The organism is Hydrogenophaga sp. T2, from assembly GCF_049843535.1.
GTDB classification, from domain to species: domain Bacteria; phylum Pseudomonadota; class Gammaproteobacteria; order Burkholderiales; family Burkholderiaceae_C; genus Hydrogenophaga; species Hydrogenophaga crocea.
In genome coordinates, this window is the sequence record NZ_JBBHZJ010000006.1 from 55,477 (window position 1) to 110,535 (window position 55,059).

Genomic DNA, 55,059 nt, shown 5'->3' on the forward strand with positions numbered 1-55,059 from the left:
CACCTCGGCCTCGGCCAGCAGCACGTTCATGTGGCCCGGCATGCGCCCGGCCACCGGGTGGATCGCGTACTTCACGGTGATGCCTTTTTCGGTGAGCTTGTGCGCGAGCTCTTTCACCGCGTGCTGTGCGCGCGCCACCGCTAGGCCGTAGCCGGGCACGATCACCACGGTTTCGGCGTTGCCCAGGATGAAGGCCGCGTCGTCGGCGCTGCCGCTCTTGGCGGTGCGCTGCACGCCCCCGCCGGCCGCCGCGGCACCGGCGTCACCGCCGAAGCCCCCCAGGATCACGCTGATGAACGAGCGGTTCATGGCCTTGCACATGATGTAGCTCAGGATCGCGCCCGAGCTGCCCACCAGCGAGCCGGCGATGATCAGCATGCTGTTGTTGAGGCTGAAGCCGATGCCCGCGGCCGCCCAGCCCGAGTAGCTGTTGAGCATGGACACCACCACCGGCATGTCGGCGCCGCCAATGGGGATGATGATGAGCACGCCCAGGACGAAGCCCAGCGCGATCACCAGCACGATGTCCATCCAGCTCTGCGAATGCCAGAAGCCGAAGACGAAGAAGGCCGTGGCCAGACCGAGCGCGAGGTTGAGCTTGTGCTGGCCCGGGAAGGTGACGGGCGCACCCTGGAACAGGCGGAACTTGTACTTGCCCGAGAGCTTGCCGAAGGCGATCACCGAGCCGCTGAAGGTGACCGCGCCGATGAAGGCGCCCAGCGCGAGTTCGATGCGGTTGCCACCCGGGATCGGCAGGTCGCGCCCGGCGATGCCGAAGGCCCAGGGCTCGGCCACCACGGCCACGGCAATGCACACCGCGGCCAGGCCGATCATGCTGTGCATGAAGGCCACGAGCTCGGGCATCTTGGTCATCTCGACCTTCTTGGCCATGACCGCGCCGATGCCGCCGCCCACCACCAGGCCGCCAAGCACGTAGACCATGCCCTGCGCCTTGCCGCCCGACAGCTCGACGATGAGCGCCGCGGTGGTGAGCACCGCGATGGCCATGCCCGTCATGCCGAAGACGTTGCCGCGGATCGAGGTGGTGGGGTGGCTCAGACCCTTCAGGGCCTGGATGAAGCAGACCGAGGCGATCAGGTAGAGCAGGACGACGAGGTTCATGCTCATGCTTGCTCTCCCGCGCCGGCCTTGGGCGCCTTCTTCTCTTTCTTCTTGAACATCTCGAGCATGCGCCGCGTGACCAGGAAGCCACCGAACACATTCACCGCGGCCAACGCCACGGCCAGCACACCCATGGTCTTGCCCAGCGGGGTCTCGGTGAGCGCGGCCGCGAGCATGGCGCCCACGATCACGATGGCCGAAATCGCGTTGGTCACCGCCATCAGCGGCGTGTGCAGCGCAGGCGTGACGTTCCACACCACGTGGTAGCCCACGTAGATGGCGAGCACGAAGATGATGAGGTTGATGAGGGTGGGGGAGACGGCGTCCATGTCACTTCCTTTTGACTTCACCGGCCTGGGTCATGAGACAGGCGACCACGATGTCGTCGTCCATCGGCACCTGCACCGCGGCCGCGTCCTTGGGGCAAACGAGCTTGAGGAAGTCGAGCACGTTGCGCGCATAGAGCGCGGAGGCGTCGGCCGCCACGCGCGCGGGCAGGTTGGTCTCGCCGATCAGGGTCACGCCGTGCTTGACGACCGTCTTGTCGGCCTCGGTGAGCGGGCAGTTGCCCCCCACGCCGTTGGGGCCCTTGCCGGCCGCAATGTCCACGATCACCGAACCCGGCTTCATGCTTTTCACCATGTCTTCGGTGATCAGCGTAGGCGCGGCGCGCCCCGGAATGAGCGCGGTGGAGATGACCACATCGGCCAGCGCCACGCGCTTGGCCACCTCGGCGGCCTGGCGCTGCAGCCAGCTCGGCGGCATGGGGCGCGCATAGCCGCCCACACCTTCGGCCGCCTCTTTTTCTTCGGCGGTCTCGTAGGGCACATCAATGAACTTGCCGCCCAGCGACTCGACCTGCTCCTTCACGCTCGGGCGCACGTCGGAGGCTTCGATGACCGCGCCCAGCCGCTTGGCGGTGGCAATCGCCTGCAGGCCCGCCACGCCCACGCCGAGGATGACCACGCGCGCGGCCTTCACCGTGCCGGCGGCCGTCATGAGCATGGGGAAGAACTTGGGGTAGGCGTTGGCCGCGGCGATCACGGCCATGTAGCCCGCGATGTTGGCCTGCGAGGACAGCACGTCCATGCTCTGGGCGCGCGTGGTGCGCGGCGCGGCTTCGAGCGCGAAGGCCGTGAGACCGGCCGCGGCCAGCGCCCGCAGGCCGTCGGCGTCGAAGGGGTTGAGCATGCCCACCAGGGTCGCGCCCGGCTTCATCTGCGCCAGCTCGGCCGGCTGCGGGCTGCGCACCTTGAGCACCAGGTCGGCGCCCAGGGCGCCGGCGGCGTCGGTGATCTGGGCACCCACGGCCTCGTAGGCCGCATCGGTGGCGCTGGCCGCGAGACCGGCGCCGGCCTGCACGCGCACGGTGTGGCCCTGGGCCACAAGTTTCTTGGCCGTCTCGGGCGTGACGGCCACACGGGTCTCGCCCGCCAGGGTCTCAGCGGGTACGCCGATGAGCATGGGTGTCTCCTCGCTCGGGGAAGTGAATTTTGCGGGCAAGCTTAACTGAAAGCTTTTTGAAAGCCTGGGGCGGCAGGCACGCCGCCGATAATTCTGCGATGAGCGAACGATGGAAACCCAGCGTCACCGTGGCCGCGGTGATCGAACGCGATGGCCGCTACCTGCTGATCGAGGAGCACACGCCCGAAGGCCTGCGGCTCAACAACCCCGCCGGTCACCTCGACCCCGGCGAAAGCCCCGAGCAGGGGGTGGCGCGGGAGACGCTCGAAGAAACCACCCACCGCTTCAGGCCCACCGCGCTGGTGGGCGTTTACCTCTCGCGCTTCCAGCGCGGCGACGACGACATCACCTACCTGCGCTTCGCCTACTGCGGCGAGCTCGGCGACGCGGTGCCGGGGCGCACGCTGGACCACGGCATCGTGCGCACGCTGTGGCTCACGCCCGACGAGGTCCGCGCCCAGCAGGGCCGCTTGCGCAGCCCGCTGGTGCTGCAATGCATGGAAGACCACCTCGCGGGCCGGCGCTTTGCGCTCGACGCCGTGCACACCGACGCCTCGGTGTGGGCGCTCAGGCGCTGAACTGGGGCTGCCGCGTGCCGAGCCGCGCCACGCGGCGGCGGCTCGCCATGGGGTACAGCGGCAACAGCAGGCTGAAGCACGTGCCGTGGCCGACGCGCGAGCGCACGCTCAGCCGGATGCCCAGCAGACGCGCGGCGTGTTTCACCACCGCCAGCCCGAAGCCCACGCCGCCATCGGCAGCGACGCCGCCATCGTCGCGGTAGTGCGGGCCGCCCGCCGCGGCCAGCCCGACCGGGTCCAGGCCGGGGCCCGTGTCCCAGACCTGGAGCAGCAGTTGCTGGCCACGCCGGCGGCACGACACGAGCACGCCGCCGCGCTCGGTGCAGTGCACCGCATTGGCCACGAGGCTGTCGAGCATGCGCTCGAGCAGCAGGGCGTCGGTGTGCACGCACTCCAGGCTCGGGGTCACGGTCCAGTGCAGGCCGCGCGCCTGGGCCTGCGGGCCGTACTGGCGGTCGATGCGCTCGAGCATGGCCTGCATGGAGAACACCGCCAGGCGCGGCCGCAGCGCGCCGGTTTCCAGGCGCGCGACCGTGTCGAGGGTGTCGAGCAGGGCGTCGGCCGATGCGAGGGCATGGCGCATCTGTGAAAGCAGCACCGCCGGGCTGCGCGCCGCACGCTGCTGCTCGAGGCTTTGTGTGGTGAGGCTCATGGCGTACAGCGGCTGCCGCAGGTCGTGCGCCACCGCGCTCAGCAGGCGCGAGCGCTCGTTGCGCAGACGCTCGGCCAGGGCATGTTCCATCTGCTCACGGGCCGCTGCGGCCTGCCCCGCCGAGCGCGCGCGGCGGTGGCGGATAGCCCGGTGGCACAGCAGCGCCAGACCCACCCCCAGGAGGATCAGCAGCGCGACGACCCAAGAGACCGTGGCCTCACCGCCCGCGACCAGACCTTCGAACCGAATGTCCATGCCTCCCTTCCAGTCCGCCCGCGCAGTGGCGGCGCCACGGCACAGGAAAACAACAGTATTCGAGCCGGGCAGGGCACACTCAATACCTCGTCCGCAGTAGCGGATCGGCCGGCCTTCGCCAGCGCGACCAGCGGCGTACAGTGCGGCCTGTCCGCCGACCGACCGCCATGAACACCCACCGCGACCTGCCGCCCGACGATCCGCTGCGCCAAGCCCTGCACGACGAGGTGCATGCGCGGCCATCCGCGCTCATTCCGCTGCCGGCCCTGATCGCTTTCGTGGCGGTGCTCAACGACGGGGTGGACCGCGCCCAGGAGCTCGAGCACCTGCGCCGCCTGCCCGGCCAGGCCGACCTGCAGGCCAGCGACCTGAACAACCACTTCCTGCGGCTGCAGCTGCCCGACGGGCGCACGCTCAAATGGGAGCGCCACACCGAATTCACGCGCTACTCGCTGGTACAGCCGCTGCCCGAGGGCATGGGCCTGGGCGCGAGCGAGCCCGCGCTGCACAGCACGCTGGCGCTGCCGCCCGGCTGGCTCAACGGCATCCCCGGTCGCACCGTGGCCGCCATCCTGCTGGCCATGGTGGTCGCCGATCTGCCCGAGCAGACGGCCGACGCCCAGGCGCGGCTGATGCGCCCGGCCCAGCACTGGTTCGGTGACCGCACGGTGGTGGCCTCGCAACTCGGCGGGGGGCACTCGTGGGCGGTGACCGACTTCCGGCTGCGGGCCTCGGGCTTCGAGCACATGCTGGTCGTGGCCCCGCCCGACACCAGCGCCTCGCGCGCGGGCCGCACCTCGCAGCGATTGCTGGAGCTCGAGACCTACCGCCTCATGGCCCTGCGCGGCCTGCCCGTGGCCAAGGCGCTGTCGCCCATGCTGGCCGAGGCCGAGGCGCGGTTGGCCGCCATCACCGCGCAACTCGAACACAAGAGCCTGAACGAACAGGACCTGCTCGACCAGCTGGTGGCGCTGGCCGCGCGCGTGGAGCGCGCCACGGCCGAGCACACCTACCGCTTCGCGGCCACGCGCGCCTACGACGCGCTGGTGGCACAGCGCATCGGCGAGCTGCGCGAGCGCCCCATCCCGGGCACCCAGACCGTGGGCGAGTTCATGCGGCGCCGGCTCTCACCGGCCATGGCCACGGTCGCCGCGAGCGAAGGAAGGCTGGGATCGTTGTCGGAGCGCATCACGCGCACCAGCGCGCTGCTGCGCACGCGCGTGGACATCGCCACCGAGGCGCAGAACCAGGAGCTGCTGGCCAAGCTCACACGCGGCCAGGAACTGCAGCTGCAGCTGCAGACCACGGTGGAAGGCCTGTCGATCGCGGCGATCTCGTACTACGTGATCAGCCTGCTGCTTTACGTGGGCAAGGGCGCCAAGGCCGCAGGCCTGCCTGTCCACCCCGAGATGGCCGCGGCCGCGCTCGTGCCGCTGGTGCTGTGGGCCACCTGGCGCACCACGCGCAAGATCCACGAGAAGCTCGGGGGCTCGTTGCACCCCGGACAGGGCGGGGTCAAGCCGCCTGCGCCACCGGCGGGCTGAAGGCCTCGTCGCCCGAGGCGGCCTCGGTCACGATCACGCCGCCGCCCAGACAGACCTCGCCGTCGTAGAGCACGGCGCTCTGGCCCGGTGTCACGGCCCACTGGGGCTGCTCGAAACGCAGTTCGAAACCCTCGGTACCCAGCGGCTCGACGGTGCAGACCGCATCGGCCTGGCGGTAGCGCGTCTTTGCGCCCAGCGCGCCGGCGGCGGGCGGTTCGCCCGCGGTCCAGCTCGCGTCGTGCGCGCGCAGGCGCGACGTGAGCAGCCAGGGGTGGTCGTGGCCCTGCACGGCCCACAGGGTGTTGTGCGCGATGTCCTTGCGCGCCACGAACCAGGGCTCGTGCTCGCTGCCGCCCTTTTGCGCGCCCTTGGCCTTCACGCCGCCGATGCCCAGGCCCTGGCGCTGGCCCAGGGTGTAGAAGCTCAGGCCCACATGTTCGCCGATGGTGCGGCCGCGCGGGTCCTTGATGGGCCCCGGAGCGCTCGCGATGTAGCGGTTGAGGAATTCGCGGAACGGTCGCTCGCCGATGAAGCAAATGCCGGTGCTGTCCTTCTTCTTCGCATTGGGCAGACCGATCTCGGCCGCGATGCGGCGCACCTCGGTCTTGGGCAGTTCGCCCACGGGGAACATCGTCTTCGACAGCTGTGCCTGGTTGAGGCGGTGCAGGAAGTAGCTCTGGTCCTTGAGCGGATCGAGGCCCTTGAGCAGCTCGAAGCGGCCGGCGCGCTCGCGCACCCGCGCGTAGTGGCCGGTGGCGATCTTCTCGGCCCCCAGGCGCATCGCGTGATCGAGGAAGGCCTTGAACTTGATCTCGGCGTTGCACAGGATGTCGGGGTTGGGCGTGCGCCCCGCCTGGTACTCGCGCAGGAACTCGGCGAACACGCGGTCCTTGTACTCGGTGGCGAAGTTCACGTGCTCGATGTCGATGCCCAGCACGTCGGCCACGCTTGCGGCATCGAGCCAGTCCTGGCGGCTGCTGCAGTACTCGCTGTCGTCGTCGTCTTCCCAGTTCTTCATGAAGATGCCGACGACCTCGTGCCCCTGCTGCTTGAGCAGGTACGCGCTCACCGCGGAGTCCACGCCCCCGCTCAAGCCCACCACGACGCGCTGTTTCGATGCCATGGGGCGGGATTATCCCCGCCGTGCCTCGACCCCAGGGCCGGCAGGGGCGAGTACTTAAGGCCCCATTCAGGCGCTTCGCCTGGAATCCCGCCACCCGCATGTGCGGGGGACACCGAAACCAACACCATGAAATCGATCGCCGTCGCCGTCGCCGCCCTCAGCCTCGCCCTTGCCGGTGCCGCCGTGGCTGGCCCCACCTGCACCACCAGCAAGGAAGGCTGGAAGCCCGAAGCCGCCTTCAAGCAGGACCTGCAGGCCCAGGGCTATCAGATCAAGGTCTTCAAGGTCACCAAGGGCAACTGCTACGAGATCTACGGCACCGACAAGACCGGCAAGAAGGTCGAGATCTATTTCGACCCCGTGTCGGGCAAAGCGGTGAAATCCGAATGAGCGAAGCGCCACGGGCCGAACGGGTCTGGGACCCGTTCGTGCGGGTGTTCCACTGGTCGCTGGTCACTTGCGTGGTGCTCAACCAGTGGGTGCTCGAAGAAGGCGACCCGCCGCACGAGTGGGCGGGCTACACCGCCGCGGGGCTCGTGGGCCTGCGCGTGCTGTGGGGCTTCATCGGTACGCGCCACGCGCGCTTCGCCGATTTCTGGCCCACGCCGCAGCGCGTGCGCCAGCACCTCGCCGCGCTCGGCCGTGGCGAGCACCTGCACACGCCGGGCCACAACCCGCTGGGTGCGCTCATGATGCTCGCGCTCATGGGCCTGGTGCTGCTGCTGGGCTTCACGGGCTGGCTGCAGGGCACCGACCGCTTCTGGGGCAACGAAGCCGTGCAGGAGCTGCACGAAGGGCTCGCCGAGGCGCTGCTCTGGCTCGCCGGCCTGCACGCGGTCGCTGCCCTGGTCATGGGCCGGCTCGAACGCACCCGCCTGGTCAAAGCCATGGTCACCGGCGTGAAGGAGCGCTACTAGACTCCGCGCATGCCCGCGCCGCCAACCATCGACCCCGCCGAGGTGGACTTCACCGCCATCCGCGCGCAGGGCGCGGGCGGGCAGAACGTGAACAAGGTCAGCAACGCGGTGCATCTGCGCTTCGTGGTGCGCAGCTCGTCGCTGCCCGAGGCGGTGAAGGCGCAGCTGCTCGCGCTGCACGACACCCGGCTCACGCAAGAGGGCGTGATCGTCATCAAGGCCCAGGGCAGCCGCAGCCTCGAGCGGAACAAGGCCGAGGCGCTCGCGCGCTTGCAGGCCCTGGTCGACGCCGCGGCCGTGGTGCCCAAGCAGCGACGCGTCACGCGGCCCACGCGCGCCTCGCGCGAACGCCGGCTCGAAGGCAAGGCCCAGCGCGCCTCGGTCAAGCGCAGCCGCGGCCGTTTGAGCGGCCTCGACTGAGCCCGCCTTCCCCCAGGCGGGGGAGGCTTAAGGACTTTTTAGCAAGCGCTTAAGCCCTATTTAGCGGCGCGCCCAGGGCCGTCTGCGGAGACTTCCCGGCATGGCGCGGCGGTGCATGGGGCACCCCCGGCCAACCCCCATGCCGGCCGGGGCCGGCGCTTCAGGAACCACCATGCAATCGAACGCCATCGAATTCAACGCCATCGCCGCGACCGCCCGCACGGGCGAGGGTCGCTTCAACCTGTACGCGGGCATCCACAAGGCGCTGCGCCACACCATGACGGACACGCTGATCGCGCTGGGCCGCACCGACGCGGCCGACGAAGCCGCGCTGCGCAACGCCTGCGACCGCATGGTGGAGCTCATGGAGATGTGCGAGCGCCACCTGGAGCACGAAAACCGCTTCATCCACACCGCGTTGCAGCTGCGCTGCCCCGGCGTGTGTGATGCGGTGGCCCGCGAGCACGAGGACCACCTGCGCGCCACGCAACAGCTGAGCGCGGCCGCCCGCGGCATGGCCGCCGTGCCCGCGGAGCAGCGTGCCAGTGCGATGCATGCGCTGTACCTCGCGTTGGCCCTGTTCGTGGCAGACAACCTGCAGCACATGCATGCCGAGGAAACGCGGCACAACGCCGCGCTCTGGGCCGCCTACGACGACCTCGAACTCATCGCCCTGCACGACGCGCTGGTGGCCAGCATCCCGCCCCAGGAAATGATGCAGACGCTGCACTGGATGCTGCCGGCCGTGAACGCGACCGAGCGCCTGGGCCTGCTCAACGACCTGCAGGCCAAGGCGCCCGCCCCGGTGTTCGACGCGGTGCTGGACCTCGCGCGCCTGCGCCTGAATCAGCCCGACTTCGCCCGGCTCGCGCGCGGCGTCAACCTGCCGCCGGTGCCGGGGCTGGTGGTCTGAGCCTCAGTCGCTCTCGATCAGTTCGACCGGCGCAAGCGCGTCGAAGCGGAAGCAGCCGCGGCCGGTCTTCTGCAGGCGCAGCGACGGGCACTGCTCGGTCAGGCGGCGGTGCAGCAGCAGCAGCCGCGCCTCGAGGTTGTCGCTGACGTCGGGCAGCCCCAGCGAGGCGTCGAGCCGCAGTTCGCGGTTGGTGAACTCGTGGCGGCCCTCGCGGTGATGGGTCAGCAGCTTCCACAGGATCGCGCCCGCCACGCCCTTGATGAGGTAGGCGTTGTTGACGAACACGCTGTCGTCGCGCCGGTAGCGGCGCACGCGCAGCGGTGCGGCCGCGGGTGCCACGGCTTGCGGCGCGTTGGCGTCGGGCTCGCTGCCGCAAGGCTCCTCGCTTTCGTGCATGAGGTCGATGCCCGCGGCCAGTTGGCCGCCGAGCGCCACGAGCAGGTCTTCGTCTTCGTGGTTGAAGCGCATTTCCTGCCCGCACTCGACGAACAGCACGCCCACCACGCGCCCCGCCGACGCCAGGGGCACCGCGAGCTGACTGCCCGGGCGCGCCAATCCGGGGTAGGCAATCTCGGCCTGGGCGTCGCGGCCGTAGCCGCCGAGAACGGCCTGGTTGTAGAGCGCGGCGCTCGTCATGTGGTTGATGCGCAGCGGCGTGGCCGCGCGCGCGGCCACGCCGATCACGCCCTGCCCGAACGGGATCTCGGAGCCCACGCCCGAGGGCGTGTAGCCGCGGCTGGCCACGGTGTAGAGCCGGCCCGCGGCGCTATCGGCGATCAGCACCATGGCCTGCGGCATGTCGAGCTCGTGCTGCAGCACGTCGAGCGCCGCTTCGATCAGCGCATCGAGCGTGCGCGCGGCCCCGAGCCGCTGGCTGGCGCGGCTCAGCACCGGCAGGGCCGCGGGCCGGGCCTGCGGCGCCGGCAGCGGCGAGGGGTGGGGCGCCACCGGCACGCGCTCGATGGCCAGCACCTCGTGGATGTCGGCGCCGCGCAGCACGAACACCTCGTCGAGACCACTGTGCGAGGCGATGCCCGCGAGCTGCGCCTTCATGCGCTCGAACACCGCGCCACCGGTTTCCGTGCGCAGGTAGCGCAGGTGCAGGCGGTAGAAGGCCATGCTGATCGGGTGCACCAGCAGCACCGTCGAGCGGGGATGCGCGAGCAGGTTCTGCCGCGTGCGGTTGAAGAACTGGAAGGACAGCGCCACGTGGCGCTCGTCCACGTGGTGCACCTGGGACAGGTAGGCCACGTTCGGCGTGCCGTCGGCGGCCACGGTGGCCATCACCGCGGGGACAGCGCCCTCGAGCGCGGGCCGCAGTTCGTCCATGCTGCCGCGTTCGAGGCGCGCGAGGTCCAGTGGGGCGTTCATGGCAGGTGCGTCGCGGCGTTCAGTGGGCCGACACCTGGCGCCCGGCCTGCGGGCCCGGGGTCTGGTCGTAGGCCTCGTCGGGCTCGAACTCCACGGCCACCAGGTCGCCCGGGGCGTGGGCCAGCAGCGCGTGCGCGCACACCGGCGCGAAGCCCACGGCCGCCACCTCCTCCTCCATCGAGCGCAGATAGCGTTCGAGGTGGGGGGTGTCGTCGGCGCGGGTTTCGCGGATGCGCACGCGCCGGCTCTTGAACTGCACCGTGAGGTGGGTGCTGGGCTGGCTGAAGACCGCGGCGAGCCGGCCGCTGCTGGCGATGTCGGCCAGCAGCTGGGCGGCCTGGGCGCGCCCCAGGTAGGCGGTGATGCGGCGGCCCTCGTCCTCGATGCGGCTGCCCACGGCACGCATCACGCTGGGCGTGAGCGCGGGGTCGCAGCTGCAGAGCATGAGCGACACCCCCTTGGCCATCATGGCCAGGAACTCGGGCTTGAGGGGTGGAAGGGGCTTGTCCAAGGCGGCCACCGGCGGTTGGCGCGGATCATAGTCAGGCTTTGGTCACCGTCCAAGCACCGCGGCGCTTGCTTTTTCGCACGATCGTGCGCAGAATGCGCCGCCATGGACGCCCGGACCCAGAAAAGCGAAATGACGCGCGCCGCCATCGTCGGCGCCGCGCTCGACCTGGCTTCGGCTGAGGGCCTGGAGGCCATCACGCTGCAGGCGGTGGCCGATCGCATCGGACTCTCCAAGAGCGGCGTGTTCTCGCGCGTGGGCTCGCGCGAGGCGCTGCAGAAGGCCGTCATCGAGGAGTTCGGGCGCCGCTTCCTGGCCGACGTGTTCGTGCCAGCCATGCAGGCACCCAAGGGCCTGCCGCGCCTGGGCGAGATCGTGCGCCGCTGGCTGATCCGGCTGCGCGACGTTGAGGCCCACACCGGCTGCCTCTACACCTCGGGCGCGTTCGAACTCGACGACCGCGAGGGCGAGCTGCGCGATCTGCTGCTCAACGAGGTCACGCGCTGGCGCGCGGCCCTGCGGCGCACGGTGCTGCAGGCCATCGAGGCCGGCCACCTCAAGGCCGACACCGACCCCGAGCAGCTCGTGGGCGAGATCTGCAGCCTGGCCATCGGCTTGGTGCACGACGTGCGCTTCCTGCGCGACCCGCGCGCCGCCGAGCGCGCCCAGGCCACCTGGGACCGGCTGTTGCGGACCTACCAGCGCTGATCCCGGCCCGGCGCTTTTTTTTGACCATCTTTCGCACGATTGTGCGAATTCAGGAGAACCGCATGAACGATGCCCCGCTGCAAGCCGCCTCCGCCTTCTACGCCACGGCCCCCGGCACGCGCTGGATGCGCTGGGCCCTGGGCCTGTCCGAGCGCCTGTGGCCCTCGCTCGCGCTGCGCGGCGCCTACCGCCTGTTCGGCACCCCACTGCCGCCGCGCTGGCTGCACCGCCAGCGGCCCGAACTGGCGGGCTGGCTGGCCAGCGAATGGGCCTTCGAGCAGGCCAGCCTCACGCTCTACCTGCCGCCGCCCGGCCCGCACGGGCCGCTGGTGCTGCTGCTGCACGGCTGGGGCGGCCACGCGGCACAGATGCTGCCGCTGGCGCAGGCGGTGGCGGCGCAGGGGCTCCGGCCGGTGCTGATCGATCTGCCCGCGCACGGCCGCAGCCGTGGCAGCACCAGCAACCTGCCGCAATTCGCGCGCGCCATCGAGTACGCCACCGCACGCCTGCTGCAGCAGGGGCACGCGGTGCACGGCGTGGTCGCGCATTCGCTGGCGGCCAATGCGCTGGCCCATGCCGCGGCGCGCGGCCTGCCGGTGGCGCGGCTGGCGCTGCTGGCGCCACCCGCGTCGCCGCTGGCCTACACGCGCCTGTTCGCCGCGGTGTTCGGGCTGACGGAAGCCACGCGACAGCGCCTGCAGCAGCGCGTGGAAGCGCGCGAGGGCATCCTGATGCGCCAGTTCGAACCGGCCGCGGTGGGGCCGCGCGTGGCCCAGCCCACGCTGATCGTTCACGACCGCGAAGACCGCATCAACCGCTTCGCCGACGCCGAGGCGTTTCGCGACGCGATCGCCGGGGCGCGCCTCGTCGCCACGCAGGGCCTGGGCCACACGCGCCTGCTGCGCGACGCCCAGGTGGCGCAGGCGGTGACTGACCACCTGCGGCGCTGAGGCCGGCGCTGCTCAGCGGCCGGTTTCGCTGGGCGCGCGGCTCAACGCGTTGTTCTGGTCGACCACGATGCGCACCAGCCGCATGAATTCCGCGCGCTGGCGTTCGGTCAGCGGCGCGAGGATGAGTTGCTGCGCCGACAGCATGGCCGGCACCGCCTCGGCCAGCAGGCGCTCGCCCTCGGCGGTGAGCCAGAGCTGGCGCGCGCGGCGGTCGGTGGGCGCGGTGCGCCGCTCCATGGCGCCACGCTGTTCGAGCCGGTCGATCACGCCGCCGGTGGTCGAGGTGTCGAGCGCGATGCTGCGGGCGAGCGTGCGCTGGTCGATGCCGGGCTGGTTGGAGACGGTCTGCAGCGCCGCGTATTGCACCGGCGTCATGCCCAGGCCCGACAGCTCCTGCAAAAAGATGCCCACCGAGATCTGGTGCAGCCGGCGGATGTAGTGGCCCGGCTGGTCGTCGATGTTGACGCTGGTCGGCTCGGGAGTTGTCATGTCGGCACACGGTGAAAAGGTGGACACGATGCTATCAGAGCACTTATGATGAGTGTACTGACTATCAGTGTGCAATCTTTCAGAGGAGACACGCATGGCAACCACAGCCAGCGATCTGCCGGTGCTCGTGGCCGGCGGCGGCATCGGCGGCCTTGCCGCCGCCCTGGCCCTGGTGCGGCAGGGCTTTCGGGTGCAGGTGTTCGAGCAGGCGCCCGAGATCGGCGAGATCGGCGCCGGCATGCAGCTCGGCCCCAACGCCTTCTGGGCCTTCGACGCGCTCGGCGTGGGTGAGGCGGCACGCTCGCGCGCGGTCTACATCGACGAGATGGTGATGACCGACGCGATCGACGAAACCACCATCGGCCGCGTGCCCACGGGCGAGGCCTTCCGCCAGCGTTTCGGCAACCCCTATGCGGTGATCCACCGCGCCGACGCGCACGGCTCGCTGCTCGAAGGCGTGCAGAAAGCCGGCGACCGCGTGGGCTTTCACACCGCCACGCGCATCGAGCGCATCGAGCAGGACGCCGAGGGCGTGACCGTGTACGACCAGCGCGGCCAGGCCTACCGCGGCCAGGCGCTGATCGGCGCCGACGGCGTGAAGTCGGTGGTGCGCCAGCAGTTCGTGGGGGACCCCGCGCGCGTCACGGGCCACGTGGTCTACCGCGCTGTGGTCGACAAGGCCGACTTCCCCGAAGACCTGCGCTGGAACGCGGCCAGCCTGTGGGCCGGCCCCCACTGCCACCTGGTGCACTACCCGCTGCGCGGCGGCGAGCAGTACAACGTGGTGGTCACCTTCCACAGCCGCGAGGCCGAGGAATGGGGCGTGCGCGACGGCAGCAAGGAAGAGGTGCTGAGCTACTTCCAGGGCATCTGCCCGAAGGCGCGCCAGCTCATCGAACTGCCCAAGAGCTGGAAGCGCTGGGCCACGGCCGACCGCGATCCCGTCGAGCGCTGGAGCTACGGCCGCGTGACCCTGCTGGGCGACGCCGCCCACCCCACCACGCAGTACATGGCGCAGGGCGCCTGCATGGCGATCGAGGACGCGGTGACGCTGGGCGAGGCCTTGCGCGTGCACGGCGGCGACTTCGAGAAGGCGCTCGACCTGTACCAGCGCTCGCGCATCGCGCGCACCGCGCGCATCGTGCTGAGCTCACGCGAGATGGGTCGCATCTACCACGCCAAGGGCGTCGAACGCCTGGTGCGCAACGACCTCTGGCGCGGCCGTTCGCCCGAACGCTTCTACGATGCGATCGAATGGCTGTACGGCTGGCGTGTCGAGACCTGCCTGGCCCCGCACTGAAACGGAGATCCCGCATGAACGACCTCGGACGCCTCGAAGACCTGCCCGCCGACTACGTGGCCGCGCTGCGCGAGCGCAACCTGGTGCCGCTGTGGCCCAGCCTGCGCGGCGTGCTGCCGCCGCAGATCCCCACGCGCCAGACCCAGCCCACGCACTGGGCCTACCGCGACATCAAGCCGCTGCTGCTCAAGGCCGGCGAACTGACCCCGATCGAGAAGGCCGAGCGCCGCGTGCTGGTGCTCGCCAACCCCGGCCACACGCTCGAGAAGATGCAGGCCAGCGCCGCGCTGTACCTGGGCATGCAGCTGCTGCTGCCCGGCGAATGGGCCCCGAGCCACCGCCACACGCCCAACGCGGTGCGCATGGTGGTCGAGGGCGAAGGCGCGTGGACCACGGTGGACGGCGAGAAGTGCCCCATGAGCCGCGGCGACCTGATCCTCACGCCCACCGGCCGCTGGCACGAGCACGGCCACGACGGCACCGAGCCCGTGATCTGGCTCGACGTGCTCGACCTGCCGCTCATGTACTACCTCGAGGTGAGCTACCACCTCAACGGCGGCCGCCAGCAAACCCTGCTCGGCCGCGGCGACCAGGCCTATGCGCGCGCGGGCCTGGTGCCCACGCCGGTGTTCGGCCGCAGCGGCCAGCGTTACCCCATGCTGCGCTACCCCTGGGCCGACGCCCGGGCCGCGCTGCTGGCGCTGGCGGCCGACCGGCCCGACGCCGAGCACGTGCAGCTCACCTACACCAACCCCGAGTCGGGCGAGGACGCCGAGAACGTGCTGGGCTTTCACGCGCTCATGCTGCGCCCGGGCCAGACGCTCACGCTGCCCGCGCGCTCGCCGGCCTGCGTGTACCACGCGATCGAAGGCCGCGCGCGCGTGAGCGCCGCGAGCCAGGCCTTCGACCTCGCCGAGGCCGACACCTGCTGCATCCCCGGCTACACCGCCACCACGCTGGCCAACGCCTCGGCCAGCGAACCCGCCTTCCTCTTCGTGGCCGACGAATCGCCGCTGCACCGCAAGCTCGGCGTGTACGAAGTGCGTCCCGACAACCAACCGAACATGCCCTGAAGCCCGAGCGCGAAATGCCCCAGTACCTCTTCAACCCGCCCCCCGTGGCCGCCCTGCCGATCCGCGGCGAATCCACGCTGTTCCCGGTCAACCGCCTGTTCTTTGTGGGCCGCAATTACCACGCGCACGCGGTCGAGATGGGCAAGCCCGTCGACAAGTCGGTCGAGCGCCCGTTCTACTTCACCAAGTCGATCTCCACGCTCACGCCCTCGGGCGCGACCGTGGCCTACCCGCCGGAAACCGGCAACTACCACTACGAGATGGAGCTCGTGGTGGCCATCGGCCGCGCGGGCTTTCGCGTGAAGGCCGAAGACGCGCACGAGCTGGTGTACGGCTACGCGGCCGGCCTCGACATGACGCGCCGCGACCTGCAACTGGTGGCGCGCGACAAAGGCCGCCCCTGGGACCTGGGCAAAGACATCGAGCAGGGATCGGTGTGCAGCGAGATCGTGCCCATGCCCGGGCGCGTGATCGACAGCGGCGCGCTGGAACTGCGCGTCAACGGCGCCGAGAAGCAGCGCTCGGACGTGAACAAGCTGATCTGGGACATCCGCGAGATCATCCAGGACCTCTCGCTCTTCTACCACCTGCAAGCGGGCGACCTGATCTACACCGGCACGCCCGAGGGCGTGGGCCCGGTGGTGGCGGGCGACGTGCTCGAAGGCAGCGTCGAGGGCGTGGGCGGCGTGTCGCTCACCATCGCACCCGCGGCCTGAGCGGCCGCGGCGCCCAGGCGCTGGCTATCATGCCGGCGCATGGCGTCCCCTGAAGAAACCCCGCGCGCACTGCGCTGGCTGCTCTGGCTGGCCGGCAGCGTGTCGCTGGGCCTGGGCCTCGTGGGCGTGGTGGTGCCGGGCCTGCCCACCACCCCCTTCGTGCTGCTGGCCGCGGCCTGTTACGCCAAGGCCTCGCCTCGTCTGCACCGCTGGCTGCGCGAACACCGCTTCTTCGGCCCCATGGTGCGCGACTGGGAGGCCCACCGCAGCCTGAGCCGACGCACCAAGCGCATCGCCCAGGGCAGCATGCTCGTGATGGTGTCGGTCTCGGCCTGGGGCCTGCGCGAGCGGCCCGTGCTGCTCGCCGTGGTGCTGCTCGGCGCGGCGATCGGTGCGTGGGTGGTGGCGCGCATTCCCACGCGCCCGGACGCTTAGGCCTGCGCGCGGCGCGCGAGCACCTCGAACGCGGGCAGGGTCTTGCCCTCGAGCACCTCGAGGAAGGCGCCGCCGCCGGTGGAGATGTAGCCCACGTCTTTCTCGATGCCGTACTTGGCGATCGCCGCCAGCGTGTCGCCGCCGCCCGCGATGCTGAAGGCGCTGCTCTGCGCGATGGCCTGCGCGATGGCCTTGGTGCCGCCTTCGAAGGCCGCAAACTCGAACACGCCCACCGGACCGTTCCACACGATGGTGCCGGCGGCCTTGAGCTGCGCGGCCAGCTTCGCCGCCGTCTCGGGGCCGATGTCCAGGATCAGGTCGTCGTCGGCCACCTCGCTGGCCTTCTTCACCGTGGCCGGCGCGTCGGCCGCGAAACGCTGCGCCACCACCACGTCGGTGGGGATCGGCACCTCGGCGCCGCGCGCCTTCATGGCCTCGATCACGGCCTTCGCGTCGCCCACCAGGTCGGCCTCGGCCAGGCTCTTGCCGATCTGGTGGCCCGCCGCGAGCATGAAGGTGTTGGCGATGCCGCCGCCCACGATGAGCTGGTCAACCTTGCCCGCCAGGCTTTGCAGGATGGTGAGCTTGGTGCTGACCTTGGAGCCCGCCACGATCGCCACCAGCGGGCGCTTCGGGTTGGCCAGGGCCTTGGCGATCGCGTCCATCTCGGCCGCGAGCAGCGGGCCCGCGCAGGCCACCGGCGCGGTCTCGGCGATGCCGTAGGTGGTGCCTTCGGCGCGGTGCGCGGTGCCGAAGGCGTCGTGCACGAACACGTCGCACAGCGCGCCGAGCTTCTTCGCGAGCTCGGGGCTGTTCTTCTTCTCGCCCACGTTCAGGCGGCAGTTCTCGAGCAGCACCACCTCGCCCGGCGCCACGGTGAAGCCGCCGTCGACCCAGTCGGCCACCAGGCGCACGGGCTGGCCCAGCAGCTCGGCCAGGCGTTCGGCCACGGGGGCCAGGCTGTCTTCGGGCTTGAACTGGCCTTCGGTGGGGCGGCCCAGGTGCGAGGTGACCATCACGGCCGCGCCGGCGTCGAGCGCCATGCGGATGGCGGGCACGCTCGCGCGGATGCGCGTGTCTTCGGTGATGCGGCCGGCATCGTCCTGCGGCACGTTGAGGTCGGCGCGGATGAACACGCGTTGGCCTTTGACTCGGCCACTGGAACACAGGTCGGAGAAGCGGATGAATGCGGACATGGTGGGCGGGCGTGGTGCTGCGTCAGACGAAACCCGCATTGTAGGAAGGGCGCCTGCGGCGCCCTGGAGATCAGCCGGCGCTGCGCGCGCAGGGCGACAGCGCGTCGAGCGCGGGCAGGCGCGCACGGGTGCGCACGTCCATGAGGCCGAGCACCGAGTGGAAGTAGTTGTCGTGCGACATCGGTTCAGCCGCGCGCTGGCGCAGGCAGTCCAGCGAGAGGCCGGCGCGTTCGCGCAGGCCGTTCGAGAACCAGGCCACCATGGGCACGTGGGTCTGCTGATCGGGCGCGAAGGCGTAAGGCACGCCGTGCAGGTACAGACCGTTCTCGCCCAGCGACTCGCCGTGGTCGGACACGTAGATCAGGCCGGTGTCGAAGCTGCCGCGGTCGGCCTGGCCCTTGAGCCACTGCAGCGTGAGGTCGAGGAAGTGGTCGGTGTAGGCGATGGAGTTGTCGTAGGCATTGAGCAGCTGCTCCCGCGGGCAGTCGGACAGCGTGGCGCTGCGGCACTCGGGCATGAAGGGCTTGCGGTCGGCGGGCGCGCGCAGCGAGTAGGCCGGGCCGTGGCTGCCCATCTGGTGCATCACCACCACCACGCCGCGCGCGCTGCGCTGCGGGTCGAGCGCGGCGATGCGCCGTTCGAGTCCGTCGAGCAGGGCGGCGTCGAGGCACTCGCTGCCTTCGCACAGCCCCGGCACCGGGTGGTCACCGGCGAAGGCGTGCGGCACACGGTCGCACACGCCCTTGCAGCCGGCCTGGTTGTCCAGCCAGAGCACCGCGAGGCCGGCGCGCTGCAGCACGTCGAGCAGGTTCTGGTGCTCGGGCGGCTGGTCGCCGCCTTCGGCCCGCGTGAGCGGCGAGAAAAGGCAGGGCACCGAGACCAGGGTGTTGGTGCCGCAAGAGCGCACCTGGCTGAAGTTCACGAGCGAGCCCGTGGCCTGCCAGCGCGCGAGCGCGGGCGTGGTGTCGCGCGCATAGCCGTTGAGGCCGAAGTTCTGTGCCCGCGCGGTTTCGCCGACCACCAGCACCAGCAAGGGCGGGCGCGCCTGGTGGGTGTAGCTGGCGCCGAGCACGGCGTCTTCGCCCACCGGCAGCAGCGGCTTCACCTGACGCGGCAGGCGGTTGGCGGCCACGCGCGTCACCGAATACACGGTGTTGAGCGGGTTCGCCATGTAGCGCAGCTCTTTGTGGTTGCGCATCAGCGAGGCCAGGCCCTGGTAGCTGAGCAGGGCCACGACCACGGTCAGCGCCAGGCCACCGAGCACGCCCAGCGCATTGCGCCGCACGCGCGGCCAGGCCCGGCCCCAGAGAGGCGCGCGGCGCCACAGGGCCCACAGCGGCAGGCCGGCCACCGCCAGCAGCGCGGCCGGCAGCTGCCAGGTGAGCAGGTCCCGCACCTCGCGCGCGTCGGTGTTGAGCGCGTTGGCGAGCATGGTGGGGTCCATCACCACGCCGTACTGCCACATGAAATAGCTGTTCGCACCCGCCACCAGCAGCAGCACGCTGGCGGCCACACGGAACACCCGCGGCCAGGCCAGCAACCACAGCAAGGTGGCGATGCCGCCCGCCACCACCAGCCCCAGGCCCACGATCAGCGCCGCACGTTGTGCCAGCGTGCCGCCCAGGCCGTTGATGTGTTGCCACAGCGGCAGGTTGCCGGCGGTGGCCAGCCAGAGCGCGATGCCCCAGACAAAAAACGCGGGGCCCGCGGCGGCGCCGGGCGCGCGGGCGCGATCGGCGCCGGCGAAGCGCCACCAGGTCAACGGAGACCGGATCTGCATGGAAGGCTTTCGGGAGAGGATGAACAACCCCCGGAGCGTCGACGCGCCGCGTTAAGCCTGCCTTAGACCGGCCTCCCAGCGCAGCGTGAAGCGGGTGGTCATGGGCGCCTCCCCCGCATCGATGACCAGGCGCGCTCCGATCTGCTCGGCGATGCGCTCCACCAGGCGCAGGCCCAGACCCAGGCCGCCCGATTCGGCGGGAAGCGGTTCGACGGCATTGGCGCGCCGGCCGTCGTCGCTCACCGACACGCCCTCGGCATCGGCGGTGCGCCAGACCTGCACCACCACCTGCGTGCCGCGCGGCGTGTGGCGCAGCGCGTTCGCGATGAGGTTGCGCAAGGCCAGCTCGAGCAGCAGCGGCTGCGCGCGCACCACCACCGAAGCCTCGGGCTGCACGAGCGAAAGTTCGTGCCCGCTCTCGTGCGCACCCTGCGCGTGCGACGCGATCAGGCGCGCCGCGAGCTCGCCCAGCGCCACATCGTCGCCCGCGGCCCCGGCCGTCTGCCCGCTCTGGCGCTGGGCGCGCGCGAGGTCGAGCAACTGGTTGAGGATGCGGCCCGCGCGCAGGGATTCCTGTTCGAGCTGGGCCAGGCGCTCGGGCGAAGGATCGTGCTGCACCGCACGCGCCTGCAAGGCCAGCGCCGCCAGCGGCGTGCGCAATTCGTGCGCCACGTCGGACGCGAACGCGCGCTCGCGCTGGGCGCGCGCCTGCAGCGTGTCGACCAGGCCGTTGATGGCGCTCACCGTGCTGCCGAATTCGCGGAAGCGGTGCCGGGTGTCGAGGCGCTGGCCAGCAAAGCCATCGAGCGTTTCCACCTCCTGCGACAGCCGATCGAGGGGGCGCAAGCCGCGCCGCACCGTCCACCAGAGCAGCAGCAGCATCACGGGCAGCACCAGCAGCGCCGGCTCGGCCACGTGGGTGGCGATGTCGGCGCCCAGTTCGTAGCGCTGCCGCATGTCGGTGAGCACCAGCACACGGCGGTGACCCGTTCCTTCACCGGTCTGCACCGAAAAGGCCCGCCAGTGGGTGGGCAGTTGGGGCGCGTGCAGCTCGAGCGTGGTGAAGCCCGGCGTGGGCAGGCGGGACGGGTCGATGCCGCCCGCCAGGCCGTGGGTGTCGGTGACCAGGCGGCCCGCGTCCCACACCACCACCGCCACGTCCTGCAGGAATTCGTGCTCCAGGCCGCTCACGCCCTCGAGCGCGCGCGGCGACGCGGGCACCGGCTCGGCCATGAGCCAGAGCTTGGCCACGGCCACCATCTGGCCGTCGGAGAACTTGCGGGCCTCGCGCGACGCGGTGGACCAGGCCTGCGCCACCACCGCGAGCCAGATGACCAGCACCACGCCCAGCGTCCAGCGCAGCAGGTAGTGCCGGAGCAGGCGTTGCGGCGTGGGGGCGTCGCTCATCGGCCTGTGTGGGACGCGGCCGGCTCCGCCGCTTCGCGTGGGATGAAGTAGCCCACGCCGCGCACCGTCTTGATCAGCGACTCGCCGAGCTTGCGGCGCAGGTGGTGGATGTAGACCTCGATCGCGTTGCTTTCCAGGGCCTCGCCGAAGCCGTAGAGCGCCGATTCGAGGCGCGCCTTGGACAGCACCTGCGGACGCGCCTGCATGAGCGTGAGCAGCAGCGCGAACTCCTTGCCGCCGAGTGACACGGGCTGGCCCGCGCGCAGCACGGTGTGGGCGGCGGGATCGATCACGAGCTCGCCGTGCTCGATCAGCGGGTTGCTGCGCCCCCCGGCGCGGCGCAGCATGGCGCGCAGCCGGGCCAGCAGCTCGTTGGCGTCGAAGGGCTTGGTGATGTAGTCGTCGGCGCCGCCGTCGAGACCGCTGATGCGGTCGCTCACCCCGTCGCGCGCGGTCATGATGAGCACCGGCATGTCGCGGCGCGGCAAGGCGTTGCGCCCGGGCGCCGGGGCGGGCTGGCGGCGCAGGCGGGCCAGCAGGTCCAGGCCTTCGCCGTCGGGCAGGCCGAGGTCGAGCAGCAGGACGTCGAAGGGCTCCACCGCCAGCGCGTGCCAGGCGGCGTCGCGCGTGGTGCACAGGTCGACCGCATAACCCGCCTGTTTCAGGGCCACTTCCAGACCGCTGGCGATGCCGGCGTCGTCTTCCACCACGAGTGCGCGCATATCGAGTTGCCTGATATCGAAGAACAAGCGCCCGGATTATGGGCGGGCATCTTAGGCGAGCCTTAACTTTTTAAGTTTCGATTAACCGCGGCGCCCGACAGTGCGCGCCATGCCTTTCCTGTCCTTGCCCGCGGCCGACAGCCGCCCGCTGTCGCGCGCCGCGCTCTGGCTGTGCGGCCTGCTCCTGATCACCCTCTTGTGGGATGTCTCCGGCCTCGACCTGTCCGTGATGCAGGCGATCGGCGACCCCCAGGGCTTCGCCCTGCGCCACCAGTGGCTGCTCGAACGCGTGCTGCACGACGGTGTGCGCCAGGCCATGACCCTGGCCTTCGTGCTGCTGGTTGTGTGGGTGCTGTGGCCCCGCCTGGACCTGCCGCGCCGCGATCGGCTGGCGGTGGTGGCGGTGGTGCTGCTGTCGCTGCTGGCGGTGAACCTGATCAAGAACAAGAGCCTCACCAGCTGCCCCTGGGAGTTGCAGGATTTCGGCGGCGCGGCGCAGTACGTGTCGCACTGGGCCCGGGGCCTGGCCGACGGCGGCGGCGGGCGCTGCTTTCCGGGTGGCCATGCCTCCAGCGGCTTCGCCTTTCTGGCGCTGAGCCTGCCCTGGCTGGCACCCCCGGCCGGGGCCGCGCGGCGGCGCGACATCGGCCGGCGCTGGCTGGCCACGACGCTGGCCATCGGCCTGGTCGCGGGCGTGGTGCAGACCGTGCGCGGCGCGCACTACCCCAGCCACACGCTGTGGACCCTGCTGATCTGCGGCAGCGTGAGCGTCGCGGCCTGGGGCGCCTTCCGGGCCTTCGAGCCGGGCCGTCGCGGAGCCGGGCGCGCGCACCGCCCGCCTTCCTTGCGCAACCTGCTGCGCGTGCTGCGCCCCGTGCTGCTGCCCATGCTCGCCATGCTCGCGGTGCTGTGGCTCTCGCGCATCGGCCTGGCACTGTGGCAGTCGCCCCGCATCGTGGAGGTGCAGGCCTGGGGCCTGGTGTTGCGCCAGGGCCTGCGCTTCGACGGCGTGCTGCTCGGCCTGCTGTGGACCCTGCCCGCGGCGATCACGCCCTGGATGGCCCTGCATCCGGCCAGCGCGCGCGCCTGGGGCCGTTTCCTCTGGGCCTACGGACTGCTCGCGCTCCTGCTGCTGGCGTTCATGGAGTTGTCCACGCCGGCGTTCATTGCGCAGTACGACAGCCGCCCGAACTACCTGTTCGTGGAGTACCTGGGTTACGCGAAGGAGGTCGGCGGCACCCTGGTCAAGGATTACTGGGCGCACCTGCTGGCCGCCCTGGTGCTGCTGCCCGCACTGGCGTTGGGCTACGGCCGCCTGAGCCGGCCCGACCCGGCGCCGGCGCTGCTGCCGCTGTGGCAGGCGGTGCCGCTGTCGGTGCTGCTGCTGCTGTCGCTGGCCATCGCCGGGCGCGGGTCGCTGGGCCACCGGCCGGCCAACCCGGCGAGCGCGGCGCTCACGGCCGACCACCTGGTCAACGAGCTGCCGCTGAACTCGCTCTACACGCTGATGTACGCGATCTACCAGGCGCGCAAAAGCGAAGCCGGCATCACCTACGCCGAGATGCCGCGCGCGCAGGTGCTCGACACCGTGCGCCGCGAGACCGGCCTGCCCGCCGAAGCCTTCACCGACCAGGACCGCCCCACGCGCCACCACAGGGCCAGCCTGCACCCGCGCGCGCGCCCGCTCAATCTGGTGATCGTGCTGGAAGAAAGCCTGGGCGCCGAGTTCGTGGGCCGCATGGGCGGCCTGCCGCTCACGCCCAACCTCGACCGCCTGGCCGACGAGGGCATCTGGTTCGAGCGGCTCTACGCCACCGGCACGCGCTCGGTGCGCGGCATCGAGGCCGTGGTCGCGGGGTTTCCGCCCACCTCGGCCGTGAGCACCGTGAAGCTCGCGAAGTCGCAGCGCGATTTCTTCACCCTCGCGAGCTTCCTGAAGCCGCACGGCTACGAGTCGACCTTCTACTACGGGGGCGAGTCGCACTTCGACAACATGCGCAGCTACTTCATGGGCAACGGCTTCGACCGCGTGGTGGAGCAAAAGGACATGCCGCGCGACGCCTTCATCGGCACCTGGGGCGCGTCCGACGGCGACCTGTTCGACGTGGCCCACCGCGCCTTCGAGGCCCAACCCGCCGACAAACCCTTCTTCGCGCTGGTCTTCACCTCGTCCAACCACGCGCCCTTCGAGTTTCCCGAAGCGCCCTTCACACTGCACGAGCAGCCGCGCGCCACGGTGAACAACGCGGTGAAGTACGCCGACCACGCGCTCGGCCATTTCTTCGAGCAGGCGCGCCGCTCACGCTACTGGGACAACACGCTGTTCCTGGTGGTGGCCGACCACAACTCGCGCGTGTACGGCCCGTCGCTGGTGCCCATCGAACGCTTCCACATCCCGGGCCTGATCCTCGGCGGCCCGGTGAAGCAGCCGCAGCGCATCACCACGGTGGCGAGCCAGATCGACCTCGCGCCCACGCTGGTCTCGCTCATGGGCCTGAGCGGCGAGCGGCCCTGGATCGGCCGCGATCTCAGCGATCCTGCGCAACAACAGCGGCCGGGCCGGGCCATCATGCAGTTCGACAAGACGCAGGCCTACATGGAAGGCAGCGATGTGGCGGTGCTGCAGCCCGACACCTCCGCGCGCACCATGCGCTACGAGCAGGGCCAATTGCGCGACAACCCCGTGGCCAACCCGGCGCTCATCGAAAAGGCCCAGGCCCACGCGCGCTTCGCGCAATGGGCCTACCAGGAAGGCTGGCACCGCTGAGGCGCAGCGCCCGGCCTCACCAGCCCAGGCCCAGGCGCAGCGGCAGGTACACCGCCATGCCGCACACGATGGTGCCGAGCACGCCGCGCCGCCAGAAGAACCAGGCCATGCCGGCCAGGGCCGCGAAGAGGCGGGCGTCGCGCCAGGTGGTGATGAAGTGACCCTGGCTCATCACGACCTCGGGCACCACCACCGCGGCCAGCGCCGCGATCGGTGCGTACTGCAGGCCGCGCTGCGCCCAGTGCGGCAACGACCAGGGCTTGCTCGAGATCAGGAAGAAGCCGCGCGTGAGCACCGTGATGCCGCCCAGCAGCACGATGGTCAGAAAGGTCCAGGGATCGACGTCAAACATGGGCGCTCCCGGGGGCAGCGGGCCGCTGCTGTTCGATCAACAGGCACAAGGCCACCGCGCAGGCAATGGCCACCACGATGTTGAGCTTGAGCGGCAGGGCCCAGGCGGCCACCGCCGCCGCCCCGGCCACGCCCGCGGAAACCATGCGCAGCTTGGAGGTGGCCAGCGAGCAGGTGACGCCGAGCAGCGCGAGGATGCCCGCAAAACCCAGGCCCCAGTGCGTGGGAATCGCGTTGGCCAGCGCGATGCCGAGCAGGCTGGTGCCCATCCACGCGCCGTAGTTCACGGCGCAGTTGCCCATGAGGAAGGCCTCCTGCTGCGCGAGCTCCTCGCGCGTGCGGCCCGGGTGCGGGTACCGGCGCGCAAAGAACACATAGCTCAGGTCGCCCGTGACGTAGCCCGTGGTCAGGCGCTCCCAGCGCGGCAGGTGCATGAGGTAGGGCCGCAGGTGGGCCGAGAACACCACGAAGCGCAGGTTGACGCAAAAGGCCGCCACCAGGATCACCCACAGCGGCGCGCCGGCCGCGATCATGGGCACGGCCGCGAGCTGCGCGCTGCCCGCGTAGACGATGAAGGCCATGAGCACGGCCTCCATCACCGACATGCCCGACTTCACCATGGCCACGCCGGTCATGAGGCCCCAGGCCGAGATGCCCAGCGCCACCGAGGCCTGGTCGCGCACGCCTTCCAGGAACTCGGGGCGTGCGCGGTGTTCGCGCTTGAGGAAGACGATCATGTGGCGGCCCCGAGCCGCTGGCCGCGCGCGATGGGAAAGCCGCGCAGGAAATCGGCCGCGGGCAGGCGCTTGCCACCGGCGCGCTGCAGGCTGGTGAGCCGCAAGGCCCGCTCACCGCAGGCCACCACGATGCCGGCCTCGCCGGCGTCGAGCACCGTGCCCGGTGGGCCCGCGCCGTCGGCCGGCTGCGCGGCCCAGAGCTTGATGGTTTCGCCGCCAAGCGTGGTGCTCGCACCCGGGAAGGGATCGAAGGCCCGCAAGCGCCGCTCGATCGTGGCCGCGGGCAGCGACCAGTCGATCGCGGCCTCGGCCTTGTCGATCTTGTGCGCGTAGGTCACCCCTTCCTCGGGCTGCGGCTCGGCGCGCAGGCCGCCGCAGGCGGCGAGCTCCAGCGCCTCGACGATGAGCCGCCCGCCGAGCGGGGCCAGGCGGTCGTGCAGGCGCGCGGTGGTGTCGTCGGGGTGGATCGGCAGCGCCTCGTGCAAGAGCATGTCGCCGGTGTCCAGGCCTTCGTCCATCTGCATGATGGTCACGCCGGTCTGCGCATCGCCCGCCTCGATCGCGCGGTGGATGGGCGCGGCCCCGCGCCAGCGCGGCAGCAGCGAGGCGTGGATGTTCAGGCAGCCCAGGCGCGGCGCATCGAGCACCCAGCGCGGCAGGATCAGGCCGTAGGCCGCGACCACCATCGCGTCGGCCTGCGCCGCTTCGATCGCCTGCCGCGCGGCCGCGGCGTCGTCGGGGTACTTGCCGTCGAGGCGCAGGCCGCGCGGCTGGGCCACCGCAATGCCGCGCTCGAGCGCGAGCTGCTTGACCGGCGAGGCCTGCAGCTTCATGCCGCGGCCCGCGGGCCGGTCGGGCTGGGACAGCACCAGGGGCACGCGAAAGCCGGCGGCCAGCAGGTGCTCGAGCGCGGTCCGCGCAAACTCCGGCGTGCCGGCGAAGATGATGTTCATGAAAGAGGGGTGCGCGCACCGCGCTCGACGCGCGGCGGGCTCACGAGCGGTCGGGGAAGTCGTTGCTGCGGCGCTCGTCGGTGAACACGAGTTTGCGCACCACACCCTGGGGATCGATGTGCACGTGCGCCTGGCGCGGGTTGTTGAATTCGAGGAAGCGGTAAGTCCAGATGTCGCCCTTGAAGCTCCACACCTGTTCGACCAGCGCGGGGTGGCCCATGTGGCGCAGCACGTCCTCGCGCGTCCAGCGGTCGATCGCGATGTTCTGCTGCATCCAGCCGATGTCGAGCACCTGCTCGACGCGCCGCACCGCACCTCGGGCGTCGAGGTCGACGTTGTAGACCTGCTGGCCCGCGGGCTGGCGCGAGTACTGCAGCCGCGTGCCCTCGGGCAGCGCGTATTCGGCCGTGGGCGGGCCGAGGCGTTCGATCACCTGGGCCCGGGGCGTGCCCGCGGCCAGGCGCTCGGGCATCAGCGCACAACCCGTCACCGTGAGCACGGCGGCGAGCGCGGCGGCCAGGAGAGTGGTGCGGGTCGGGGTGTTCATGCGCGTTCGGCCTCGCGCTGGGCTTTCACCAGCTTGGACTTGATGCGGTTGCGTTTGAGCGGCGACAGGTATTCGACAAACACCTTGCCGACCAGGTGATCCATCTCGTGCTGGATGCACACCGCCAGCAGGCCCTCGGCCTCGATCGTGCGCTCCACGCCTTCGCCATCGAGCGCTCGCACGCGCACCGCGGTCGAGCGCTCCACACCGTCGTAGATGCCGGGCACCGACAGGCAGCCCTCCTCGCCCTTGCGCTTCTCGTCGCTGGCCCACTCGATCACCGGGTTGATCAGCACCATGGGCTGGTCGCGCGACTCGCTCACGTCGATGACGATGAGGCGTTCGTGGATGTCGACCTGCGTGGCCGCGAGACCGATGCCGTTGGCCTCGTACATGGTGGCCAGCATGCGCGGGATCAGCGCACGGATGCGCTCGTCGACCGCTGCCACGGGCTTGGCCACGGTGTGCAGGCGGGGGTCGGGAAAGCGCAGGATGGGCAGGGTGTCGGCGGGGTTCATGAGCGAAGACCAGGGCCGTCGACCGTGCTCAAACGACAACAGGCGGTGGCACGGAGACAGGCGGAAAGTGATGTGGCTATTTTCGCCACTTTTGCGACGGCGCGAAAAACCCTCTCCCCATAAACATTGCGCTGTCAATGGCTTGCGCGCAGAATCAAAGGCAACTTGTCAAGACGCGCGTGAGCGTGGCTGCGTGCAAGGCGGCCACCGCGAGGCCGCCCGACGCCGCCGGAACGCCGCGCCCAGGGGCCCCAGAACATGCCATCGACCACCCGCCTGATCTCCTCCATCGCCAGCGCCGTCGCCTGCCTCTGCACCGCCCAGGCGGTGCTGGCCCAGGGGGGTCCCGTTCCGGCCGAGCAGCGTTACCCTGTCACCCCCGAGCAACGCGAACGCGCCGGCCAGGTGGCCCAGGCGGGCGTGCCGCTTGCCGAGCTCGCACCCAACGCCCCCGACTCACACACGGTGAAGGCCGGCGACACGCTCTGGGGCATTTCGGGCATCTTCCTGCGCAGCCCCTGGCGCTGGCCCGAGCTGTGGGGCATGAACCTCGACGAGATCAAGAACCCGCACCGCATCTACCCCGGCCAGGTGCTCTACCTCGTGAAGGCCAATGGCCGCGCCATGCTGAGCACGCGCCCGGGCGGCGCGGGCGGTGAGCCGGGCACCATCAAGGTGTCGCCGCGCACGCGCTACGAATCGCTGTCCGACGCCGCCATCCCGCCGATCTCGCTGCAATCGATCGAGTCGTTCCTGAACGAGGCGCTGATCATCGATGAAGACACGCTGTCGAGCGCGCCGCGCATCGTGGCCGCCCAGGAAGGCCGTGTGCTGCTGAGCCGCGGCGACCGCGCCTATGCGCGTGCGATCTCGGCCGACGCCCCCAATGCCGCGCCGCTGGCCGTGGTCGATGGCCGCTCGGCGGCCTACCGCGTGTTCCGCAACGCCACGCCGCTGCGCGACCCGTCGACCGACGAAATCCTGGGCTACGAGGCGCAATACCTGGGCAAGGCCAACGTGATGCGCAGCGAAACGCGCCGCGACAGCGTCAACGGCAAGGGCGAGAAGATCAGCGAGATCGTGCCGGCCAGCCTCGACATCACGGCCGCCAAGGAAGAAATCCGCGTCGGCGACCGCCTGCTGCCCGAGCCCGCGCGCGAGTTCAGCAACTACGTGCCGCGCGCGCCGCAGGGCCGCCAGTCCGGGCAGGTCGTGTCGGTGTATGGCAATGCGGTCACCTACGCGGCCCAGAACACCGTGGTCACGATCAACCGCGGCAAGCGCCACGGCCTTGAGCCGGGCCACGTGCTCGCGGTGCTCCGCGAGAGCAACACCGTCACCGACACCACCGACAGCGCACGCCCCGTGCTGCGCCTGCCCGGTGAGCGCAACGGGCTCATGATGGTGTTCCGCACCTTCGATCGTGTCTCCTACGCCATCGTGCTCGACATCGCCGAAGGCGTGAAGGTCGGCGACCTGTTCGTCAATCCCTGAGCCGCATCGCGCATGCCGCGTGACGAGCTGGCCGCCTGGTTGCGGCTGCTCCTGGCGCCCGGCCTGGGCCGCGACGCCGCCCGGCAGTTGCTGGCCCGCTTCGGGCCTCCCGAGGCCATCTGGCAGCACGGCCCGCCCGACTGGCAGACGGTCGTCGGGCAACCGCTGGCCGACGCCCTGGAACACCCGCCCGAGGGCTTCGAAGCCACGGTGGAGGCCCACGCCCAATGGCTCGATGCCGCGCTCTCGCGGCAGGTGCTCACGCTGGGCGATCCCCTGTACCCCGCACGCCTGCTCGACCTGGCCGACCCGCCACTGCTGCTGTTCGTGCAAGGTCGCTCCGACGCCCTCGCGCAGGCCGCGCGGCTCGCGGTGGTGGGCAGCCGCAACCCCACGCCCCAGGGCGAGCAGAACGCGCGCGCTTTCGCACAGGCGCTGGCCGAGGCCGGGCTGTGCATCGTGTCGGGGCTGGCGCTGGGCGTGGATGGCGCTGCGCACGAAGGGGCCTTGGCCGGCGGCGGCTTCACGCTCGCCGTCGTGGGCACCGGCCTCGACCGCGTCTACCCCAGCCGCCACCGCGCGGTCGCCCACCGCATCGCCGAGCAGGGTGCGCTCATCAGCGAGTACCCGTTGGGCACGCCGCCGCTGGCCCACCACTTTCCGCAGCGCAACCGAATCATCGCGGGGCTGGGCCTGGGCACGCTGGTGGTCGAGGCCGCGCTGCAATCGGGCTCGCTGATCACGGCCCGGCTCGCGGCCGAACAGGGCAGCGAGGTGTTCGCCATTCCCGGCTCCATCCACTCGCCGCTGTCGCGCGGCTGCCATGCGCTGATCCGTCAGGGCGCCAAGCTGGTCGAGTCGGCGCAGGACGTGCTCGAGGACCTTCGCCTGGACGGGCCGCGCAGCGCCGAGCCGGCCCGGCCGCCCACCGCCGCTGAAGACGACGATCCCGTGCTGCAGGCCCTGGGTCACGACCCGCTGGGCCTCGACGAACTGCAGGCCCGCACCGGGCTGGACACCGCGCGGCTGCAGGCCCGGCTGCTGGACCTGGAGCTCGACGGCCGGGTGGCGCGCCTGCCGGGCGGCCTGCTGCAGCGGCAGGCGGCGGGCTGAGCCCGCGCCACGCGCCGATCAGGCGGCCAGCAGGCGGTCGGGGTTGGCGTCGAGCTTGGCGAGCGCCTCGCGCGTGGCGCGCACGGTGAGCGCTTCTTCCTCGCTCGGCACGAGCAGGCCGGCCTGCAGGTAAGAGGCCACGCGCGCCGACTGCATGAGGAAGCAGCGGCCCGCGTTGCTCACGAACAGATAGAGCTGGCCGTGCTGGCTGCGCCACGCCAGTTGCACGCTGCCGAGCTTGCCGTTGTGGTCGAGCCCGAACCAGGCGCCGATCTGCAGCTCGGCAGCCCAGCTGCGCATGGCCTCGTTGGGCTGGCTGCCGCCCTGGTTGATGACCTCGATGTTGCTCGCGTCGACCCCGGTGATCAGCTCGATGCTGTCGGCGTTGAGATCGAAGTCGCCCACGCCGCCCTCGGGCAGGTAGTCCTCGAGGTTGGCCAGGCGCTTGGCCAGGGTGTCGAGCTGGCTCTGCTCGATCGCTTCGGTGCGCGACATGAAGGCGTCGGCCAGGGTGTCGCTGACCGACTTGATGTGCTGGTCCTGCAGGGCTTGCGGGAAGCCGAGCAGGCCCATGCCCTTGCGCAGCTGCTGCAGGATGCCGGGCAGTTGCTGGATCACGCGCGCGCGGTCGTCGCGGTTGGGCTTGGCGCTCGCGGCCCACAGCAGGTCGGACGCCGCCTGCTTGAGCGCCTGCGTCTCGGGGCTTTTGATGCCGTTCTTGACGCTGGCCACGGCCAGCACGTCGACCCACACCTTGAACAGGAACTCGCGCACCTCGGGCCGCACCGGCACGTCGTCGAGCAGCTTGCGCAGCTCGATGGTGTACTGCACCGACAGCGTTTCCTTCTGCTCGACCTGCTGCGCCACGCTCACGAAACGGCTCGCGCCGCTTTGCTCGCTGAGGTAGGTGTTGAGGAATTTCTGGAATTCGTCGTAGACCAGCTGGAACACGCGCCGGCCGGTCTCGGGGTATTGCTCGATCACCTGCACCACGCGCTTGATCTCGGCCTCGAGCGCGGCCGAGCCGACGTTCGATTCGAAACCCATCACGCAGGAGCCCATGCGGTCGATCAGGCGCCGCGCCGGGTGCTGCAGGGCACTGAAGAATTCGGGCTCGGCCAGCGCCACGCGCAGCACCGGGATCTGCAGCCGCGCGAACCACACACGGATGCTGGGCGGAATGCGCTCTTCGGCCAGGATGGCCTGGAACATCAGCGCCACCACCTCGATGGTGGCCTTTTCGGTGGGCGTGGCAGCGGCCTGCTTGAGCTCCTGGGTGCGCTCGCGCAAGGCGCGCGCGGTGCGCTCCACGGTGCCGGCATCGGCGTAGGCGCCACCGGCGCCCGTGGCGGCCCCGGCCGCGCCCAGCGAAGCGCCCGTGCTGGGCGGGTAACCGACCGGCCGCATCATGGCCTGCTGCAGCGCCGGCGACGGCGGCATGACCTCGGTGGCCTCGAACTCGGGGCCCACGCGGTCGATCAGCAGGCGGCGCAAGCGCCCCACCACGCCCTGGGCACGCATGCGTGCGCGCGCCAGCGGCGACGCCCCCGTGAGCATGCGCGTTTCTTCGTGCACGCCACTGCCCGAGGCGGGGCCGCCGCGGCCGCTGTGGACCGAGCCCGCGTAGTGGCTGCTGCCGTAGCCACTGCTGCGCTGGCCAGCGCCGCCCGGGCCGGCGGCGCCGGCGCCGAAGCCGGAGGTGTTGCGCGCGCCCGGCGCGCCCGGGCCGGCGCGCCCGGGCTCCTGCACGCGGCGGAACGGGGCCTGCACCGGCGGCGTCGCGGCGTCGGCGCGCTGGGGCATGGGCGCGGGCGCCGTGGCGCCGCTGGGGTTGCGCTTGACCAGCGCCTGCAGGTCGATCTTCTCCATCACGCCGTGGGCCACCAGGTGCGCGTTGGCCGCCTTGTAGCCGTCGAGCAGCATGGCGCCCAGCAGCGGGGCGATCGCGTCCTGCACCATGGCCAGGCCGTCGCGGTCGAGGCCGGCGGCCTTCCACTGGTCCACGAGCAGGCGCGCCAGCACGTCGGGCAGCAGGATGTCGCTCTTGGACATCTCGGTGCGGCGCTCGAGGAACTGCACGCGCAGGCGCAGTTCGTTGAGCTCGGAGGAGGTCTTGTCGAGCACGCGCATGGCGATGCGCGAGGCGAGGATCTGGTCGTCGATGGCGCCTTCTGCCACCAGCTCGAGCTGGCCCGAGGTGCTGGCGCCGTCGCTCAGGCCGGCGCGCGCGGCCAGGTGTTTCTTGAGCGCGGTGCGGGCGTCTTCCACCCACAGCGCATGGCGCTTCTTGAACGTGCCCCAGGTATCGCGCCGCAGCTGGATCTCGGCCATGGTGCCGGCCTGATCGAGCAGGCCGGTGAGTCGCTGGTCGACAAGTTTGGCCAGTTCCGGCAGGGTTCGCCCGATGTGAAGCACGAAGCGCTCACGCGCTTGCTGAGCCAGGGCAAAGCCGTTTGCAGGGGGGGACGACATCCGGGCAGTATGACACGAAGACCCCCCTTTTCTGCCCGGAAGGCCCCGGGCTTCCCCACGGTGGAGGGCCCGGGTATGGCAACTACACCACGGCGCCCGCGTTCGGGTCGTCCGGATCGCCTTCGGTCTTGGCGGGCTTGATCAGGTCTTCGCGTTTGATGCCCAGCCACATGGCGATGGCCGCGGCCACGAACACCGAGGAATAGATGCCGAACAGGATGCCGATGGTCAGCGCCAGCGCAAAGTAGTGCAGCGTGGGACCGCCGAAGATCAGCATGGCCAGCACCATGGCTTCGGTCGAGCCGTGGGTGATGATGGTGCGGCTGATGGTGGTGGTGATCGCGTGGTCGATCACCTGCTGCGGCGTCATCTTGCGCTGGCGGCGGAAGCTCTCGCGGATGCGGTCGAAGATGATGACCGACTCGTTGACCGAGTAGCCCAGCACGGCCAGCACCGCGGCCAGCACCGCGAGCGAGAACTCCCACTGGAAGAACGCGAAGAAGCCCAGGATGATGACCACGTCGTGCAGGTTGGCGATGATGGCCGAGACGGCGTACTTCCACTCGAAGCGGAACGCCAGGTAGACCATGATCCCGAAGATCACCAGACCGAGCGCGATCAGGCCGTTGTTCACGAGCTCTTCGCCCACCTGCGGGCCGACGAATTCGGTGCGGCTGAGGGTGACGGCCGGGTTCTGCGCCTTGAGCGCGGCGAACAGCGCCTCGGCCTGCTGGCCCGAGGTCTGGCCGGCCACCGCCGGCAGGCGCAGCATCACGTCGCGCGAACTGCCGAAGTTCTGCACCGGCACGTCGATGTAGCCCAGGTCCTGGACCACGCGGCGCACGGCGTCGAGATCGGCCGGCTGTTCGTAGGCCACCTCCATGACCGTGCCGCCGGTGAACTCCACCGACAGGTGCAGGCCGCGCGTGACCAGGAAGAACACGGCCAGCGCGAAGGTGATGAAGGACACCGCGTTGAGCACGAGCGCGTGCTTCATGAACGGGATGTCGCGGCGGATGCGGAAGAACTCCATCGTGGGCTCCGGTGCGGCGGGGGATCAGTCGGCCTTGGCGGGCGCGCCGGCATCGCCGGGCCGCCACACGGTGCCGATGGACAGGGTCTTGAGCTTCTTCTGGCGGCCGTACCAGAGATTGACCAGACCGCGCGAGAAGAACACCGCCGAGAAGATGCTGGTGAGGATGCCCAGGCAATGCACCACGGCGAAGCCGCGCACCGGGCCCGAGCCGAACAGCAGCAGCGCCACGCCCGCGATCAGCGAGGTGATGTTGGAGTCGAGGATGGTGGCCCAGGCGCTGTCATAGCCCGCGTTGATGGCCGTCTGCGGCGAGGCGCCGCGCCGCAGTTCCTCGCGCACGCGCTCGTTGATCAGCACGTTGGCGTCGATGGCCATGCCCAGCGCCAGCGCCATGGCGGCCATGCCGGGCAGCGTGAGCGTGGCCTGCAGCATGGACAGCACCGCGATCAGCATCAGCACGTTGAAGCCCAGCGCGATGGCCGAGAACACGCCGAACAGCATGTAGTACACGCACATGAACACGGCCACCACCACGAAGCCCCAGGTCACGCTGTTGAAGCCCTTGGCGATGTTCTCGGCGCCCAGGCTGGGGCCGATGGTGCGTTCTTCGATGATCTCCATGGGCGCGGCGAGCGAGCCGGCGCGCAGCAGCAGCGCGGTGTCGTTGGCCTCCATGGTGGTCATGGCGCCCGAGATCTGCACCCGGCCGCCACCGATCTCGGTGCGGATCACGGGCGCGGTCACGACCTCGCCCTTGCCCTTCTCGAACAGGATGATGGCCATGCGCTTGCCCACGTTTTCGCGCGTGACGTCGCGGAAGATGCGCGAGCCCTTGCCGTCGAGGGTGAGGTGGACCGCGGCCTCGTGCGTCTGGCCGTCGAAGCCGGCCTGCGCGTCGGTGAGGTTCTCGCCGGTGAGCAGCACCTCGCGCTTGACGATCACGGCGCGGCCGCTGCGTTCGAGGTAGCGCTCGGAGCCGAAGGGCACGGGGCCGGTGCCACGCTCGGCCGCCTGGCCGTCGGCGCTTTCGTCCACCAGGCGCACCTCGAGCGTGGCCGTGCGGCCCAGGATGTCCTTGGCCTTGGCGGTGTCCTGCACGCCGGGCAGCTGCACCACGATGCGGTCGGCGCCCTGCTGCTGGATCACGGGCTCGGCCACGCCGAGTTCGTTGATGCGGTTGTGCAGCGTGGTGATGTTCTGCTTGAGCGCCTGCTCCTGCACCGCCCGCGCGGCCTCGGGCCGCAGGGTGGCGGTGATGCGGATGTCGCCGCCGTCGGGCACTTCGGCCAGCACGAGATCGGCGAACTGGGCGCGCACCAGATCGACGACCGCGTTGCGGGTGGCCTCGTCGCGCACCCGCAGCTCCACGCTCTGGCCATTGCGCACGACGCCGCCGTGGCGGATGTTCTTTTCACGCAGCGCCGTGCGCAGGTCGCCGGCGTAGACGTCGGCGCGGCGCTCGAGCGCGGCGCGCATGTCGACCTGCAGCATGAAGTGCACGCCGCCGCGCAGGTCCAGGCCCAGGTACATGGGGCGCGCGCCCAGCGCGGCCAGCCAGGCGGGCGTGCGCGGCACCAGGTTCAGCGCCACCACGTGGCTGGGGTCGTTGCGGTCGGGGTTGAGCGCGCGGTCGATCGCGTCGCGCGCCTTGAGCTGGGTGTCGGTGTCTTCGAAGCGGGCCCGCACCGAGGTGCCTTCGAGCGTCAGGGCGCTGGGCTTGATGGAAGCGCTGCTGAGCGCCTGCTCCACACGCGTCACGGTGGATGCATCGACGCGGACGGTGGCCTTGCCGGCCGACACCTGGACCGCGGGGGCCTCGCCGAAGAGGTTGGGCAGCGCGTAGATCGCGCCGATCAACAGGGCGATCACGATGATCGCGTACTTCCACAGCGGGTATCGGTTCATGTCGGCTTCTCGGCGCGCGAGGGTCTTCTGGGATCGGGAACGCGGCGGATCCGGCCGCATTGCCCCCTGAATGGGGGAACGGGCCGGCGTGAGCCGGCCCGTGCAGGGGGTGCCTTACTTCACCGTGCCCTTGGGCAGCACCTGGATCACGGCGGAGCGCTGCATCTGGACTTCAACGCCGCTGGCAAGTTCCACGCCGATGTAGGTGTCGCCGATCTTGGCGACCTTGCCGAGCAGGCCGCCGGCGGTGACGATCTCGTCGCCCTTGGCCAGGGCTTCGACCATGGCCTTGTGCTCTTTCTGGCGCTTGAGCTGCGGGCGGATCATCACGAAGTACAGCACCACGAACATCAGCACCAGCGGCAGCAGGCCGAGCAGGGTGGACTCGGTGCCACCGGCAGCGGCTTGGGCGTAGGCGGGGGAAATCAACACGGGCAGTCTCCAGCAGAGTCAAAAACAGCCCGGGATTGTATGCCGCGAGGGTGTCAGAACCGCATCAGGCCGCCTGCCGCTGCGGGGCAGTCGCGCCGTCGCGCCAGCGCGCCCAGAGGGTGTCGCGCCGCGCCGCGGCGGTCTTGGCGTGGCGCTCCTTCACATGGCCATAGCCTTTGATGAGCTCCGGCACGCGCGCGATCTCGGTCGCCAGCGCGTGCCGATCGGCATCGAGCCCGGCCAGCAGGGTGTCGACATCGCTGCGGTACTGCGCGATCAGCGCACGCTCCATGCGGCGTTCCTCGGTGCGGCCGAAGGGGTCGAGCGCGGTGCCGCGCAGGCCCTTGAACTTCGCGAGCCAGCGGAAGGCCGTGAACATGAACGGACCGTAGGGGCGCTTGACCAGTTCGCCGCGCTCGTTCTTCTTGGCGAGCATGGGCGGCGCCAGGTGCACCTTGAGCGAATAGTCGCCCTCGAAGCGGGCGGCGATCTGCTCGTGGAAGGCCGGATCGGTGTGCAGGCGCGCCACCTCGTACTCATCCTTGTAGGCCATGAGCTTGAACAGGTTGCGCGCCACGGCCTCGGCCAGCGCGGTCTTGCCCAGCGGGGCCTCGGCCTCGCGCACGCGGGCCACGAAGGCGGTGTACTGCTGCGCATAGGCCGCGTTCTGGTAGCCGGTGAGGAAGTCGGCGCGGCGCGCCACGATCTCGTCCAGCGTCTCGCGCTTCTTGAACTGGATCACCTGGGCCGCGGGCTGGCCCAGGCCGCAGGCGGCGAGCACGGCGGGCAGGTCGTGCGCGGCGCGGCGGCCCCATTCGAAGGCGGCCTTGTTCTGTTCCACGGCCACGGCATTGAGCTCGATCGCGCGGACCAGCGCCGCATGGCCCAGCGGGATCCAGCCCTTCTGCCAGGCAAAGCCCAGCATCAGCGGGTTGGTGTACAGGCTGTCGCCGAGCAGCCGGGTCGCGATGGACTCGGCGTCGATCACGCCAATGCCGCTTTGGCCCAGGTGGTTGGTCAGCGTGTCCACGCAGGCCTGCGCGGGGCTGAGCCAGTCGGGGTTCTTCACGAAAGCCGCGGTGGGCGTGGCGTTGCTGTTGAGCGCCACGTGCGAGCGGCCCGTGCGCAGGCGCTGCCAGACCTCCTTGTGGGCCGCGACGATCGGGTCGCAGCCGATCACGAGATCGGCCGAGGCGGCGGCCACGCGCGTGGTGCGGATGTGCTCCTGCGACGCGCCGATGAGCACGTGGCTCCAGGTGGCGCCGCCCTTTTGCGCCAGGCCCGCCGCGTCCTGCGTGACGATGCCCTTGCCTTCGAGGTGCGCGGCCACGCCCAGCAACTGGCCGATGGTGATCACGCCCGTGCCGCCCACGCCCGCGACGATGATGCCCCAGGCGTCGCCGCCCAGCGCCGGCAGCGTGGGCGGCGGCAGGGGCGATCCGGTCCACGCGGCCTGGGCCGCGCCCTTCTTCTTGCGCAGCTGGCCGCCCTCGACGGTGACGAAGCTCGGGCAGAAACCCTTCACGCAGGAGAAGTCCTTGTTGCAGGTGCTCTGGTTGATCTGGCGCTTGCGGCCGAACTCGGTTTCGAGCGGCTCGACCGACAGGCAGTTGGACTGCTCGCCGCAATCGCCGCAGCCTTCGCACACCAGCTCGTTGATGACCACGCGCTGGTTGGGTTCGGCCAGGGTGCCGCGCTTGCGGCGGCGGCGCTTTTCGGTGGCGCAGGTCTGGTCGTAGATGATGACCGTCGTGCCTTCGATCTCGCGGAATTCGCGCTGCACCGCGTCGAGCGTGTCGCGGTGCTGGATCGCAATGCCCTCGGGGATGCCCGTGACGCCCTGGTACTTCTCGGGCTCGTCGGTCACGATGGTGATCTTCTTCACCCCCTCGGCGCGCATGCTCTGCGCAATCTGCACCACGCTGTGGCCCTCGGGGCGCTCGCCCACCTGCTGGCCCCCGGTCATGGCGACCGCGTCGTTGTAGAGGATCTTGTAGGTGATGTTCACGCCCGCGGCGATGCTCTGGCGGATCGCCAGGATGCCGGAGTGGAAGTACGTGCCGTCGCCGAGGTTGGCGAACATGTGGCGGTCGTTGCTGAAGGGCTGCTGGCCCATCCAGGGCACGCCCTCGCCACCCATCTGGGTGAAGCCCACGGTGGCGCGGTCCATCCAGATGCTCATGAAGTGGCAGCCGATGCCGGCCATGGCGCGCGAGCCCTCGGGCACCTTGGTGCTGGTGTTGTGCGGACAGCCCGAGCAGAACCAGGGCTGGCGCTCGGCGCCGGGCACGCCCTGCGTGATCAGCGTCTGCAGGGAACGCTCCTGTGCGTCGAGGATGGCGAGCTGCGCGTCCATGCGCGCCATCACGTCCTCGGGGATCTGACCCAGCCTTTTCAGGCGGCGCGCGATCGCGCGCGCGATCAGCGCGGGGTTGAGGTCGGCCTTGGCGCGCAGCAGGGTGTTGGCGCTCGGGTTGGGACGCGACCATTCGCCGCCGCTGTAGTCGCCTTCGTCCTCCTCGAACTTGCCGAGCACGTTGGGGCGCACGTCGGGCCGCCAGTTGTAGAGCTCTTCCTTGATCTGGTATTCGATGACCTGGCGCTTTTCCTCCACCACGAGGATCTCGCGCAGGCCGGTCGCGAATTCGCGCGTGGTCTGCGCCTCCAGCGGCCACACCACCGACACCTTGTGCAGGCGCAGGCCGATGCGGCGGCAGGTGGCGTCGTCCAGCCCCAGATCGATCAGGGCCTGGCGGGTGTCGTTGTAGGCCTTGCCGCTGGCGATCACGCCGAAGCGGTCGTTGGGCCCCTCGATCACGTTGTGGTTGAGCCTGTTCGCGCGCACATAGGCGAGCGCCGCATACCACTTGTGGTCGAACAGGCGCGCCTCCTGGTCGAGGGCGTGATCGGGCCATCGGATGTGCACGCCGCCGGGCGGCATCTCGAATTCGGGCACCACGATCTGCACCCGCTCGGGGTCGATCAGCGCGGTGGCGCTCGACTCGACGATCTCCTGGATCGTCTTCATGCCGGTCCACACGCCCGAGAAACGGCTCATGGCGAAGGCGTGCAGGCCGAGGTCGAGGATCTCCTGCACGCTGGCCGGGAAGAACACCGGCAGACCGCAGGCCTTGAAGATGTGGTCGCTCTGGTGCACCGCGGTGGAGCTCTTGGCCACGTGGTCGTCACCGGCCACCGCGATCACGCCGCCCCAGGGGCTGGTGCCGGCCATGTTGGCGTGCTTGAACACGTCGGAGCAGCGGTCCACGCCCGGCCCTTTGCCGTACCAGATGCCGAACACACCGTCGAAGCGGTTGCTGCCCGCGGGCGCAAAACCGAGCTGCTGCGTGCCCCAGATCGCGGTGGCCGCAAGCTCTTCGTTCACGCCGGGCTGGAAAACGATGTTCTGCTGCCGCAGGTACGGCGCCGCCTTCTGCAGCGACTGGTCGTAGTTGCCCAGCGGCGAGCCGCGGTAGCCGCTGACGAAACCGGCCGTGTTCTTGCCCGCCAGGGCATCGCGCTGGCGCTGCAGCATGGGCAGCTTCACCAGGGCCTGTACACCGCTCATGAAGGCGCGGCCGTGTTCCAGGGCGTATTTGTCGTCGAGCGTGACGGTTTCGAGGGCCTGGCGGATGTGCTCGGGCAGCGGCGCATTCATCTTGTGTGTCTCCTGTGGGGTTGAGCACCGGGTGGGCGCCCGCGGCGGACCGGCCGGGTAGAGGTCCAGCCCCAGTCTGCCGCGCAGTGTATGCCCGAGCATCGGATAGGTGTTTGCGTTTCATGCCCGATTTCCCGATCATCGAGAAAGCTTCTTTCTTCCTCGGGGCATTCATGGAAACACTGGACAAATTCGACCTGGCGATCCTGCAAGAACTGCAGAGTGATGGCCGCCTCACGAACGCCGAACTCGCCCAGCGCGTGGGCCTGTCGGCGGCCCCGTGCTGGCGCCGCGTGCGCGCCCTCGAGGAGGCGGGCTACATCAAGGGCTACCGCGCGGTGCTCGACCGCGACAAGCTCGGTCTGGGGGTGCTGGCCTTCGTGCGCCTCGACGCCGACCGCAACAGCGGCGCATTGACGCGCCAGATGGAGCAGGCCATTCGCGCCATCCCCGAGGTCGTGTCCTGCCACTACATCAGCGGTTCGGGCACGTTCGAGCTGCAGGTGGTCAGCCGCGACCTGCACCACTTCAGCGCCTTCGCGCGCGAGGTGCTGCTCAACCTGCCAAACGTGAAAGACCTGCACACCAGTTTTTCGCTGGGCGAGGTCAAGGACGCGGGGGCCTTGCCTCTGCCTCACATGTTGGAAAAAAGCATTCGTTCGACAGAGCCGGCCCGGCACTGAATCGGCGCCGTCAGGCCCCGAACGATTCCGCCCGTCTGTCCAAACGGACGACCCAAGCTAATGTTTTTGAAGGATTTTCCAGGCAGCGAGACCTCTTTACATTTCGGCGGGCCCGCGCTGGTACGGGCCCGAAGCCGTAATTCCGAAGTGTTCTTTTCGAGTCGCCCCCCTTCATGCCCGGTCTCGCCCATGCGCCCACCCGCCGCAGCCGGCGCGGCCGTTCAGCCACGCGCTCAGCGCTGGGAGGCACGCTGGGGGCTCTCATGGGCCTGAGCGCCTGGGGCCAGGCGCCCCCCGCCCCGACCCCGGCCCCGGGTGGCGTGGTCGCGCAGATCCAGTCGCTCGACCGCTTCCAGGCCGAACAGGAACGCCTGCGCGACCAGATGCGCAACCGCCCCGCCGCCTACGACGACCAGTTCCTGCAGTCCGACGACGAGCCGGCGCTGAACGCGGACGGCCAGAACCCCGCCGCCGAGCCGCCGGGGCTGCGCTACTGGCTGGTGGAAACGCGGGCCGACTGGACCACCCGCAAACTGTCGGGTCAAAGCCCCCAGCACCTCACCGACACGGGCCTTCGGCTGCAGTACCAGCAGGAAACCCTGAACCACGGCGAATGGCACCTGTCCGCCGACCTGCGCCGCCAGAGCGGGGACGCCGCGCTGAGCGGTTATGGCCCCTACAGCTTCGCCGCCCGCTCACCGAACGGTGAGCGCCTGACCGCGCGTGTGCTGGGCTTCCCTGTATCGCCCCAGGCGTTCGCCGATTTTGGGCTCGGCGACATCGGCAGCAACGTGACCGACGGCCTGAGCCGCGGCCAGCGCCTGAGCCTGGGCAGCAGCACGCTGCGCGGCGCCAGCCTGCGCCTGTTCACCGAGCACACCGATCTTCGCGCCGGCTGGGGCGAACGCGGCCAGCTCGAAGGCGGTCCCTATGCGGGATTCGAGCCCACCACCGGCCAGCTCGCCTGGCTGGGGCTGACGCAGCGCTTCGAGCGGCAGCGGTACGCCAGCGCGCAGGTCAACCGCCTGGCCGGCGCGCAGGGCTGGTCGGGCACCGGCGTTCGCACGCCCCTGGACAGCACGGGCATCGCCGCCGCGATCGGGCAGGGCTACCTCGTGAGCGACGAAGGGCAGCACCGCGTGCGGCTCAGCTGGGTCGCCAGCAGCACGCAGATGGCCGACACGCCGCGCAACGCGTCGGGCCTGTACCTCGAAGGCGCCACCCAGTGGGGCGACTTCCGCCACGAAGGCGGCACGTACCGGCTGCGGCCGGGCCTGCGCTTCGGCGACCAGCTCCTGAGCCAGGGCGCCCAGGGCGCCTACTGGCGCATGGACGCCTACGGCACACGGCTGTACTGGGGCATGGGCCTCGACCTCGAGCGCAGCGACGACGCGGCGCTCTTCGGGCTCCAAGGCCGCCGCAGCGCCGGCCTGTCGGCCAACTGGAACCAGCGCATCGACCGCCGCAGCAGCTGGGGCGGCTATCTGCAGATGCTGCGCGTGCGCACCCCCTCTGGCGCGAGCGATCAGAACAGCAGCCAGGCCAGCGCCCACTACCAGAACCGCTGGTTCGCCTGGGGCGACAGCCGCCTGCGCGCCACGCTGCAGCGCAACCAGCAACTGGTGGTCAATGCGCCCGCGGCCACCGGCCAGCAACTCGAGTGGGAGCAAGACTGGCTGCCGGCCGACGCGTCCGCGAGCACCACGGTGCGCACCACGCTGGGCTGGGCCCGCGACCAGAGCGCCGGCCAGACGGACACCTACCCCACCGCCGGTCTCGACCTGCGCACCAGCACCGACAGCGGCTGGGACCTGTCGGTGCTGCTGCGCTACACCTCGCGCAGCAGCAACCTGAGCACCTCGCGCGGCCTGGCCGGCACCGTGCAGGGCGAGAAACAACTCACCCCGCACTGGCGGCTCGGCGCCTCGCTGCTGCTCAACCAGGCCAGCATCACGCTCGACCCGCAGGCGAACCTGCCGGGCGCGGTCACGGTCAGCCGCAGCAACGAGCGCACGGCCATGGTCTACCTGCGCTACGAGGGCCAGCGCGGCCGCTCGTTCGACGACACACCCGGCGCCCGCCTGGGGGCCGGCGCGGGGCGCGTGCAGGGCGTGGTGTTCTTCGACGACAACCGCGACGGCATCCAGCAGGCCGAGGAAGAAGGCGTGCCCGGCGTCGAGGTGCAGCTCAACGGCCGGCAGTCGGCGACCACCGACGGCCGCGGGCGTTTCGAATTTCCGCAGGTGCGCACCGGCGCGCAGCGCCTGGGCCTGCGGCCCGAATCCATTCCTTTGCCCTGGGGCGAAGGGCCCCAAAGCCGCACCGTGGTCGACGTGCCGCTGCGCGGCACGGCCATCGCCCCGCTGGGGGTGGTGCGCACCCGTCCCTGAATGCCCACGGAGACAGGCCTTCCCACCCCGAAGTTCACCTGAACCCTGCCAGCCCCGGGTTACCCACCCGGATCCCCGCCAGCACAACTGGCACTTTTCTTCACCACCCTCAAGGAAACCCATGAAAGCCTCTCGCCAACGCCTCGCCCTCGCCGCCGCAGCGGCCGCCGTCTTCGGCACCTCGATCGCCCACGCCGAAAGCACCTACGGCTACAACACCACCGGCGCCGCCGTAAGCGCCACCGCCCGGGTGGCCGTCAACGTCACCGTGCCCAAGGTGATCATGCTGCGCGTGGGGTCGGACAACACCGCGGTCGACACCGTCGCGATCACGCTCACGCCCAACGGCGTGGGCACCGAAGGCAACGCCCTGCCCTTCAGCTGGGACGGCTCGGCGCCGACCTTCATGGCATCGACCGCCCCCGGCCTGGCCGCCTACGCCTGGACCAACGTAACGGGCGCCACGCTCAACGGCGCCGTGACCACGCCCGACGCCGGCACCACCGGCCTGACGGCGTCGGCCATCGACGTCACGGCCTCCACCACCGGCACCAACCCGCTGCCGCACCCCGGCACCAACACCGGCACCTTCACGCCCGTGGCGCTGGCGCCCAACGTGGCCTACAGCGGCACCTGGACCTTCGGCCTGAACCCGACCGCGGCCGCTGCGGCCGCGGCCGGCACGTTCTCGCAAACCGTGACCTACACGGCCTCGGCGCTCTGATCGAGCACCGCCGGCGCGGGCCCGTTCACCGCCGCGCCGGCATGCCGCCATGAGCCCGCTGCCCGTTCGCCATCGCCTGCGCGCGCTCTGCGGGCGCCACGGCCCCGCGCTGCTCGCCTGCGCCTGCGCCTGTGCCTGCGGTCCGGCCCAGGCGGTGTTCACCTTCTTTCCCCTGGACGTGCCCCGCACCATCCTGCTGCAGGTGGGCGCCAGCGGCGCTACGGTCAACACCGTGGGCTTCAACGTCACCGGGGCCCAGATCAGCCCGTCACCCACGCCCGTGTCCGGCGTGCCCGACGCCCTGACCCCGGGCACCTCTCCCGCAGGCGGGGTTCGTGTGCGCATGCGGGGCCAATGGGGCAGCGGCAACCAGAACCTGGTGCTGACCGTCAATTCGGCCGCCGGCCTGGCTTGCGTGCCGGGCAGCGGTTGCGGCAGCACCATGATTCCCTTCACCACCGTGGGCTGGATCGCCCACGACAAAGACAGCAACGCCGCGTCCGACATACAGAGCGGCAGCTTCAGCGGCAGCGCGAGCCAGACATTGGTCAGCGTGCTCTGCTGCGGGCCGGGCAGTGCCTTCGGCAGCAGCTACCGGTCGGTCGAGATCGCCAACACCCTGGTGTTCACCTACAGCAACGCCACGCTCTACCCCGCGGGGCGCTACCGCGGCACGGTGACCTTCACCGCCACCCTGCAATAACGTGCGCGCCCCTCTCTGCGCTCTGCTCGCCTGCGCCCTGGCGGGCGCCAGCGGCCTCGGTGCCCCGGCCCGGGCCCAGGCCTGGCACCGGCTCGACAGCGCGGCCTCGGCCCGCCCTCAGGTGGCGGCCCTTCAGGTCACCGACGAAACCGGCCAACCGTTCGGGCAGAACCCATTTGCGCAGCAGGCCCGCGCGCGCTTTGGCCGGGTGGAGTACCGCGTGGTCACGGCCGCCTACCTGCGGCGGCGCGCGCGCATCGACCTCGTGCTGCCCCCGACCGTTGCCGGCCTGCTGCGGCCCCAGGGCCTGGTGTTCGAGTGGCGCGGCCTCGACGGCGCGCAAGACGGCCGGCTGACACCGGGCCAGCGCCAGCCCCTGTGGACGGGCGTCATCACCCAGGCGGTCACCCCGCTGGCCATCGAGCTCGAGATGCGGCTCGACCTCGGCGCCCTGGGGCCCTGGAACGGCGGCCACTTCGGTGTCGAACCCGGGTTCGAACTGGTGCTGCTGCCATGAGGCTGCGCACCGCCTGCATCGTGGGATCGCTGGGGCTGGCGCTCGCGGGTGCGCAGGCCGAACAGACGCAGAGCCAGGGCAACGGCAGCCGCAGCACCACGGCTCGGCTGGATTTCGAACTCCGGATCGAGCGCATGCTGTACCTGCGCATCGGCAGCGGGGGCGCGCACGCGGGCACGCCTGCGGGCACCGGGCCGGCGGCCAGCGCGGCCGTGAGCAGCGCCAACTTCACCCTGAGCCCGGCCGGTCTCCCCGACCACCCCGGTGGCAATGGGCCAACGAACACCTGGGGCGGCGCGGCACCCGGCTTCGTCGCCAGCGCGGCGGTGGTGGTGCCCGTCGAGGTGCGCAGCAATGCCGGCCAGGTGAGCCTGGTGGCTCAAACGGCAGGCGGGCTGACCAGCCCGGGCGGCGGCTTCATTTCGCTGAACCAGCTCACCGTGAGCAGCGACAACAGCAGCCTGCCCGCGCCACCACACCTGGCCAGGGGCACCGGCCCCTCGGTGAACGTGGCCACCGGCGGCAGCGGCACAGGCGCCGCGGGCACGCTGCTCACCTACCGCACCGCCCAATGGACCCTGCAGTTCACGCCGCCCGCCACGCCGCCGGCGGCCGGCACGTACAGCAGCCTCATCGTCTACACCGCTTCGTCGCCCTGATCGGACCCGCCATGCACCCGCACCGCCGCCTCCTGGCCTGCCGCCCCCTCGCCCTGGGCCTCGTGGGCGCACTGATCGGCGCCGCCGCGCCGGCCCAGACCGCCCCGGCCCCGTTCGAGGTGGCCGTGTCGCCCTCGCGCCTGGAGCTGCAGGCCAAACCGGGCCAGCGCGTGGGCCAGTCGCTGCGCATCTACAACGTGGGCACGCAGGTCAACACACTGGCCTTCCGCACCCTGGACTGGTCGCTGTCCGAGGCCGGCGAGCTCGCGTTCCACGACGAGCTGCTGCCCGGCAGCTGCCGGCCCTGGGTGGCGCTCGAACGCCGCACACGGCAGATCGGCGCGCGGGGCAACGAACCCTACCGCTTCCAGGTATCGGTGCCCGCCGATGCCCCGCGCGGCGAATGCCGCTTCATGATCGCCATCGAGGGCGTGGACCCGGCGCAGGTGGCCGCGATCAACAGCGGCGGCGCGAGCCTGAACATGCCGGTGAGCGGGCGCATCGCGGTCACGGTCTACCTCGCGGTGGCCGGCGCCAGGCCGCAATTGGAGCTGGTGCGCGTGGCCACCGACAGCGTGAAGAGCCAGCGCCGTCCGGTGCTCGTGGTGCGCAACAGCGGCGACGCCCACGGCCGCCTCGAAGGCAGCCTCAAGGCCACCGACGCCGATGGCCAGGTGTTCGAGCTGCAGGCCGAGAGCGCGCCGGTGCTGCCGGGCCACACGCGCACGCTGGGGCTGACGCTGGACGGCGGCAAGAAGGCTGAGGGACCGATCCGGTACCCGCTGCGGCTGTCCGGCACGCTGGACTGGGACGAGGGCGCTTTCAAGGTCGAGGCCACGCTGCCCTGATCCGACGGCCGTGCTCAAGTCGTTGGCCGATGGGCCGACAACCTGGGCATGGACACCGCCCACCTTTGCCGCCGTTGCCAGGGCCTGCTGGCGCTGGTCCTGCTGCTGCCCGGCCTTGGCCTGGCCGATGCCGCGATCGGGCACCACGGTGCCAGCGCCTCGGCCCACGTGAACATCCGCGTGGTGGTGGCGCCCGTGGTGCGCGTGCTCGAGAACACCCACCCCACGCAATTGCGCGAAGGCGATCGGCCCGGCGAGGCGACGCAGCGCATCGTGTTCCAGACCAATGTGCGCGCAGGGGCCTGCGTGGCATTGCGTGCCGGCACCGATGGCTTGCCGCACTGGGCCGTGCGCAGCGTCGGCGGCGACCCGGTGAGCATCGAGCCGCAGGGCGATGGCTACCGCCTGTGCAGCCGCGGCCCGGGTGTGCACACCTGGCGGCTCGAACACCGCTTCGACCCCGCCGCCGCAGGGCCCTGGCCGCTGCGCACCGAGCTCACGCTGCTCTGATCAGCGCGGCCACAGCACCCACAGCTGCAGCGGCTGCTTGAGCGTGGCCGCGAGGCGGTAGGTCTCGTCGTTCCAGCCGCCCCAGCCGGTGAACAGGTCGGCGCGCACCGCGCCCACGATGGCGCCGCCCGTGTCCTGCGCGAGCACCAGGCGCTGGGTGGTGAGCGCCGGCCCCTGCGTGGCCAGCCACACCGGCGTGCCATAGGGAATGCTCAGCGGGTCGACCGCGATCGAACGCCCCGGCGTGAGCGGCACGTTCTGCGCGCCGCGCGGGCCGAAGCGGGCGTCGAATTCGTTGAGCGGGTCTTCGCGGAAGAACACGGTGCGCGGGTTGGACCACAGCATCTCGTTGAGGCGCTGCGGGTTCTGGCGCGCCCAGGCGCGGATGCCGTCCCACGAGCCTTCGCGGATCGCGCCCTGGTCGAGCAGCCAGCGGCCCACGCTCTGGTAGGGGTGGCCGTTGTGGCCCGCGAAGGCCAGGCGCACGGGCACCACGCGGCCGTCGGGTTCGGTGATGTTCACGCGGCCCGAGCCCTGGATCTGCAGCACCAGCGCATCGATCGGGTCGGCCAGCCAGGCGATGGCGCGGCCGCGCAGCGCGGCCTGGGCCTCGGGCAGGGTGTCGATCTCCTGGCGCGAGTACCAGCGCTGGCCGCTCGTGGCGGCGGGCAGGCCCGCGGGCGGCGCGTACAGCGGCACGCGCTGCGTGGCCGTGGGCAGACGCGAGGCGTCGAGGATGGGCTCGTAGTAGCCGGTGAGCAGGCCCTCGGGCGCGCGGCCGTCGGTCTCGGTCACGCGGTAGGGCTGCAGCCGGCGCTGCAGCCACGCCTGCTGCTCGGCGCTGCCCGCGATGGACAGCGGGCGCGCCTCCGCGCACACGGCCTCGAAGCCCGGCGCGGGTTTTTCGCAGCCGCGCAGCAGCGCGTTCCAGGCTTCGTGCAGGGCGTCCTGCCCCCAGCCGGGCAGATCGCGCCAGTCCACCGCGACCCAGCGGCTGCGCGCGCGCTGCTGCACCGCGGGCGCGGGGCCGGGCGCGGGGGCCGACACGCCCTCGTTCACCCGAGGCGCGGGCGGGGGCGCTGGCAGGGGCCGGCTCGCGCAGGCGAACAGGCTGCCTACAATGCCCGCGACCGCGAACCACCGCAGCGCGCGGCCCATTGCATCGCTACCCATGACATTGCTCTTGCTCGAAGCGCTCGGCGCGCTCGTACTCCTGGTGTTCATCGTGTGGTGGACCATGTTCTCCGGCCGCAAGAAGGGCGAACTGCCCGACGCGGTGGAACGCGAGAAGCAGGCCCCGGCCGAAGGCCCGGGGAAAGAGCCGCCGGCGCGCTGAGGGTTCCCGGCCCGGGGCTCACGCGAGCCCCCGCAGCAGATTGGCCAGCTCCACCGCCGACTTCACGCCCATCTTGTCGAACACGCGCGAGCGGTGCACCTCCACCGTGCGCACGCTGATCTGCAGCTGGTCGGCCACCAGCTTGTTGGGCAGGCCGGCCACCACCAGGTTCATCACCGCGCGCTCGCGCTCGGTGAGGCTGTCGCGGCGCTGCTGCAGTTCGCGCTGCACCGCGCGCTGCGCGAGTTCGCGCGCCGACTGGTGCAAGGCCTGTTCGACGCGGTCGACCAGGGCGTTGTCGGAAAAGGGCTTCTCGCAGAAGTCGAAGGCGCCACGCTTGACCGCGTCGACCGCGGTCGACACGTCGGCGTGGCCCGAGAGGAAGATGACCGGCATCGCCGCCTGCCAGGGCAGCAGGCGCAGCCGCTCGAACAGCGCCAGCCCGCTCATGCCGGGCATGCGCACGTCGAGCAGCACGCAGCAGGGGCCGTCGGGCTCGCGCCGCGCCACCGCGGCGTCTTCGAGGAAGGCCTCGGCGCTGTCGAAGCCGTCGCTGACCAGGCGGCGCGTGCGCAAGAGCCAGCCCAGCGCTTCGCGCACGCCGGCATCGTCATCGACGAGGTAGATCTTGGCGTCGGGAAACTCGGTCATGCGCGGATCATAGGAGGCCCGCGGCCGCGGGCAGGGTGAACGCGAAGCGCATGCCGCGCGGGGCCACGGGCTCGAACGACAGCGCGCCGCCGTGCTGTTCGACCACCGTGCGGCACAGGCTCAGGCCCAGGCCCATGCCCTCGGCCTTGGTGGTGAAGAAGGGCGTGAACACGCGCTCGGCGGCTTCGGGCGACAGGCCCTGGCCGTGGTCGATGACGTCGAAGCGCACCCAGCGCAGGCCGGCGGCGTCGCGGTCGGGCAGCGCCGGCGCGATGGCGATGCGCAGCACACGCAGGCCGCTGGCTGTGGGCGGATCGCCCAGGGGCATGGCCTGCATGCCGTTGCGCGCGAGGTTGAGCAGCACCTGCTCGACCATGGTGCGGTCGCAGTGCACGTCGGGCGTGCCGGGCGCGATCTCGACCGCCAGCCGGATGCTCTGCTTCTTGGCCTGCAGCGACAGCAGCGTGGCGATGCCATCGATCAGGCGCTGCGGCGCCACGTCCTCGCGCACCTGGTCGCGCCGGCGCACGAAATCGGCCACGCTGCGGATCACGCGGCCCGCGCGCTCGGCCTGCTCGGCGATGCGGCGGATCGCGCCGTGGAGGTCGGTGCGCTCGAGCGCGCCCTCGCCCTGTTCGAGCAGGTTGAGCGTGCCGCTGGCGTAACTCGCGATGGCCGCGAGCGGCTGGTTGAGTTCGTGGCTGATGAGCGAGGCCATCTCGCCCACCGTGGCCAGGCGCGCGGTGGCCTGCAGCTTGTCCTGCGAGGCGCGGTTGAGCTCTTCGACGCGGCGCTGTTCGGTGAGGTCGATGATCGCGCTCATGAAGCCGGTCTGAACGCCGCGCGCATCGATCAGCGGGGCCTCGATGATGAGCACCGGAAAGCGCGTGCCGTCGCTGCGCTGGAACACCGATTCGTAGCCTTCGCGCGGCAGCGTCTGGCCGGCCAGGCGCACGTTCTGGCGCTGCTGGTATTCGTCGACCAGCTCGGGCGGCCACCAGGGCGCCGGCAGCCCGGTGCCCACGAGCTGCTCGGCGCTCAGGCCCACCATCTGGCAGAAGGCCGGGTTCACGTAGGTGATGCGACCGGCCATGTCGCGCGCGCGCAGGCCGGTCACGAGCGAGTCCTCCATGGCCTTGCGAAAGGCCAGCGCCTCGGCCGCGCGCTCTTCGGCGTGCTGGCGCCGGCGCGTGTCGCGCGCGAGCATGAACAGCACGCCGAGCAGCGCCAGCGACAAGGCGCCCACCACGCCGGTGAGCACGTTGGGGAACAGGCCGAGCGCGCGGCGCGGGCTCTCGAGCTGCAGCAGCAGGGTGTGGCCCGGCAGGTCGATCAGGGCCTGCGCGCGCAGGGTGCGCCGCTCGCCCGCGATCACGCTGTGCACGGCCAGGCGCGTGCCGTCGGCGTCGGCAAAGCTCAGGCCGCGCCCGCGCACCGCGGAGGCGTCGGCGAGCTCGGCCAGGATGCCCTTGAGCGTGTAGGTGGCCACGAGAAAGCCGCGCGGGTTGCCGGCCTCGGTGAGCGGCAGGCACAGCTCCATGAGCTCCATGCCGCGGCCGTCGCGCACCGGCCAGAAATAGCTGGGCGAATAGGCCGGACCCGAGAGGCGCCGGCCGGCCTCGCAGGCCTGGCGCACCTCGGGCAGCGCCTGCTCGCGGCCGAGCGCGCCGAACACGTCGGCGGAGTAGGGCGACAGGCGCTGCGCGAGCGGCCGCAGCGCGTTGTCGCGCCACTCCAGGCGCACCATCTCGCGCCGGCCCGAGAGCAGCTCGGCCGCGGGCGTGTCCCAGCTCTGCGGCGTGGGCGCGAAGGCATTGAGCGCCTGCAGGCTCTGCACGTTGCGCAGCAGGTCGCTGCGGATGTCGCTCGCCACGTCGAGCGCTTCCTGGTCGAGCGAGGCCTGGTCGCGGCCGACCTCGTACTCGGCGGCCAGGAACACCAGCACCGTGAGCAGCGCGCCCACCAGCAGCAGCAGCGCGCCCCACAACGGCCAGCGCGGCGATTTCATGGCAGTCGGCGGGGGATCACAACACCCGGTGCTGCAGCGAGGGCAGCTGCTCGCGCACCTGGCGCAGGCGCGCGGCGTCGAGCTCGGCGATCACCACGCCCGGGCCCTCGGCGTGCATCGCGAGCACCTGGCCCCAGGGGTCGATCACCATGCTGTGGCCCCAGGTGCGGCGGCCGTTCTCGTGCAGGCCGCCCTGCGCGCTGGCGATCACGTAGGCCTGGTTTTCGATCGCGCGGGCGCGCAGCAGCACCTCCCAGTGCGCCGAGCCCGTGGTGTGCGTGAACGCCGCGGGCACCAGCAGCACGTCGGCCGCGAGTGCGCGGTAGAGCTCGGCGAAGCGCAGGTCGTAGCACACGCTCTGGCCGATGCGCCAGGCCTGGCCGGCGTGGTCGTGCAGCTCGAAATGGGTCGGGGCCGTGCCCGCGGTGAGCACGGCGGATTCGTCGTAGCGCTCGCGGCCGTTGTCGTAGCGGAACAGGTGGATCTTGTCGTAGCGGCTCAGGCGCTCGCCGCGGGCGTCGTAGACCAGCGAGGCATTGGCCGCGTGCGCGGGGTCGTCGGTGGCCAGCGGCAGGGTGCCGCCCACCAGGGTCATGCGCAGGTCGCGCGCGGTGTCGCTGAGGAAGTCCTGCACCCGGCCCAGGCCCAGGGTCTCGGCGATCACGAGCTTGTCCTCGTCGCGCGCGCCCATGAAGCAGAAGTACTCGGGCAGCACGGCGAGCTCGGCGCCGGCCGCCGCGGCCAGGCGCAGCAGGCGCAGGGCCTCGCTGAGGTTGGCGTCCAGGCTGATGCCCGAGACCATTTGAATGGCGGCGACTTTCATGCGGGCTCCTGTGGCGGCGGGTGGGGCGGGCGTGACGCGGGCGAGCTTACTGCAGCGGCTGCGGCGGCGCGGCAGGCGCGGCGCTGCGCGCCACCTTCTGCACCTGCGGGTCGGCCCAGCTGCCGCTGACGCGGAATTCCTGCGTGGCCGCGCTCTGCATGGGCTGGCGCAGCAGGAACTGCGCGAGGAAGGTGCCCAGGCCCACGGCCGGGTTGATCGCGGTGGCGATCAGCGAGGCCGTGCCGGCGTTGATCTCGGGCACCACCACCACCTTGAGGTCCTGGGTTTCGCGCGCCACGTCGGCCGAACCTTCGAGCAGCGCGGCGGCGTTCACGCCCTTCATCTGCAGGTTGTTGGTGTGCACCACGCCGCGCTCGATGCGCGCGTCGCCGCGCACGAAGTCGAAGGCGAAGCCGTCGGAGAAGACGTCGCGGAAATCGAGCACCAGGCGGCGCGGCAGCGCCTGCAGGCTCAGCACGCCGAGCAGACGCGCCGCGCCCGGCTCGGCCTTGAGGAACTGGCCACGCTCCACGTCCAGGTGCAGCTGGCCCGACAGCGAGGGGTAGTCGGGCGCGAAGGGCGCACCCTGCCAGCCCAGCGTGCCTTCGAGGCGGCCGCGCCCGCCGCGCACCAGGCCCTCGCGGCCGAAGCGCTCGAGCAGCGCGCCGCTGTCCTGCACGTCGAGACGGAACTGCAGCGCCGTGCGGCGCGGGCCGCTGCCCTCGGCGCCCGCGCCCGACGCGGCCCAGTTGCCGCTGGCCGTGAGCCGCGCCTCGGGCACGCTCACGCGCAGCGCGTTGAGGCGCCACTCGGCCACGCGCAGCGGCCCGCCGCGGTTGACCGCCTCGACCTCGACGCGCCCGAGCGAGCGGCCGTCCCACTGCAGGTCTTCCACCGCGATGTCGAGGGCGGGCACGCTGTTGCCGGGCTGCTCGAGCAAGCGCTCGACCTCGCTCGGCGCCTGGCGCGGCAGGGTCAGCCGCGCTAGGCGGGCGTACACGCTGCCGGCCTGGGGCCCGCTCGCGGGCCGGAACTCCACGTAGCCGTTGAGCCCGTCGGCATCGACGTTGGCGCGCCACAGCGGGCCTTCGCGCGTGGCGCCCACCACCACGCGCTGGAAGCGCCGGCCGTCCACCGCCACCGCATCGGCCTGCAGCGAAACGTGGGTGGGCAACCAGGCCATGGCATCGCCGCCCGAGCCAGCGGCCGGCGCGCCGGCCGCCGCGGGCAGCAGCTTGCGCCACTGGTCGACGTCGAGTTCGGCCACGCGCGCCTGCACCGCGATGCCCTGCTCGGGCAGCGGCGCGCGCTCGCCCGCGGGCAGGCCCAGGGCGACGCTGGCGCGCGGCGCGCGCGGCGTGGGGCCGAGCTCGCGTTCGAGCTGCAGGTCGAGCACCGGCGCGGCCGCGGGCCCGAGCGCCACCGCCACGCGCTCTCGCGTGGCCTGGCCGTCCTGCACCGCGCTCACGCTGCTGTCGTAGCGCAGCGGCCAGCTCGCTTCGGCGGGTTTGGCCAGCGGCGCCGGCAGCTGGATCGCCATGCCCTGCAGGCTGCTGCTGATGCGCAGCTCGGGCTCGCCGGCGCGAAAGCCCAGTTGCACGCTGTAGGGCGCGCTGCCGCTGGCGTGCGCAAAGAGCGCGCCGACCGGGCCCAGTCCGCCCTCGCGCAGGCCGGCGGCGCTGGCCACGCCCTGGCCGCGGAACTGCAGCTGCACCGGCGCACCAGGCTCGGCGCGCAGGCTGCCGTCGAACACGAGTTCACCACCCAGCACCTGGGCGCGCGCACCGTTGAAGGCGAAGCCGCGTTCGCTGAAGCTGAGCGTGCCGCGCGCGCGCGCCAGCAGGGGCGAAGCGGGCGTGATGCGCAGGTCGGTGCCGTCCAGGCGCACGCTGCCGCGAACGCGCGTGGCCTTGAGGTCTTCGAGGGGCAGTTCGAGCCGCAGCTCGGCCCCCGCCGGGCCGCTGGCCGTGGCGCGCGCCAGCGCCTGCTGCGTGTAGCGGTTGAGCGGCGTGCGCTGCACGTGGCCCAGCAGCGCCTCGCCCGGGCCGTTGGCGCGCAGCCGCACCTGCACCACCGGGTGGTGCGCGAGGTCGTCGACCACCACCGAGGCCTGGTCGATGCGCACCCCGGGCGCGCCGTCCAGGCCGCCCTCGATACCGGTGATGCGCATGGCCATGCGGTCGAGCGCGAACTGCGCGCGCGCACCACGCACGCCGGGCCAGGGCGGATCGCCCGCCGCCTGCAGCGCGGGCGGCAGGTGGTCGAAGTCCACCCCCTCGAGCGCGGCCGTGATCTGGAAGGTGCCGGGCGTGTGCTGGGGCTCGTTGAAGGGCATGTCCCAGACCTCGCCCTGGAGGCGGAAATTCACCTGGCGCGAGACGCCGGCCTTGACCGCGTCGCGCACGTAGTGCCGCGCGTTCTCGTTCACGCTCAGCGGCAGGTAGCGATGCACCGCGGTGCCGTCGGCGCGCGTGAGGCGCGCCGTGAGGTCGAGCACGCCGGGAAAGCGCGCGCGCGCCGGGCTGGTGGCCGGGTCGCCGGTGTGCCAGCGCACCCGCACCGTGCCCTCGGCATGGGCGTTGGCGAAGCTGCCGTCGTCGAGGTCGACCTCGACACGCTCGCCCTTGATGCGCCAGGCCAGCCGGGCGTCGAGGCGGTCGAAAGCGATGCGCGGCTCCTCGAACACGTCGGGGAAGTCGAGCGCGCCCTGGCGCAGCGCGAGCTGGGCGCGGCCGCCGTTCTGGTCGAGCTCGAAGCTCAGGTCGGCGTTGTCCACGCCCGGGCGGCCCGGCAGGGGAAAGCGCCCGCTGCGCGAGAGGCGGCCGCTGGGTTCGCCGGCCAGCGCGAGCCCGCTGAGCCGGCCCTTGGCGCGCAGCACCGCCTGGCCCGCGAGCGGCCCGCTGCCGCGCGCCTGCCAGGCGAGGTCGAGGTCGTCGAGGCGGCCGCGCGGCTGCAGGCGGGCGAGCCAGCCCCGCGCCTCGCCGGGCAGGGGCAGCCGCTCGGCCAGCGCGGTCAGCGTGGCCAGGTCGACCGCACGCGCCTGCACCTCGGTGCGCGCGCCCTGGCGCTCACGCGCGCGCTGGTGGGTCACGCGCACCGTGCCGCCACGCCATTCCTGGCCTTCGGCGGTGCGGAACGCGAGCCGCTCGGTGCCCGCGGTCCACTGGGCCTCGGTCCAGGTGGCTTCGAGGCGGCCGTCGAGGCGTTCGAGCGCCAGCGCCGGCAGATCGGACCCGAGCTGCAGGTCCACGCCGGTGAGCGCGGTGTCGAGCGTGAGCGCTTCGATGTCGCCGCGCTGCAGCCGGGCCCAGGCGCGCAGCGCGCCCTGGCCGCTGCGCACCTCGACGCCCCAGTCGCTGAGGTCGGCGTGGCGGCGCAGCAGCGCCACGTCGGCGCGGCTGAAGTCGGCGTAGAGCTGGCCGCTCCAGTCGTCCCAGGGCTGGCGCGGTGCGCCGCCCAGGCCGGGCAGGCGCCACAGCGGCTCGCGCAGCCGTGCGCGCAGGCTGAAGCGATCGCCCCAGGCGGGCTCGGGGGTGGCGTCGAGCCGCAGGTCGTGCGAGCGGTGGCCGTTGCGGGCCACG

General features: G+C 71.3%; 51 protein-coding genes (2 of these 51 cut by a window edge). 24 read left to right on the forward strand and 27 right to left on the reverse strand.

All coding sequences use genetic code 11. The features are described from left to right. The 3 genes in view from WDZ95_RS14905 to WDZ95_RS14915 are tightly spaced (at most 1 nt apart) and all read right to left on the reverse strand, a layout consistent with a single transcriptional unit that may run on beyond the window. Positions 1-1,128, reverse strand: partial view of an NAD(P)(+) transhydrogenase (Re/Si-specific) subunit beta gene (locus WDZ95_RS14905; RefSeq protein WP_166228841.1) — the 5' portion only. 297 nt of this gene lie to the left of the window's left edge; 1,128 of the gene's 1,425 nt are visible here — the first part of the coding sequence; its start codon is at positions 1,126-1,128; the stop codon falls past the left edge of the window. Beyond that, positions 1,125-1,451: an NAD(P) transhydrogenase subunit alpha gene (locus WDZ95_RS14910; RefSeq protein WP_166228843.1), complete on the reverse strand. Its 327-nt coding sequence runs from the start codon at positions 1,449-1,451 to the stop codon at positions 1,125-1,127. Before WDZ95_RS14910 ends, WDZ95_RS14905 begins: the two co-directional genes overlap by 4 nt. 1 nt (position 1,452) lies before the next feature. Continuing rightward, the gene (locus tag WDZ95_RS14915; protein ID WP_425779497.1) at positions 1,453-2,586 is read right to left on the reverse strand and encodes a Re/Si-specific NAD(P)(+) transhydrogenase subunit alpha; all 1,134 of its coding nucleotides are present in this window, start codon (positions 2,584-2,586) and stop codon (positions 1,453-1,455) included. Between the two features lie 98 nt (positions 2,587-2,684). Between WDZ95_RS14915 and WDZ95_RS14920 the strand changes: the two genes are divergently transcribed. Next, positions 2,685-3,164, forward strand: coding sequence for an NUDIX hydrolase (locus tag WDZ95_RS14920; RefSeq protein WP_425779500.1), 480 nt, complete (start codon positions 2,685-2,687; stop codon positions 3,162-3,164). Here WDZ95_RS14920 and WDZ95_RS14925 read toward each other — a convergent pair. Then, a complete protein-coding gene (locus WDZ95_RS14925) occupies positions 3,154-4,071 on the reverse strand; it encodes a sensor histidine kinase (RefSeq protein ID WP_425779502.1) in 918 nt (305 codons plus the stop codon). The two genes, WDZ95_RS14920 and WDZ95_RS14925, sit on opposite strands and share 11 nt — an antisense overlap. Before the next feature lie 167 nt (positions 4,072-4,238). Between WDZ95_RS14925 and WDZ95_RS14930 the strand changes: the two genes are divergently transcribed. Next, positions 4,239-5,615: a DUF3422 family protein gene (locus tag WDZ95_RS14930; protein WP_425779504.1), complete on the forward strand. Its 1,377-nt coding sequence runs from the start codon at positions 4,239-4,241 to the stop codon at positions 5,613-5,615. Here WDZ95_RS14930 and mnmA read toward each other — a convergent pair. Then, positions 5,587-6,738: a tRNA 2-thiouridine(34) synthase MnmA gene (mnmA, locus tag WDZ95_RS14935; protein ID WP_425779505.1), complete on the reverse strand. Its 1,152-nt coding sequence runs from the start codon at positions 6,736-6,738 to the stop codon at positions 5,587-5,589. The genes WDZ95_RS14930 and mnmA overlap by 29 nt on opposite strands. A 126-nt stretch (positions 6,739-6,864) precedes the next feature. Between mnmA and WDZ95_RS14940 the strand changes: the two genes are divergently transcribed. The 4 genes from WDZ95_RS14940 to WDZ95_RS14955 all read left to right on the forward strand — a co-directional run bounded on the left by WDZ95_RS14940 (position 6,865) and on the right by WDZ95_RS14955 (position 8,988). Beyond that, a complete protein-coding gene (locus WDZ95_RS14940; protein WP_425779507.1) occupies positions 6,865-7,128 on the forward strand; it encodes a PepSY domain-containing protein in 264 nt (87 codons plus the stop codon). Beyond that, positions 7,125-7,655, forward strand: coding sequence for a cytochrome b/b6 domain-containing protein (locus tag WDZ95_RS14945; protein WP_425779509.1), 531 nt, complete (start codon positions 7,125-7,127; stop codon positions 7,653-7,655). Before WDZ95_RS14940 ends, WDZ95_RS14945 begins: the two co-directional genes overlap by 4 nt. A 9-nt stretch (positions 7,656-7,664) precedes the next feature. After that, the gene (gene arfB / locus WDZ95_RS14950; RefSeq protein WP_425779511.1) at positions 7,665-8,075 is read left to right on the forward strand and encodes an alternative ribosome rescue aminoacyl-tRNA hydrolase ArfB; all 411 of its coding nucleotides are present in this window, start codon (positions 7,665-7,667) and stop codon (positions 8,073-8,075) included. 172 nt (positions 8,076-8,247) lie between these two features. Further along, complete coding sequence (locus WDZ95_RS14955; RefSeq protein WP_425779513.1) at positions 8,248-8,988, forward strand: hypothetical protein; 741 nt, start codon at positions 8,248-8,250, stop codon at positions 8,986-8,988. A gap of 3 nt (positions 8,989-8,991) precedes the next feature. Here WDZ95_RS14955 and WDZ95_RS14960 read toward each other — a convergent pair whose 3' ends face one another. Next, positions 8,992-10,359 carry a GAF domain-containing protein gene (locus WDZ95_RS14960; protein WP_425779515.1) on the reverse strand — a complete coding sequence of 456 codons (1,368 nt, stop codon included), beginning with the start codon at positions 10,357-10,359 and terminating at the stop codon, positions 8,992-8,994. 19 nt (positions 10,360-10,378) lie between these two features. Next, on the reverse strand, positions 10,379-10,870 hold the full coding sequence (locus WDZ95_RS14965) for a hypothetical protein (RefSeq protein ID WP_425779517.1): 492 nt from the start codon (positions 10,868-10,870) through the stop codon (positions 10,379-10,381). 102 nt (positions 10,871-10,972) lie between these two features. Between WDZ95_RS14965 and WDZ95_RS14970 the strand changes: the two genes are divergently transcribed. Together WDZ95_RS14970 and WDZ95_RS14975 are read left to right on the forward strand one after the other, a co-directional pair. Further along, on the forward strand, positions 10,973-11,575 hold the full coding sequence (locus WDZ95_RS14970) for a TetR/AcrR family transcriptional regulator (protein ID WP_166228865.1): 603 nt from the start codon (positions 10,973-10,975) through the stop codon (positions 11,573-11,575). A gap of 62 nt (positions 11,576-11,637) precedes the next feature. Then, the gene (locus WDZ95_RS14975) at positions 11,638-12,525 is read left to right on the forward strand and encodes an alpha/beta hydrolase (RefSeq protein WP_425779519.1); all 888 of its coding nucleotides are present in this window, start codon (positions 11,638-11,640) and stop codon (positions 12,523-12,525) included. 12 nt (positions 12,526-12,537) lie between these two features. Here WDZ95_RS14975 and WDZ95_RS14980 read toward each other — a convergent pair whose 3' ends face one another. Beyond that, entirely contained in the window at positions 12,538-13,014 is a 477-nt protein-coding gene (locus tag WDZ95_RS14980) for a MarR family winged helix-turn-helix transcriptional regulator (protein WP_166228869.1), read from the reverse strand. 94 nt (positions 13,015-13,108) lie between these two features. Here WDZ95_RS14980 and WDZ95_RS14985 point away from each other — a divergent pair, with 94 nt between their 5' ends. Genes WDZ95_RS14985 through WDZ95_RS15000 form a run of 4 tightly spaced genes read left to right on the forward strand, consistent with a single transcriptional unit; the run spans position 13,109 to position 16,538 of the window. Further along, a complete protein-coding gene (locus WDZ95_RS14985; RefSeq protein ID WP_425779521.1) occupies positions 13,109-14,314 on the forward strand; it encodes a 3-hydroxybenzoate 6-monooxygenase in 1,206 nt (401 codons plus the stop codon). Positions 14,315-14,328: 14 nt separating this feature from the next. After that, a complete protein-coding gene (locus WDZ95_RS14990) occupies positions 14,329-15,387 on the forward strand; it encodes a cupin domain-containing protein (RefSeq protein ID WP_425779523.1) in 1,059 nt (352 codons plus the stop codon). 14 nt (positions 15,388-15,401) lie between these two features. Next, positions 15,402-16,103 (forward strand): fumarylacetoacetate hydrolase family protein, encoded by a 702-nt coding sequence (locus WDZ95_RS14995; protein WP_166228875.1) that lies wholly within the window; start codon positions 15,402-15,404, stop codon positions 16,101-16,103. 39 nt (positions 16,104-16,142) lie between these two features. Then, a complete protein-coding gene (locus WDZ95_RS15000; RefSeq protein WP_425779525.1) occupies positions 16,143-16,538 on the forward strand; it encodes a YbaN family protein in 396 nt (131 codons plus the stop codon). On the opposite strand, the gene WDZ95_RS15005 is transcribed toward WDZ95_RS15000, so the two are convergent. From WDZ95_RS15005 to WDZ95_RS15020, 4 genes are all read right to left on the reverse strand, one after another. Next, a complete protein-coding gene (locus WDZ95_RS15005) occupies positions 16,535-17,734 on the reverse strand; it encodes a phosphoglycerate kinase (RefSeq protein ID WP_425779527.1) in 1,200 nt (399 codons plus the stop codon). The two genes, WDZ95_RS15000 and WDZ95_RS15005, sit on opposite strands and share 4 nt — an antisense overlap. A 70-nt stretch (positions 17,735-17,804) precedes the next feature. Further along, positions 17,805-19,514 (reverse strand): phosphoethanolamine transferase, encoded by a 1,710-nt coding sequence (locus WDZ95_RS15010; protein WP_425779529.1) that lies wholly within the window; start codon positions 19,512-19,514, stop codon positions 17,805-17,807. A 51-nt stretch (positions 19,515-19,565) separates the two neighbouring features. Beyond that, on the reverse strand, positions 19,566-20,921 hold the full coding sequence (locus WDZ95_RS15015; protein WP_425779531.1) for a histidine kinase dimerization/phospho-acceptor domain-containing protein: 1,356 nt from the start codon (positions 20,919-20,921) through the stop codon (positions 19,566-19,568). After that, positions 20,918-21,643 (reverse strand): response regulator, encoded by a 726-nt coding sequence (locus tag WDZ95_RS15020; protein WP_166228885.1) that lies wholly within the window; start codon positions 21,641-21,643, stop codon positions 20,918-20,920. The genes WDZ95_RS15015 and WDZ95_RS15020 overlap by 4 nt, the downstream gene beginning before the upstream one ends. A gap of 109 nt (positions 21,644-21,752) precedes the next feature. Between WDZ95_RS15020 and WDZ95_RS15025 the strand changes: the two genes are divergently transcribed. Continuing rightward, complete coding sequence (locus WDZ95_RS15025) at positions 21,753-24,410, forward strand: sulfatase-like hydrolase/transferase (RefSeq protein ID WP_425779533.1); 2,658 nt, start codon at positions 21,753-21,755, stop codon at positions 24,408-24,410. Positions 24,411-24,426: 16 nt separating this feature from the next. Here the strand turns inward: WDZ95_RS15025 and WDZ95_RS15030 are convergent, their stop codons facing one another. Genes WDZ95_RS15030 through def form a run of 5 tightly spaced genes read right to left on the reverse strand, consistent with a single transcriptional unit; the run spans position 24,427 to position 27,516 of the window. Continuing rightward, positions 24,427-24,762 (reverse strand): AzlD domain-containing protein, encoded by a 336-nt coding sequence (locus WDZ95_RS15030; protein WP_166228887.1) that lies wholly within the window; start codon positions 24,760-24,762, stop codon positions 24,427-24,429. Next, positions 24,755-25,498, reverse strand: a complete 744-nt coding sequence (locus WDZ95_RS15035; RefSeq protein WP_425779536.1) for an AzlC family ABC transporter permease — start codon at positions 25,496-25,498, stop codon at positions 24,755-24,757. The genes WDZ95_RS15030 and WDZ95_RS15035 overlap by 8 nt, the downstream gene beginning before the upstream one ends. Then, positions 25,495-26,451: a methionyl-tRNA formyltransferase gene (fmt, locus tag WDZ95_RS15040; RefSeq protein WP_425779538.1), complete on the reverse strand. Its 957-nt coding sequence runs from the start codon at positions 26,449-26,451 to the stop codon at positions 25,495-25,497. The genes WDZ95_RS15035 and fmt overlap by 4 nt, the downstream gene beginning before the upstream one ends. A gap of 40 nt (positions 26,452-26,491) precedes the next feature. Then, positions 26,492-26,998 (reverse strand): hypothetical protein, encoded by a 507-nt coding sequence (locus WDZ95_RS15045; protein ID WP_425779540.1) that lies wholly within the window; start codon positions 26,996-26,998, stop codon positions 26,492-26,494. Continuing rightward, positions 26,995-27,516 carry a peptide deformylase gene (def, locus tag WDZ95_RS15050; protein ID WP_425779542.1) on the reverse strand — a complete coding sequence of 174 codons (522 nt, stop codon included), beginning with the start codon at positions 27,514-27,516 and terminating at the stop codon, positions 26,995-26,997. The genes WDZ95_RS15045 and def overlap by 4 nt, the downstream gene beginning before the upstream one ends. A gap of 258 nt (positions 27,517-27,774) precedes the next feature. On the opposite strand from def, the gene WDZ95_RS15055 reads away from it, so the two are divergent. Further along, positions 27,775-29,010 (forward strand): LysM peptidoglycan-binding domain-containing protein, encoded by a 1,236-nt coding sequence (locus WDZ95_RS15055; protein WP_425779544.1) that lies wholly within the window; start codon positions 27,775-27,777, stop codon positions 29,008-29,010. A gap of 12 nt (positions 29,011-29,022) precedes the next feature. Beyond that, complete coding sequence (gene dprA, locus WDZ95_RS15060; protein ID WP_425779545.1) at positions 29,023-30,123, forward strand: DNA-processing protein DprA; 1,101 nt, start codon at positions 29,023-29,025, stop codon at positions 30,121-30,123. An 18-nt stretch (positions 30,124-30,141) separates the two neighbouring features. Here the strand turns inward: dprA and WDZ95_RS15065 are convergent, their stop codons facing one another. The 5 genes from WDZ95_RS15065 to WDZ95_RS15085 form a co-directional block, all read right to left on the reverse strand. Next, positions 30,142-32,595 (reverse strand): DUF1631 family protein, encoded by a 2,454-nt coding sequence (locus WDZ95_RS15065; RefSeq protein WP_425779547.1) that lies wholly within the window; start codon positions 32,593-32,595, stop codon positions 30,142-30,144. A gap of 82 nt (positions 32,596-32,677) precedes the next feature. After that, positions 32,678-33,628: a protein translocase subunit SecF gene (secF, locus tag WDZ95_RS15070; protein ID WP_425779549.1), complete on the reverse strand. Its 951-nt coding sequence runs from the start codon at positions 33,626-33,628 to the stop codon at positions 32,678-32,680. Between the two features lie 24 nt (positions 33,629-33,652). Further along, complete coding sequence (secD, locus tag WDZ95_RS15075) at positions 33,653-35,536, reverse strand: protein translocase subunit SecD (protein ID WP_425779551.1); 1,884 nt, start codon at positions 35,534-35,536, stop codon at positions 33,653-33,655. Between the two features lie 114 nt (positions 35,537-35,650). Next, complete coding sequence (gene yajC / locus WDZ95_RS15080) at positions 35,651-35,968, reverse strand: preprotein translocase subunit YajC (protein ID WP_166228902.1); 318 nt, start codon at positions 35,966-35,968, stop codon at positions 35,651-35,653. 64 nt (positions 35,969-36,032) lie between these two features. Then, entirely contained in the window at positions 36,033-39,626 is a 3,594-nt protein-coding gene (locus tag WDZ95_RS15085; protein ID WP_425779553.1) for an indolepyruvate ferredoxin oxidoreductase family protein, read from the reverse strand. 173 nt (positions 39,627-39,799) lie between these two features. Between WDZ95_RS15085 and WDZ95_RS15090 the strand changes: the two genes are divergently transcribed. The 8 genes from WDZ95_RS15090 to WDZ95_RS15125 all read left to right on the forward strand — a co-directional run bounded on the left by WDZ95_RS15090 (position 39,800) and on the right by WDZ95_RS15125 (position 46,660). After that, positions 39,800-40,309, forward strand: a complete 510-nt coding sequence (locus tag WDZ95_RS15090; RefSeq protein ID WP_287469281.1) for an Lrp/AsnC family transcriptional regulator — start codon at positions 39,800-39,802, stop codon at positions 40,307-40,309. Between the two features lie 173 nt (positions 40,310-40,482). Continuing rightward, a complete protein-coding gene (locus tag WDZ95_RS15095) occupies positions 40,483-42,699 on the forward strand; it encodes an SdrD B-like domain-containing protein (protein WP_425779555.1) in 2,217 nt (738 codons plus the stop codon). A gap of 121 nt (positions 42,700-42,820) precedes the next feature. Further along, a complete protein-coding gene (locus WDZ95_RS15100; protein ID WP_425779557.1) occupies positions 42,821-43,423 on the forward strand; it encodes a hypothetical protein in 603 nt (200 codons plus the stop codon). Positions 43,424-43,472: 49 nt separating this feature from the next. Then, on the forward strand, positions 43,473-44,126 hold the full coding sequence (locus WDZ95_RS15105) for a hypothetical protein (RefSeq protein ID WP_425779559.1): 654 nt from the start codon (positions 43,473-43,475) through the stop codon (positions 44,124-44,126). A 1-nt stretch (position 44,127) separates the two neighbouring features. Then, positions 44,128-44,643: a hypothetical protein gene (locus WDZ95_RS15110; protein ID WP_425779561.1), complete on the forward strand. Its 516-nt coding sequence runs from the start codon at positions 44,128-44,130 to the stop codon at positions 44,641-44,643. After that, on the forward strand, positions 44,640-45,302 hold the full coding sequence (locus WDZ95_RS15115) for a hypothetical protein (RefSeq protein ID WP_425779563.1): 663 nt from the start codon (positions 44,640-44,642) through the stop codon (positions 45,300-45,302). Before WDZ95_RS15110 ends, WDZ95_RS15115 begins: the two co-directional genes overlap by 4 nt. A gap of 11 nt (positions 45,303-45,313) precedes the next feature. After that, positions 45,314-46,150: a hypothetical protein gene (locus tag WDZ95_RS15120; protein WP_425779565.1), complete on the forward strand. Its 837-nt coding sequence runs from the start codon at positions 45,314-45,316 to the stop codon at positions 46,148-46,150. Positions 46,151-46,198: 48 nt separating this feature from the next. Further along, positions 46,199-46,660, forward strand: coding sequence for a hypothetical protein (locus WDZ95_RS15125; RefSeq protein ID WP_166228918.1), 462 nt, complete (start codon positions 46,199-46,201; stop codon positions 46,658-46,660). Here WDZ95_RS15125 and mltA read toward each other — a convergent pair whose 3' ends face one another. Next, on the reverse strand, positions 46,661-47,899 hold the full coding sequence (gene mltA, locus WDZ95_RS15130; protein WP_425779567.1) for a murein transglycosylase A: 1,239 nt from the start codon (positions 47,897-47,899) through the stop codon (positions 46,661-46,663). On the opposite strand from mltA, the gene WDZ95_RS15135 reads away from it, so the two are divergent. Next, positions 47,832-47,996, forward strand: coding sequence for a hypothetical protein (locus tag WDZ95_RS15135; protein WP_166228922.1), 165 nt, complete (start codon positions 47,832-47,834; stop codon positions 47,994-47,996). The genes mltA and WDZ95_RS15135 overlap by 68 nt on opposite strands. An 18-nt stretch (positions 47,997-48,014) precedes the next feature. Here the strand turns inward: WDZ95_RS15135 and WDZ95_RS15140 are convergent, their stop codons facing one another. The 4 genes in view from WDZ95_RS15140 to WDZ95_RS15155 are tightly spaced (at most 46 nt apart) and all read right to left on the reverse strand, a layout consistent with a single transcriptional unit that may run on beyond the window. After that, a complete protein-coding gene (locus WDZ95_RS15140) occupies positions 48,015-48,647 on the reverse strand; it encodes a response regulator transcription factor (RefSeq protein WP_166228924.1) in 633 nt (210 codons plus the stop codon). A gap of 7 nt (positions 48,648-48,654) precedes the next feature. After that, a complete protein-coding gene (locus WDZ95_RS15145) occupies positions 48,655-50,655 on the reverse strand; it encodes a two-component system sensor histidine kinase NtrB (RefSeq protein ID WP_425779570.1) in 2,001 nt (666 codons plus the stop codon). A 16-nt stretch (positions 50,656-50,671) separates the two neighbouring features. Further along, positions 50,672-51,478, reverse strand: a complete 807-nt coding sequence (locus WDZ95_RS15150) for a carbon-nitrogen hydrolase family protein (protein WP_425779572.1) — start codon at positions 51,476-51,478, stop codon at positions 50,672-50,674. 46 nt (positions 51,479-51,524) lie between these two features. Then, a protein-coding gene (locus tag WDZ95_RS15155) for a YhdP family protein (protein WP_425779574.1) crosses the window boundary here: on the reverse strand, positions 51,525-55,059 show its 3' portion. Its footprint extends 620 nt past the window's final position; only the last 3,535 of its 4,155 coding nucleotides appear in the window; its start codon lies off the right edge, out of view; its stop codon occupies positions 51,525-51,527.

What these genes read in the sequence shown, in the direction of transcription:
- WDZ95_RS14910 (WP_166228843.1), bottom strand. Translation starts at nt 1,451, where the DNA reads ATGGACGCCGTCTCCCCCACCCTCATCAACCTCATCATCTTCGTGCTC.
- WDZ95_RS14915 (WP_425779497.1), bottom strand. Translation starts at nt 2,586, where the DNA reads ATGCTCATCGGCGTACCCGCTGAGACCCTGGCGGGCGAGACCCGTGTG.
- WDZ95_RS14920 (WP_425779500.1), top strand. Translation starts at nt 2,685, where the DNA reads ATGAGCGAACGATGGAAACCCAGCGTCACCGTGGCCGCGGTGATCGAA.
- WDZ95_RS14925 (WP_425779502.1), bottom strand. Translation starts at nt 4,071, where the DNA reads ATGGACATTCGGTTCGAAGGTCTGGTCGCGGGCGGTGAGGCCACGGTC.
- WDZ95_RS14930 (WP_425779504.1), top strand. Translation starts at nt 4,239, where the DNA reads ATGAACACCCACCGCGACCTGCCGCCCGACGATCCGCTGCGCCAAGCC.
- mnmA (WP_425779505.1), bottom strand. Translation starts at nt 6,738, where the DNA reads ATGGCATCGAAACAGCGCGTCGTGGTGGGCTTGAGCGGGGGCGTGGAC.
- WDZ95_RS14940 (WP_425779507.1), top strand. Translation starts at nt 6,865, where the DNA reads ATGAAATCGATCGCCGTCGCCGTCGCCGCCCTCAGCCTCGCCCTTGCC.
- WDZ95_RS14945 (WP_425779509.1), top strand. Translation starts at nt 7,125, where the DNA reads ATGAGCGAAGCGCCACGGGCCGAACGGGTCTGGGACCCGTTCGTGCGG.
- arfB (WP_425779511.1), top strand. Translation starts at nt 7,665, where the DNA reads ATGCCCGCGCCGCCAACCATCGACCCCGCCGAGGTGGACTTCACCGCC.
- WDZ95_RS14955 (WP_425779513.1), top strand. Translation starts at nt 8,248, where the DNA reads ATGCAATCGAACGCCATCGAATTCAACGCCATCGCCGCGACCGCCCGC.
- WDZ95_RS14960 (WP_425779515.1), bottom strand. Translation starts at nt 10,359, where the DNA reads ATGAACGCCCCACTGGACCTCGCGCGCCTCGAACGCGGCAGCATGGAC.
- WDZ95_RS14970 (WP_166228865.1), top strand. Translation starts at nt 10,973, where the DNA reads ATGGACGCCCGGACCCAGAAAAGCGAAATGACGCGCGCCGCCATCGTC.
- WDZ95_RS14975 (WP_425779519.1), top strand. Translation starts at nt 11,638, where the DNA reads ATGAACGATGCCCCGCTGCAAGCCGCCTCCGCCTTCTACGCCACGGCC.
- WDZ95_RS14980 (WP_166228869.1), bottom strand. Translation starts at nt 13,014, where the DNA reads ATGACAACTCCCGAGCCGACCAGCGTCAACATCGACGACCAGCCGGGC.
- WDZ95_RS14985 (WP_425779521.1), top strand. Translation starts at nt 13,109, where the DNA reads ATGGCAACCACAGCCAGCGATCTGCCGGTGCTCGTGGCCGGCGGCGGC.
- WDZ95_RS14990 (WP_425779523.1), top strand. Translation starts at nt 14,329, where the DNA reads ATGAACGACCTCGGACGCCTCGAAGACCTGCCCGCCGACTACGTGGCC.
- WDZ95_RS14995 (WP_166228875.1), top strand. Translation starts at nt 15,402, where the DNA reads ATGCCCCAGTACCTCTTCAACCCGCCCCCCGTGGCCGCCCTGCCGATC.
- WDZ95_RS15000 (WP_425779525.1), top strand. Translation starts at nt 16,143, where the DNA reads ATGGCGTCCCCTGAAGAAACCCCGCGCGCACTGCGCTGGCTGCTCTGG.
- WDZ95_RS15005 (WP_425779527.1), bottom strand. Translation starts at nt 17,734, where the DNA reads ATGTCCGCATTCATCCGCTTCTCCGACCTGTGTTCCAGTGGCCGAGTC.
- WDZ95_RS15010 (WP_425779529.1), bottom strand. Translation starts at nt 19,514, where the DNA reads ATGCAGATCCGGTCTCCGTTGACCTGGTGGCGCTTCGCCGGCGCCGAT.
- WDZ95_RS15015 (WP_425779531.1), bottom strand. Translation starts at nt 20,921, where the DNA reads ATGAGCGACGCCCCCACGCCGCAACGCCTGCTCCGGCACTACCTGCTG.
- WDZ95_RS15020 (WP_166228885.1), bottom strand. Translation starts at nt 21,643, where the DNA reads ATGCGCGCACTCGTGGTGGAAGACGACGCCGGCATCGCCAGCGGTCTG.
- WDZ95_RS15025 (WP_425779533.1), top strand. Translation starts at nt 21,753, where the DNA reads ATGCCTTTCCTGTCCTTGCCCGCGGCCGACAGCCGCCCGCTGTCGCGC.
- WDZ95_RS15030 (WP_166228887.1), bottom strand. Translation starts at nt 24,762, where the DNA reads ATGTTTGACGTCGATCCCTGGACCTTTCTGACCATCGTGCTGCTGGGC.
- WDZ95_RS15035 (WP_425779536.1), bottom strand. Translation starts at nt 25,498, where the DNA reads ATGATCGTCTTCCTCAAGCGCGAACACCGCGCACGCCCCGAGTTCCTG.
- fmt (WP_425779538.1), bottom strand. Translation starts at nt 26,451, where the DNA reads ATGAACATCATCTTCGCCGGCACGCCGGAGTTTGCGCGGACCGCGCTC.
- WDZ95_RS15045 (WP_425779540.1), bottom strand. Translation starts at nt 26,998, where the DNA reads ATGAACACCCCGACCCGCACCACTCTCCTGGCCGCCGCGCTCGCCGCC.
- def (WP_425779542.1), bottom strand. Translation starts at nt 27,516, where the DNA reads ATGAACCCCGCCGACACCCTGCCCATCCTGCGCTTTCCCGACCCCCGC.
- WDZ95_RS15055 (WP_425779544.1), top strand. Translation starts at nt 27,775, where the DNA reads ATGCCATCGACCACCCGCCTGATCTCCTCCATCGCCAGCGCCGTCGCC.
- dprA (WP_425779545.1), top strand. Translation starts at nt 29,023, where the DNA reads ATGCCGCGTGACGAGCTGGCCGCCTGGTTGCGGCTGCTCCTGGCGCCC.
- WDZ95_RS15065 (WP_425779547.1), bottom strand. Translation starts at nt 32,595, where the DNA reads ATGTCGTCCCCCCCTGCAAACGGCTTTGCCCTGGCTCAGCAAGCGCGT.
- secF (WP_425779549.1), bottom strand. Translation starts at nt 33,628, where the DNA reads ATGGAGTTCTTCCGCATCCGCCGCGACATCCCGTTCATGAAGCACGCG.
- secD (WP_425779551.1), bottom strand. Translation starts at nt 35,536, where the DNA reads ATGAACCGATACCCGCTGTGGAAGTACGCGATCATCGTGATCGCCCTG.
- WDZ95_RS15085 (WP_425779553.1), bottom strand. Translation starts at nt 39,626, where the DNA reads ATGAATGCGCCGCTGCCCGAGCACATCCGCCAGGCCCTCGAAACCGTC.
- WDZ95_RS15090 (WP_287469281.1), top strand. Translation starts at nt 39,800, where the DNA reads ATGGAAACACTGGACAAATTCGACCTGGCGATCCTGCAAGAACTGCAG.
- WDZ95_RS15095 (WP_425779555.1), top strand. Translation starts at nt 40,483, where the DNA reads ATGCCCGGTCTCGCCCATGCGCCCACCCGCCGCAGCCGGCGCGGCCGT.
- WDZ95_RS15100 (WP_425779557.1), top strand. Translation starts at nt 42,821, where the DNA reads ATGAAAGCCTCTCGCCAACGCCTCGCCCTCGCCGCCGCAGCGGCCGCC.
- WDZ95_RS15105 (WP_425779559.1), top strand. Translation starts at nt 43,473, where the DNA reads ATGAGCCCGCTGCCCGTTCGCCATCGCCTGCGCGCGCTCTGCGGGCGC.
- WDZ95_RS15115 (WP_425779563.1), top strand. Translation starts at nt 44,640, where the DNA reads ATGAGGCTGCGCACCGCCTGCATCGTGGGATCGCTGGGGCTGGCGCTC.
- WDZ95_RS15120 (WP_425779565.1), top strand. Translation starts at nt 45,314, where the DNA reads ATGCACCCGCACCGCCGCCTCCTGGCCTGCCGCCCCCTCGCCCTGGGC.
- WDZ95_RS15125 (WP_166228918.1), top strand. Translation starts at nt 46,199, where the DNA reads ATGGACACCGCCCACCTTTGCCGCCGTTGCCAGGGCCTGCTGGCGCTG.
- WDZ95_RS15135 (WP_166228922.1), top strand. Translation starts at nt 47,832, where the DNA reads ATGACATTGCTCTTGCTCGAAGCGCTCGGCGCGCTCGTACTCCTGGTG.
- mltA (WP_425779567.1), bottom strand. Translation starts at nt 47,899, where the DNA reads ATGGTCCACCACACGATGAACACCAGGAGTACGAGCGCGCCGAGCGCT.
- WDZ95_RS15140 (WP_166228924.1), bottom strand. Translation starts at nt 48,647, where the DNA reads ATGACCGAGTTTCCCGACGCCAAGATCTACCTCGTCGATGACGATGCC.
- WDZ95_RS15145 (WP_425779570.1), bottom strand. Translation starts at nt 50,655, where the DNA reads ATGAAATCGCCGCGCTGGCCGTTGTGGGGCGCGCTGCTGCTGCTGGTG.
- WDZ95_RS15150 (WP_425779572.1), bottom strand. Translation starts at nt 51,478, where the DNA reads ATGAAAGTCGCCGCCATTCAAATGGTCTCGGGCATCAGCCTGGACGCC.